The 55,675-nt window shown below is 63.4% G+C and carries 54 protein-coding genes (1 of these 54 cut by a window edge); 30 read left to right on the top strand and 24 right to left on the bottom strand.

The genetic code is table 11. The features are described from left to right. The 3 genes from OZ411_RS21065 to OZ411_RS21055 all read left to right on the top strand — a co-directional run. A protein-coding gene (locus OZ411_RS21065) for an acyl-CoA dehydrogenase (RefSeq protein ID WP_282529498.1) crosses the window boundary here: on the top strand, positions 1-1,038 show its 3' portion. 210 nt of this gene lie to the left of the window's left edge; only the last 1,038 of its 1,248 coding nucleotides appear in the window; its start codon lies off the left edge, out of view; its stop codon occupies positions 1,036-1,038. 133 nt (positions 1,039-1,171) lie between these two features. Continuing rightward, a complete protein-coding gene (locus OZ411_RS21060) occupies positions 1,172-2,416 on the top strand; it encodes an acyl-CoA dehydrogenase (protein ID WP_282529497.1) in 1,245 nt (414 codons plus the stop codon). 2 nt (positions 2,417-2,418) lie between these two features. Next, the gene (locus OZ411_RS21055; RefSeq protein WP_282529496.1) at positions 2,419-3,132 is read left to right on the top strand and encodes a nitroreductase; all 714 of its coding nucleotides are present in this window, start codon (positions 2,419-2,421) and stop codon (positions 3,130-3,132) included. A gap of 29 nt (positions 3,133-3,161) precedes the next feature. Here the strand turns inward: OZ411_RS21055 and OZ411_RS21050 are convergent, their stop codons facing one another. The 3 genes from OZ411_RS21050 to OZ411_RS21040 all read right to left on the bottom strand — a co-directional run bounded on the left by OZ411_RS21050 (position 3,162) and on the right by OZ411_RS21040 (position 5,909). After that, positions 3,162-3,566 (bottom strand): hypothetical protein, encoded by a 405-nt coding sequence (locus OZ411_RS21050; protein ID WP_282529523.1) that lies wholly within the window; start codon positions 3,564-3,566, stop codon positions 3,162-3,164. A 122-nt stretch (positions 3,567-3,688) separates the two neighbouring features. Beyond that, entirely contained in the window at positions 3,689-5,089 is a 1,401-nt protein-coding gene (locus OZ411_RS21045; protein ID WP_282529495.1) for a hypothetical protein, read from the bottom strand. Between the two features lie 34 nt (positions 5,090-5,123). Further along, a complete protein-coding gene (locus OZ411_RS21040) occupies positions 5,124-5,909 on the bottom strand; it encodes an enoyl-CoA hydratase/isomerase family protein (RefSeq protein WP_282529494.1) in 786 nt (261 codons plus the stop codon). A gap of 363 nt (positions 5,910-6,272) precedes the next feature. On the opposite strand from OZ411_RS21040, the gene OZ411_RS21035 reads away from it, so the two are divergent. Both OZ411_RS21035 and OZ411_RS21030 read left to right on the top strand, forming a co-directional pair. Then, positions 6,273-6,935 carry a cyclic nucleotide-binding domain-containing protein gene (locus tag OZ411_RS21035; protein ID WP_130580873.1) on the top strand — a complete coding sequence of 221 codons (663 nt, stop codon included), beginning with the start codon at positions 6,273-6,275 and terminating at the stop codon, positions 6,933-6,935. Further along, entirely contained in the window at positions 6,932-7,831 is a 900-nt protein-coding gene (locus OZ411_RS21030; RefSeq protein ID WP_282529493.1) for a DUF6537 domain-containing protein, read from the top strand. Before OZ411_RS21035 ends, OZ411_RS21030 begins: the two co-directional genes overlap by 4 nt. A gap of 41 nt (positions 7,832-7,872) precedes the next feature. Here the strand turns inward: OZ411_RS21030 and OZ411_RS21025 are convergent, their stop codons facing one another. Continuing rightward, positions 7,873-8,088, bottom strand: coding sequence for a hypothetical protein (locus tag OZ411_RS21025; protein ID WP_130580875.1), 216 nt, complete (start codon positions 8,086-8,088; stop codon positions 7,873-7,875). A gap of 16 nt (positions 8,089-8,104) precedes the next feature. After that, a complete protein-coding gene (locus OZ411_RS21020) occupies positions 8,105-8,314 on the bottom strand; it encodes a hypothetical protein (RefSeq protein WP_130580876.1) in 210 nt (69 codons plus the stop codon). A gap of 242 nt (positions 8,315-8,556) precedes the next feature. On the opposite strand from OZ411_RS21020, the gene OZ411_RS21015 reads away from it, so the two are divergent. Next, a complete protein-coding gene (locus OZ411_RS21015) occupies positions 8,557-8,763 on the top strand; it encodes a hypothetical protein (protein WP_130580877.1) in 207 nt (68 codons plus the stop codon). 66 nt (positions 8,764-8,829) lie between these two features. Here the strand turns inward: OZ411_RS21015 and OZ411_RS21010 are convergent, their stop codons facing one another. After that, positions 8,830-9,009 (bottom strand): hypothetical protein, encoded by a 180-nt coding sequence (locus tag OZ411_RS21010; protein ID WP_130580878.1) that lies wholly within the window; start codon positions 9,007-9,009, stop codon positions 8,830-8,832. Positions 9,010-9,224: 215 nt separating this feature from the next. Here OZ411_RS21010 and OZ411_RS21005 point away from each other — a divergent pair, with 215 nt between their 5' ends. The 3 genes from OZ411_RS21005 to OZ411_RS20995 all read left to right on the top strand — a co-directional run bounded on the left by OZ411_RS21005 (position 9,225) and on the right by OZ411_RS20995 (position 11,583). After that, positions 9,225-9,962 (top strand): Crp/Fnr family transcriptional regulator, encoded by a 738-nt coding sequence (locus OZ411_RS21005; protein WP_282529492.1) that lies wholly within the window; start codon positions 9,225-9,227, stop codon positions 9,960-9,962. Between the two features lie 596 nt (positions 9,963-10,558). Beyond that, entirely contained in the window at positions 10,559-10,906 is a 348-nt protein-coding gene (locus OZ411_RS21000; RefSeq protein WP_282529491.1) for a DUF3307 domain-containing protein, read from the top strand. 278 nt (positions 10,907-11,184) lie between these two features. Then, positions 11,185-11,583 (top strand): hypothetical protein, encoded by a 399-nt coding sequence (locus OZ411_RS20995; RefSeq protein WP_282529490.1) that lies wholly within the window; start codon positions 11,185-11,187, stop codon positions 11,581-11,583. 148 nt (positions 11,584-11,731) lie between these two features. Here OZ411_RS20995 and OZ411_RS20990 read toward each other — a convergent pair whose 3' ends face one another. Further along, positions 11,732-12,040 carry a YkgJ family cysteine cluster protein gene (locus OZ411_RS20990; protein WP_282529489.1) on the bottom strand — a complete coding sequence of 103 codons (309 nt, stop codon included), beginning with the start codon at positions 12,038-12,040 and terminating at the stop codon, positions 11,732-11,734. Beyond that, positions 12,040-12,738, bottom strand: coding sequence for a YafY family protein (locus tag OZ411_RS20985; RefSeq protein WP_282529488.1), 699 nt, complete (start codon positions 12,736-12,738; stop codon positions 12,040-12,042). Before OZ411_RS20985 ends, OZ411_RS20990 begins: the two co-directional genes overlap by 1 nt. Positions 12,739-12,892: 154 nt before the next feature. Between OZ411_RS20985 and OZ411_RS20980 the strand changes: the two genes are divergently transcribed. Both OZ411_RS20980 and OZ411_RS20975 read left to right on the top strand, forming a co-directional pair. Continuing rightward, positions 12,893-13,165, top strand: a complete 273-nt coding sequence (locus OZ411_RS20980) for a hypothetical protein (protein WP_282529487.1) — start codon at positions 12,893-12,895, stop codon at positions 13,163-13,165. Between the two features lie 36 nt (positions 13,166-13,201). Then, positions 13,202-13,930 (top strand): glutathione S-transferase family protein, encoded by a 729-nt coding sequence (locus tag OZ411_RS20975; RefSeq protein ID WP_282529486.1) that lies wholly within the window; start codon positions 13,202-13,204, stop codon positions 13,928-13,930. Between the two features lie 100 nt (positions 13,931-14,030). On the opposite strand, the gene OZ411_RS20970 is transcribed toward OZ411_RS20975, so the two are convergent. Continuing rightward, positions 14,031-14,663, bottom strand: coding sequence for a pyridoxamine 5'-phosphate oxidase family protein (locus OZ411_RS20970; RefSeq protein ID WP_282529485.1), 633 nt, complete (start codon positions 14,661-14,663; stop codon positions 14,031-14,033). Between the two features lie 117 nt (positions 14,664-14,780). Here OZ411_RS20970 and OZ411_RS20965 point away from each other — a divergent pair, with 117 nt between their 5' ends. Then, the gene (locus tag OZ411_RS20965; RefSeq protein WP_282529484.1) at positions 14,781-15,674 is read left to right on the top strand and encodes a LysR family transcriptional regulator; all 894 of its coding nucleotides are present in this window, start codon (positions 14,781-14,783) and stop codon (positions 15,672-15,674) included. Between the two features lie 22 nt (positions 15,675-15,696). Here OZ411_RS20965 and OZ411_RS20960 read toward each other — a convergent pair whose 3' ends face one another. Together OZ411_RS20960 and pobA are read right to left on the bottom strand one after the other, a co-directional pair. Beyond that, positions 15,697-16,149 carry a PaaI family thioesterase gene (locus OZ411_RS20960; protein ID WP_282529483.1) on the bottom strand — a complete coding sequence of 151 codons (453 nt, stop codon included), beginning with the start codon at positions 16,147-16,149 and terminating at the stop codon, positions 15,697-15,699. 288 nt (positions 16,150-16,437) lie between these two features. Beyond that, on the bottom strand, positions 16,438-17,607 hold the full coding sequence (pobA, locus tag OZ411_RS20955) for a 4-hydroxybenzoate 3-monooxygenase (protein WP_282529482.1): 1,170 nt from the start codon (positions 17,605-17,607) through the stop codon (positions 16,438-16,440). Positions 17,608-17,745: 138 nt separating this feature from the next. Between pobA and OZ411_RS20950 the strand changes: the two genes are divergently transcribed. From OZ411_RS20950 to OZ411_RS20940, 3 genes are all read left to right on the top strand, one after another. After that, entirely contained in the window at positions 17,746-18,762 is a 1,017-nt protein-coding gene (locus tag OZ411_RS20950; RefSeq protein ID WP_282529481.1) for a TRAP transporter substrate-binding protein, read from the top strand. Positions 18,763-18,934: 172 nt separating this feature from the next. After that, positions 18,935-19,444 carry a TRAP transporter small permease gene (locus tag OZ411_RS20945; RefSeq protein WP_130580581.1) on the top strand — a complete coding sequence of 170 codons (510 nt, stop codon included), beginning with the start codon at positions 18,935-18,937 and terminating at the stop codon, positions 19,442-19,444. A gap of 6 nt (positions 19,445-19,450) precedes the next feature. Next, positions 19,451-20,770: a TRAP transporter permease gene (locus OZ411_RS20940; RefSeq protein WP_282529480.1), complete on the top strand. Its 1,320-nt coding sequence runs from the start codon at positions 19,451-19,453 to the stop codon at positions 20,768-20,770. Positions 20,771-20,927: 157 nt separating this feature from the next. Here the strand turns inward: OZ411_RS20940 and glpK are convergent, their stop codons facing one another. The 7 genes from glpK to OZ411_RS20905 form a co-directional block, all read right to left on the bottom strand. Continuing rightward, complete coding sequence (gene glpK, locus OZ411_RS20935) at positions 20,928-22,430, bottom strand: glycerol kinase GlpK (protein ID WP_282529479.1); 1,503 nt, start codon at positions 22,428-22,430, stop codon at positions 20,928-20,930. Positions 22,431-22,658: 228 nt separating this feature from the next. Next, positions 22,659-23,432 (bottom strand): SDR family oxidoreductase, encoded by a 774-nt coding sequence (locus tag OZ411_RS20930; protein WP_282529478.1) that lies wholly within the window; start codon positions 23,430-23,432, stop codon positions 22,659-22,661. A gap of 157 nt (positions 23,433-23,589) precedes the next feature. After that, positions 23,590-24,732, bottom strand: coding sequence for a pimeloyl-CoA dehydrogenase small subunit (pimD, locus tag OZ411_RS20925; RefSeq protein ID WP_282529477.1), 1,143 nt, complete (start codon positions 24,730-24,732; stop codon positions 23,590-23,592). 150 nt (positions 24,733-24,882) lie between these two features. Continuing rightward, positions 24,883-26,073 (bottom strand): pimeloyl-CoA dehydrogenase large subunit, encoded by a 1,191-nt coding sequence (gene pimC, locus OZ411_RS20920; RefSeq protein WP_282529476.1) that lies wholly within the window; start codon positions 26,071-26,073, stop codon positions 24,883-24,885. 130 nt (positions 26,074-26,203) lie between these two features. Beyond that, positions 26,204-27,391 (bottom strand): acetyl-CoA C-acyltransferase, encoded by a 1,188-nt coding sequence (locus tag OZ411_RS20915; protein WP_282529475.1) that lies wholly within the window; start codon positions 27,389-27,391, stop codon positions 26,204-26,206. Continuing rightward, complete coding sequence (gene pimA, locus OZ411_RS20910) at positions 27,388-29,082, bottom strand: dicarboxylate--CoA ligase PimA (protein WP_282529474.1); 1,695 nt, start codon at positions 29,080-29,082, stop codon at positions 27,388-27,390. Before pimA ends, OZ411_RS20915 begins: the two co-directional genes overlap by 4 nt. Positions 29,083-29,202: 120 nt before the next feature. After that, on the bottom strand, positions 29,203-31,299 hold the full coding sequence (locus OZ411_RS20905) for a 3-hydroxyacyl-CoA dehydrogenase NAD-binding domain-containing protein (protein WP_282529473.1): 2,097 nt from the start codon (positions 31,297-31,299) through the stop codon (positions 29,203-29,205). A 187-nt stretch (positions 31,300-31,486) separates the two neighbouring features. On the opposite strand from OZ411_RS20905, the gene OZ411_RS20900 reads away from it, so the two are divergent. From OZ411_RS20900 to OZ411_RS20850, 11 genes are all read left to right on the top strand, one after another. Next, positions 31,487-32,350, top strand: a complete 864-nt coding sequence (locus tag OZ411_RS20900; protein ID WP_282529472.1) for an IclR family transcriptional regulator — start codon at positions 31,487-31,489, stop codon at positions 32,348-32,350. Between the two features lie 72 nt (positions 32,351-32,422). Further along, positions 32,423-33,220: an ABC transporter ATP-binding protein gene (locus OZ411_RS20895; RefSeq protein WP_282529471.1), complete on the top strand. Its 798-nt coding sequence runs from the start codon at positions 32,423-32,425 to the stop codon at positions 33,218-33,220. Next, positions 33,217-33,930, top strand: a complete 714-nt coding sequence (locus OZ411_RS20890) for an ABC transporter ATP-binding protein (RefSeq protein ID WP_282529470.1) — start codon at positions 33,217-33,219, stop codon at positions 33,928-33,930. The genes OZ411_RS20895 and OZ411_RS20890 overlap by 4 nt, the downstream gene beginning before the upstream one ends. Before the next feature lie 13 nt (positions 33,931-33,943). After that, the gene (locus tag OZ411_RS20885; protein ID WP_130580593.1) at positions 33,944-34,822 is read left to right on the top strand and encodes a branched-chain amino acid ABC transporter permease; all 879 of its coding nucleotides are present in this window, start codon (positions 33,944-33,946) and stop codon (positions 34,820-34,822) included. A 2-nt stretch (positions 34,823-34,824) separates the two neighbouring features. Then, positions 34,825-35,841: a branched-chain amino acid ABC transporter permease gene (locus tag OZ411_RS20880; protein ID WP_130580594.1), complete on the top strand. Its 1,017-nt coding sequence runs from the start codon at positions 34,825-34,827 to the stop codon at positions 35,839-35,841. A 31-nt stretch (positions 35,842-35,872) separates the two neighbouring features. After that, on the top strand, positions 35,873-37,102 hold the full coding sequence (locus OZ411_RS20875) for an ABC transporter substrate-binding protein (RefSeq protein WP_282529469.1): 1,230 nt from the start codon (positions 35,873-35,875) through the stop codon (positions 37,100-37,102). A gap of 240 nt (positions 37,103-37,342) precedes the next feature. Beyond that, a complete protein-coding gene (locus OZ411_RS20870) occupies positions 37,343-38,569 on the top strand; it encodes an ABC transporter substrate-binding protein (protein WP_282529468.1) in 1,227 nt (408 codons plus the stop codon). Positions 38,570-38,730: 161 nt separating this feature from the next. Continuing rightward, positions 38,731-39,960 carry an ABC transporter substrate-binding protein gene (locus tag OZ411_RS20865; protein WP_282529467.1) on the top strand — a complete coding sequence of 410 codons (1,230 nt, stop codon included), beginning with the start codon at positions 38,731-38,733 and terminating at the stop codon, positions 39,958-39,960. Positions 39,961-40,347: 387 nt separating this feature from the next. Next, entirely contained in the window at positions 40,348-41,574 is a 1,227-nt protein-coding gene (locus OZ411_RS20860; RefSeq protein WP_282529466.1) for an ABC transporter substrate-binding protein, read from the top strand. A gap of 137 nt (positions 41,575-41,711) precedes the next feature. Then, positions 41,712-42,944, top strand: a complete 1,233-nt coding sequence (locus tag OZ411_RS20855) for an ABC transporter substrate-binding protein (protein ID WP_282529465.1) — start codon at positions 41,712-41,714, stop codon at positions 42,942-42,944. Then, on the top strand, positions 42,944-44,224 hold the full coding sequence (locus OZ411_RS20850; protein ID WP_282529464.1) for a glycerate kinase: 1,281 nt from the start codon (positions 42,944-42,946) through the stop codon (positions 44,222-44,224). The genes OZ411_RS20855 and OZ411_RS20850 overlap by 1 nt, the downstream gene beginning before the upstream one ends. Before the next feature lie 279 nt (positions 44,225-44,503). On the opposite strand, the gene OZ411_RS20845 is transcribed toward OZ411_RS20850, so the two are convergent. After that, positions 44,504-45,022: a MarR family transcriptional regulator gene (locus OZ411_RS20845; protein ID WP_282529463.1), complete on the bottom strand. Its 519-nt coding sequence runs from the start codon at positions 45,020-45,022 to the stop codon at positions 44,504-44,506. A 154-nt stretch (positions 45,023-45,176) separates the two neighbouring features. Here OZ411_RS20845 and OZ411_RS20840 point away from each other — a divergent pair, with 154 nt between their 5' ends. The 3 genes from OZ411_RS20840 to OZ411_RS20830 are packed head-to-tail and all read left to right on the top strand — an operon-like array spanning position 45,177 to position 48,720. After that, positions 45,177-46,217, top strand: a complete 1,041-nt coding sequence (locus OZ411_RS20840) for a branched-chain amino acid ABC transporter permease (protein WP_282529462.1) — start codon at positions 45,177-45,179, stop codon at positions 46,215-46,217. A 5-nt stretch (positions 46,218-46,222) separates the two neighbouring features. Beyond that, a complete protein-coding gene (locus OZ411_RS20835) occupies positions 46,223-47,992 on the top strand; it encodes a branched-chain amino acid ABC transporter ATP-binding protein/permease (protein ID WP_282529461.1) in 1,770 nt (589 codons plus the stop codon). Next, the gene (locus OZ411_RS20830; protein WP_282529460.1) at positions 47,989-48,720 is read left to right on the top strand and encodes an ABC transporter ATP-binding protein; all 732 of its coding nucleotides are present in this window, start codon (positions 47,989-47,991) and stop codon (positions 48,718-48,720) included. Before OZ411_RS20835 ends, OZ411_RS20830 begins: the two co-directional genes overlap by 4 nt. Before the next feature lie 171 nt (positions 48,721-48,891). Here the strand turns inward: OZ411_RS20830 and OZ411_RS20825 are convergent, their stop codons facing one another. The 5 genes from OZ411_RS20825 to OZ411_RS20805 all read right to left on the bottom strand — a co-directional run bounded on the left by OZ411_RS20825 (position 48,892) and on the right by OZ411_RS20805 (position 54,044). Then, entirely contained in the window at positions 48,892-50,043 is a 1,152-nt protein-coding gene (locus OZ411_RS20825) for an ABC transporter substrate-binding protein (protein WP_282529459.1), read from the bottom strand. A 92-nt stretch (positions 50,044-50,135) separates the two neighbouring features. After that, positions 50,136-50,555, bottom strand: coding sequence for a thioesterase family protein (locus tag OZ411_RS20820; RefSeq protein WP_130584013.1), 420 nt, complete (start codon positions 50,553-50,555; stop codon positions 50,136-50,138). 9 nt (positions 50,556-50,564) lie between these two features. Continuing rightward, a complete protein-coding gene (locus OZ411_RS20815) occupies positions 50,565-51,326 on the bottom strand; it encodes an SDR family NAD(P)-dependent oxidoreductase (protein WP_130584012.1) in 762 nt (253 codons plus the stop codon). 29 nt (positions 51,327-51,355) lie between these two features. Then, a complete protein-coding gene (locus OZ411_RS20810; protein WP_282529458.1) occupies positions 51,356-53,239 on the bottom strand; it encodes a feruloyl-CoA synthase in 1,884 nt (627 codons plus the stop codon). Between the two features lies 1 nt (position 53,240). Further along, positions 53,241-54,044: a crotonase/enoyl-CoA hydratase family protein gene (locus OZ411_RS20805; protein ID WP_282529457.1), complete on the bottom strand. Its 804-nt coding sequence runs from the start codon at positions 54,042-54,044 to the stop codon at positions 53,241-53,243. 383 nt (positions 54,045-54,427) lie between these two features. Between OZ411_RS20805 and OZ411_RS20800 the strand changes: the two genes are divergently transcribed. Then, positions 54,428-55,339: a DUF3313 domain-containing protein gene (locus OZ411_RS20800; protein WP_245476818.1), complete on the top strand. Its 912-nt coding sequence runs from the start codon at positions 54,428-54,430 to the stop codon at positions 55,337-55,339. Positions 55,340-55,675: the final 336 nt, after the last annotated feature.

The raw sequence follows: 55,675 nt of genomic DNA, 5'->3' as shown, positions 1-55,675 counted from the left end.
GAATATGGCGGCCGCGGTGCCTCGCCGATCGAGCGCGTGATCTGGCAGCAGGAGGAGGGGCCGTTCGGCAGGCTCTCCGCCATGTTCATCATCGGCCACGGCATGTGCGGCCCGACCATGATGGCATTCGCTCGCGAGGAACATAAGCGCCACTATCTGCCGCCGCTGGCCTCTGGCGAAAAGATCTGGTGCCAGCTTTTCTCCGAACCCGCCGGCGGCTCCGACGTCGCGGGGCTTCGTACCCGGGCGGAAAAGAAGGGCGACGACTGGATCATCAATGGCCAGAAGATCTGGACCTCAGGCGCGCACTATTCCGACTACGGCATCCTGCTGACCCGCACTGATCCGACCGTGCCCAAGCACAAGGGCCTGACGATGTTCTTCCTGGACATGAAGAGCCCTGGTGTCGAAGTGCGGCCGATCAAGCAGGCGAGCGGGCAGTCCGACTTCAACGAGGTCTATTTCACCGACGTCAGGATTCCCGATCATCAGCGGCTCGGCGAGATCAATGACGGCTGGAACGTCTCGCTGACCACGCTGATGAATGAGCGCATGTCGATCGGCGCCGGTGTCGCGACTGGTTTCCCTGAGCTGTTCGAGTTCTGCAATAACCTGATGCTGGAGGATGGCCCCGCCATCGAAGACCGCAGCGTTCGCTCGCGGCTTGCCAACTATGCGGTCAAGGCGAGCGGGCTGAAATACACCAGCATGCGCGCGATCTCGGCGCTGTCGAAGGGCGAGCGGCCGGGCCCGGAGAATTCCATCGGCAAGCTGGTAGCGGGATCGATGATCCAGGAGATCGCGATGTACGCGCTCGACCTGCAGGGCGCCGCCGGCGTCGTGAGCGGGCCGGAGGATGCCGAGCTCGCCGGCAAATTCCAGGCGATGCTGCTGCGCGCGCCCGGCACCCGCGTCGAAGGGGGCACCGACGAGATCATGCGCAACATCATCGCCGAACGCGTGTTGGGATTGCCCGGCGACATCAGGGTCGACAAGGACGTGCCGTTCAACCAGATACCGACCAAGGGAAGAGCCTAGCCGTCATTCCGGGGCGCCGCGCAGCGGCGAACCCGGAATCCGGAGGTTGTGGGTCGAGATGCTCCGATGTGCAATTGCACATCATAGTTCACGCTTCGCGTGCCCCGGAATGACAAGAACAAAGGAAGCGCCAATGAATTTCGACGACACCCCGCAGGAAGCCGCCTTCCGCGCCGAGGCGCGCAAATGGGTCGAGGCCAACGCGCCCAAGGAATATGAGGCGGAGCTGTCGAAATCCTCGCTCGGCCGCATCCGGCTGGAGAAGGCCGAGATCGTCGACGTCGGCAAGGCCTGGCAGAAGAAGAAGGCGGAGGCCGGCTGGGCCTGCCTGCACTGGCCGAAGGAATATGGCGGCCGCGGCGCGACCCCGATCGAGCGCGTGATCTGGCAGCAGGAAGAGGGCATTTACGGCAAATTGACCCAGCCGTTCCAGATCGGCGAGGGCATGTGCGGCCCGACCGTGATGGCCTATGGCAGCGAGGAGCATAAGCGCCGCTATCTGCCGAAGCTTGCGTCGGGCGAGGAGATCTGGTGCCAGCTCTTCTCCGAACCGGCCGGCGGCTCCGACGTCGCAGGGCTTCGCACGCGCGCGGAAAAGCAGGGCGACAACTGGATCATCAACGGCCAGAAGATCTGGACCTCGGGCGCGCATTATTCCGATTACGGGCTTTTGATCACGCGCACCGATCCCAACGTGCCAAAGCACAAGGGGCTCACCATGTTCTTCCTGGACATGAAGAGCAAAGGCGTCGAAGTGCGCCCGATCAAGCAGGCCAACGGCATGCAGGAGTTCAATGAGGTCTATTTCACCGACGTGGTGATCCCGGACAGCCAGCGGCTTGGCGCGGTCGGCGACGGCTGGAACGTCGCGCTGACCACCTTGATGAACGAACGCATGTCGATCGGCGCGCGGCTTGCGACCGGCTTCCCCGAAATGTTCGAGTTCTGCGCGAATTTGATGACGGACGACGGGCTCGCGATCGACGATCCCGCCGTGCGCTCGAAGCTTGCGAGCTGGGCCGTGAAGGCAAGCGGACTGAAATACACCAGCTATCGCGCGATCTCCTCGCTCTCCAAGGGCGAGCGTCCCGGGCCGGAGAATTCGATCGGCAAGCTCGTCGCGGGCACCATGCTGCAGGACATCGCAGCCTATGCGATGGACCTGGAAGGCGCAGCCGGCGCGCTCACGGGCGCCTCGGAGGAAGTGGCGAATGGCCAGTTCCAGCAGATGCTGCTCACCTCGCCATCGATGCGGATCGCCGGCGGCACGGATGAGATTTTGCGCAATATTATCGCTGAACGCGTGCTTGGCCTGCCCGGCGATATCCGCGTCGACAAGGACGTGCCGTTCAACAAGATCCCAACCAAAGGACGCTGACCATGGATGCGAAAACGCCGAGCCCGCATTACACGACGGAAGATCGCATCGGTGTGCTCGAACAGCTCCTGAACGAGCGCTACTCCGTGCGTGCCTTCCTGCCGCGCGAAGTGCCGCGGGAGATCATCGAGCATGTGCTCAACGTGGCGCAGCGCACCGCGTCCTGGTGCAACAGCCAGCCCTGGCAGGTCCTGATCGCGAGCGGCGAGGCCAAGGAACGCTTCCGCAAATTGATCTATGCCGAGGCGGCTTCCGGCACCAAGGACGATCACGACTTCGCGCCGCCGCGCGAATATGTCGGGGTTTATCTGGAGCGGCGCCGCGAAAGCGGCTTCCAGCTCTACAACACGCTCGGCATTATCAGAGGCGACAAGGCCGCGTACGCAAGGCAGGCGCTGGAGAACTACAATTTCTTCGGCGCGCCGCATGTCGCTGTTATCCACACCAACGAGCCGCTCGGCATTTATGGTGCGATCGATTGCGGCGCCTATGTCTCTAATTTCATGCTGGCCGCCCAGGCGCTCGGGCTCGGCACCATCCCGCAGGCCGCGCTCGCCCGCCATTCCGGCCTGATCCGCCGTCACTTCAATCTGCCCGACGACCGCCGCGTCGTCTGCGGCATCTCCTTCGGCTACGCCGACCATGGCCACAAGGTGAACAGCTATCGGACCTCAAGGGCGACCGTTGCGGATGCCGTGACGTTCTTGGACGAGTAATCCGTCGACGCAGGTGATCGGGCGACCGATCAGCGGGTGCGCGGTGGAATTTTCGGCAGCTTGTCAGGGTCGAATTTTGGTGTCGGCCCGATCGGCTCCGGTGCGGGCGGCTGTGGTTCGCTGAGAATCAGCGTTCCTTCAAGGAGTACCCCAGGCACCTGCTCCGCGGTCGCTGTGTAACGCCCCAACTTGTCGGCGCACGTTCCTTCAAGCCGAAGCGTAAGGTCATCGGCGCCGAAGACGGTTGCATGTCCTTCGGTGTGTCTCTTGACCGATAATGTGGCGGTGAAGCGATCCCCGTCGATTTCGCAGGAGCCGCTATAGGTCGTGATGCTGTCATGACCCCAGATCCTGCCGTCTTCGACATGGGCGATGCCGGTGCCTTGGCCCAGCGGGGTCTTGAACCACGCCGCATAGGTACCGTTTCTGAGCATGGAGGAACTTTCTCCCTCGGTGTTCACAAGTGCCCCAGCAGGGATCATCGACATGGCTAGCGCTAAAACTTGGTTAACCTCCTGCTCCGGGCGAATCCGGTGAAAGCGCCGCACACCGGACGTCAGGTGTGGTGACCAAGCAGTTCCTCGATCACCTCCTCGGAGAACGTCTTCTTGACCCCAGCGATCAGGACATGTTCGGAATCTCCGGGAATTGGCACAGCGCGCGGCAGGCCATGTTCAAGCAGTGCCCGGGCGCAGCCGACCCAGTCACCGCCCTCGACCGGCTGGTTGCAGGACGCCCATGACAGCGAGCCGCAGACATTATCGCCAAAGCCGTGCTCCTCCGTCCATTTCGCTCCGTGTTCGAGCAGGAACCGCGTCAATTCCGCATCGCCACGGAAGACGGCGAGATTGAGTGCGGATGCATTCCAGTCGCCGCCGCGCATGGAGATTGGCCAGCCGAGCCGGACCATGAGTCGTGCGCCTTCGCTTCCGCCTTCCGCCACGATGTCCGGTAGCAATCGCAGTTGCGCCTCGGGTAGTGACGCAGGCAGGTCGGGACGCCTTGCGCCGATCGCGCGGGCTTCGCGCTCGTCGCCGCGCGCGCAAGCCGCCACGAAACGCTCTTCGTCCGAGATCGGCTGCGCGCCGATGCGGCCGCGCAGCAGTTCGGCGACCTCCACAAGCCCAAACTGCAGCGCCAGCCTGTAGGCATCGACGCCGGCTGGGGTCATCCTCGATGGGTCGGCGCCCGCCTCCAGCAGGGCCTCGACGTGCTGGATCGAGCGCCTGCGCCTGATCGCCCACAATAGCGGCGATCCCCAATCGCTCAGCGGCGGATTTCGAGCCGGCTCATTTGGATCGCCGCCATGCTGCAACAACAGCTTGAGCGGCGCCGCATCTTCGAGGTCGAGCGATCTGTAGATCGCGTTCGTCTCTGCGATGCGAGCGCCATGCTCCAGCAAGAGGCGGGTGCAATCGGGATTCTCGAGCGAGTGGTAGAGCGATTCGCCGTCGTTCGGGTCGGCGCCGGCTTCGAGCAGCAGCTTCGTCAGCGCGGCATCGCGGTTGGTTCCGGCGGCGCCATAGAGCGTTGACAAGGGACAGCGCTCGTCCGGATTGCTCAAAGAACCCGGCGGCCAGCGGCTGTAGATCCGCTGATTGACGTCCGCGCCCGCGGCGATCAGAAATTTCGCGCTCTCGTGCAGCCGTTCGCGAAATTCAGCTACGCGAAGCAGCGCCGAATGAACGACTGCGAACAGCGGCGGCAATCGGAGCGGGCCGCCGGGACGGTTGAGCCAGGAGGGATCGGCCTGCGTGGCTAGTCGCAGCGCATTTTCATCGCCAATCGCGCATGACAGATAGGGATCGCCGGCTGCGAGGTCGGGGCTTTCGGCGCGGATCCGGAGCGCGCCGCGTGGATTGGCGCCATTCATGCTGCCGCTGACGTCGCCGGAGTAAATCAGCCCAAGCCAATGCAGGACGCGATCGGCGTGCTCGTTGTGCAAATCCGGTTGCATTTCCACATACCTCCCGAGATCGGCCAGCCGGCGGTCAGAATTTCGCCGGCCGTTTCTCGGCGCGCGCCTTGATGCCTTCCTTGATCTCCGTTCCGCGCAGGCTCTCGCGATGACGGACGTCGGCGGCTTCCTTGTCGAACTCGCCGTGAGCGAACTCATTGATGGCGCGCTTCATGCCGGCCATGGCGCGAGGTGCATTGGCGGCGAGCAGGCTCGCGAGCCGGTCGACCTCCTGGTCCAGATCGCTCTCGGGCACCATGGCGGTGAGATAGCCGATCTGCAGCATCTCCGGCGCGCCGATCTTCCGTCCCGTCAGGAACAGCATCTTGGCATTGTTGACGCCAAGCCGCGACACGTAACGCCTGATCCCGCTCGGGTAATAATGCAGGCCGAGCTTTGCGGCCGGCATGAACATCTCCGCGGTGTCGACGCCGATGCGGAAATCGCAGGCGAGCGCCAGATCGGTCGAGCCGCCATAGACGCCGCCGTTGAGCCGGCAGATCGTGGGCACGCGCAGATCTTCGAGCCGGTTTGCCACGCCCTCGAACGCGGAACCCGTGCTCGGCTCGTCGCCGGCAGCGCCGGCGCGCGCCGCCACCGAATTGAGATCGTAGCCGGCGGAAAAGGCGCGGCCGGTGCCGGTCAGTACCAGCACGCGGACGGCGGGATCTGCCTCGACGCGGTCGAACAGTCTCACCAGCTCGACGAGATCTTCCGCCTGCAGCCGGTTCATGTGCTTCGGACGGTTGAGGCGGATGGTGGCGCGAGGGCCCGAAATCTCGAGCTGCGGCGGGGTTGCGGTCTCTGCCGCGTCAGACATGGTTCGCTCCATTTTTGGTTCTCCAACTCGCGCCGGTTTGGCGTCGGTCTTGGCGTCGACGTCGCGGCGAGTCCGGGCCTGTTGGCTGCTTCGCGGACGTGGTAATCCACACCGGTTGCCGGAAGGTGCCTTTCCTTGCCCAGCCCGTCAATGACGACTGGCAAATGGCTGCATTCCGCCTCGGTCTCACCCGTCTGGGCATGCCAGGCGCCCTGGTCGGCGCCTGATTGGCCTGACAAAGTCGTGAGATTCGCGAACAAAAGAGCGACATTTCCCGTATATCAGGGAGAGGCTGCCGTGCGGGGCGGCCCCGGATTATGAAATCGCGGCGACATTCAATGCTTAGAAATTGGTTGGTTTCCTATGGATACCTCACATCTTGTTCAGCACGCAGGGACTGCCGGCACCTTGTTCGCGTCGATCTTCGTGATCGCGACCACCACGATGCGGACAATGATTCCCTTGCGCGTTTTCGGCATTCTCGCAAACATTGTCCTGATCATCACGGCCATCCCGATCCATAATTATCTGGTCATTCTGGTCCAGATAGTCATGCTGCTGGTCAATACCTATCGCCTGCACCAGATGCTGCAGCTCGTCCGCGACGTCAGGAAATCCGTCAACAGCGATCTCTCGATGGAATGGCTGAAGCCGTTCATGACCGAGCGCAAATGCGGCGCCGGCGAAGTCCTGTTCTACAAGGACGAGAAGGCCGACAGCATGTTCTACATCGTCAGCGGCCGCTTCCGCCTGGTCGAGTCCGGAATCGAGCTGCCGGTCGGCGCTATTGTCGGCGAGCTCGGCATGCTGTCACCGTCCAACGTCCGCACGCAAACGCTGGAATGCGTCCAGGGCGGCGTCATCCTTTCGGTAAGCTACGACCAGGTCGAGCAGCTCTATGTGCAGAACCCGGCCTTCGGCTTCTACTTCCTCAGGCTTGCCAGCGCGCGGCTGTTCCAGAATATCGATACGCTGGAGCAGCGGCTGGCCCAGCAGGTGGCGGCGGTAGAGCCGAAGCCGGCATGACGAGCGAGAGTGCAACCGTGGCGGACGACGACGGCATCCTGTCCTCGTTGCGTTATCTGTTCGCCGATTTCCTCGGCGACGAGGACAGCACACCGCCGGTGCTTCCCGAGGGATTGCCGGAGAGCGTCGCAGCCGTCGCGAGCGATGCCATCCACCTCCTGATCGACTATCAGAGCGCCGGCTACGCCCAGCTCTATGTCGACCGCTTGCGGCGCTTCGTCGGCAGGCGCGACGTCGACGAGGTGATGCTCGCCGAGATCGCGCAGTTGATGATGCAGCGCATGGCCTATGAGGATCCGATCCGGATCGCGCAATTGAAACTGCTCGAGCTCGAGCAGAAGGGTGCGCGGGCTGGATCGGTGGATATCAGGAGATTCCGATTCGACGAGTTGGTTGATGCTCTGCCTGCCGCGGTCGCCGCGCCGGTGCTCGATATTTTGGAGTGGCAGGGCTGGGCACGAAGGACGGTCAAGGTCAAATTCTCCACCAAAAACCGCTTCAGCGTCCGTCGCCTGAAGCTCGAGGCCGGCCTTAAGCGCTGGCGCCTGTTCTCGATTCGCTACGCCAAGGAGCGGGTCTGGGTGGAGCGCTGGCTGCACATGATCAACCGCAGCCTGGCCAAGCAGCCCGCCGCTGCTCTCGCGGTCATCCGGACGGCGACGATGATCGAAGGCTATGGCGCGAGCTACCGCCACGGGCTCGCCGACTGGCACACGATCATCGACGACCTTGCCAAACCGACCTTCGATGGCACGCTCGCCTTGCCTGATCTCGCCGGGGCCATTGCAGAGGCACGCGCGGCAGCGATGCCCGATCCGCGGCAGGCGGCGCTGAAGCGCAAGATCGCGGAAATCCGCGCCCGAGTGCCTGCCGGAGCCAGTGCCACGGCCGGCTAGAGCATGATCCGGAAAAGTGGATAGCGTTCCTGCGAAAGCCGTTATTTCGCGGCGGGAGCCAGATTGCTGAGCGCTCGCTCGCCCGCGGCGATCAGGTCCGTCAGCGTGGTCTTGCCGCCCTCGGCGGATCTGATGATCCGTCTGGCGATTCTCTTGCGAACCGAGTGCCGTTCGCCATGCTGCGTTTGCTCACAGATCCGATCCAAGGCGGCGTTCATAATTGCCAAGGTCTTCGAATCAAATTTGCCCTCGATCATTTGCCCCTCCCTGATCTCACCTCTCATTGGCCGCATCGGCATGGCGGACGGCCAGCATGGCGCTGACATCGAGTACATTCTCGGTCTGCCTGGCTTTCTTCATTAACGCATCGCGCTCGCGGCCAAGCGGCAACCGGCGCGCGGCGGCGCGGGCATCACGGGCGAATTTCTGCAAACGGACCTCGAATGGCTCGGTCGGCCGCGATCTGTTTCGCTTCTTCTTCATGCCGCCTCCGATCTGGAAGCGAAGCTAGTCTGACGCCTCGACAGCGTCCTTAACCTATGAAAGCTGATCAAACCAAAGATGCAAATCTTCGGCGACTGGAACGTTTGTCGCGGCCGGACGTAAGCCTGTTGCTTCCGCTATCCGTCCCCGGAGGATGGCGGAAGCACTCCGATGACAGGCCCCGGCGAAAGAGGTCGCCGGGGCCGTCGAGGCATCAGGGAAGCAGCCCAGGGAAATAGCCCATGACACGTTCGAGCCAAGGCATCGTCAGGGACAACAAGGGCGAAGAGCAGCCTGCCGACAAGCGGCGCGCTCAGACCGTGCACAAGACGGATCCGAAGCATTCGGTTTCGAAGGAAGCGACCCGCGATCCCAAGCTCACCGAGGACAACAAGACGCCGGGTTCGGGCATGGGTGCTGACGACAGCGGCGACGCGCCGACGGGATAGGAACGAACTCGCGTTGGGTTTCTTGCGGCGCGGCGCTTCACAACGGCTTGATGCGAGTGCGTCCACTCATTCGGAGCCATCGTCCAGTTTGGCGACGATACGCACCCCCTGCCAGACCTCGATCGTACCGCCATTGAAGTGCTGGCGTGCCCTGGCGACCGCCTCCTCGTCCGTCTCGCTTTCCAGCTCCATCCGCTCGCGAATGTGGCCGTCGATTCCCAACAGATAGGCCCGGTATTCCTGCATCACATTTCCCCGACTGCACCCCCGCCGATCGTCACAGACAGGGTTCCGCCTGCGCATTAACATGTGCTGGGGTCCTTGAAGAAACTCGCATTTTAGGCGTCACTACTCGCAACCTGATAGAGTATGATATATAATTAGCTACTTGAGAGTGAATAACATAGGTTATTGAAATCGGTCCTATCCTTACTCGACTTATTAGCGGGGAGACTGTCCCTTTGAGTCCACTCGTTCGTAAGCTTGAGCAGTTTGTGCGGCTGTCGTCGGCCGATCGCGCGTACCTCACCCGCGCGGCATCGGAACGGCTGCGCAAGTTCGGTCCCCGGGTCGATATCGTGCGCGAAGGCGAGAGGCCCAAGGACGTGCAATTGGTCGTTGCCGGCTGGGCATGCCGCTACAAGCAGTTGGAGGACGGGCGACGGCAGGTGGTGTCCTTTTTCCTGCCGGGCGATAGCTGCGATCTCAACGTCTTCATCCTGCGCGAGATGGACCATTCGATCGGCTCGATCACGGACTGCACCATCGCCGACCTGTCGCGCGATTTCTTCGAGGAGATCAGCGTCGGATATCCGCGCATCGTGACGGCGCTCTGGTGGGAAAGCCTGGTCGATGCCGCGATCCAGCGCGAATGGACGTTGAACCTGGGTCAGCGCACGGCGCTGGAGCGCATGGCGCATCTTTTGTGCGAGCTGTTCTTCCGCCTACGTCTTGCCGGTCTCACCAACGGCGACGGTTGCGACTTCCCCTTGACGCAGGCCGATCTCGCCGACGCCAGCGGGCTGTCCAAGGTGCATGTCAACCGCACCCTGCAGGAATTGCGTTCGGCGAACCTGATCGTCTTGAAAGGCAAGACGCTTGTCGTGCCGGATCTTCGGCGCCTGATGAATGCCGGCCTGTTCAACGCCAACTATCTGCACATGGAGCGCGAAGGCCGTCAGCTCGATGCCACCGAATGATGCCGCCCGGTCGGTGATCGCTTGACGCTTCGTATCACAGACGCCTGGAGGCGGGTGTACTGGTGGCTGAGCCCGGGAATGGCGGCGCTCAGACCCGGCAGCCGGTCCCTGCACGGCGACGCGGGGGCGGTTCGCGTGACCTCGCAAAATCTTCTTGAAACGCCTGTTTCGTTTGCTCTGTTTGGAGTATTTATCTATTTGTTTTTGCGAGTTTTTTTGCTGCAACGCAACTCCGTCGCGTTCAGGAGGTCGCGATCATGTTGGGCGAGCGATGCTGCGGGCCTGAACGATGTCCGGCTTTGTCCCGACTACAGATGGCCGTCGACTGTTAACCTTTGTGGCCTGCGCGGCGATGCCGCAGCACTATCGCCGTAGGGCCACACCATATGAATTTCGGAGGACCGAGAGGTGCATTCGGGCGCGGGAGATGCCATAAATGGCCGCAAGTTTTGAATATTGCGGGTTTAAGAAGAAGTTGCGCTGACGCCCAGGTCCGGTTTCTCTCCATCATTTTCCATCAGTCGCAGCGAAGGGCGTCAGCTTTGTCGTTTCCATCCATGTCGTCGTCGGTCCCGGTTGCAGCGCTGGTAGGATGGATGCTGCTGCTAACCGCCAAGCACATCGTGGCGGATTTCTTTCTGCAGAATTCCTGGATGGCGATCGGCAAGGATCAGAAGATCGGCTGGGCGCTGCCCTTGTTGGCGCACTGTCTCGTGCACCTTGCGACCTCGCTGCTCCTGATCCTGGTGATCGCGCCAAGATTCTGGTTCGTCGCCTTCATCGATTTCTTCATCCACCTTGCGGTGGATCGCGCCAAGGGAATCACCACCTCGACCTTCGGCGTCACGACCGAGCACCCGTGGTTCTGGTCACTGATCGGCGTCGATCAGGCGCTGCATCACCTGACGGGCTTCGGCCTTTCGATCTTCATGGCCGTGAACTGAGTTGCGTCCGCGTTCTCTTGTGCCGGCAGGCGGAGGTGTCGTCATTCCGGGGCGCGCCGGCGCGATCCCGGAATCCATTGGGCCGCATGTTCAAGCAGTGAAATGGATTCCGGGCTCGATGCTGCGCATCGCCCCGGAACGACGGGGCGCTCCCGAGCGTCAGCGGAGGCCGTTCTGATTCGCTCAAAAATCGCAATCGCCCCGGATGACTACTGGCACCCGTGGTTAACCCTTCGTTAGAGAATTGCACGGCATCTTCCGGACCAGGGAGAACTGCAATGTTTTCAAGCCGCAATGCCTTCGAGAACGACGTTTGCCCGGTCCGCGAGGAGCTGCTCGGACAGATGTACCGCGCCAATCCTGCCGGCCTTCAGGCCCTCGTCGAAAGCGTTTCGTCCGATGTCCGGGCAATGCTGGCGCTGTTCTGCTATCGCCGCCATCATCTGCATTCGCTGGCAGTGGCGATCGCTGCAAGCTGCAGCGAACGCGAGCTCGCATATTTCGGCGGCCACGTCGGCAACAACCTTTATAAGCTGTCCCGTCAGCCCGCCCGCACCACAACGCCATCGCATGGCAGCCGCAAGCCGATCACGCTGTCGACCAAGCCGCTCGCGACCTTCGCGCCGATCGTCGACGACCTCGACGAGGAAGAGGTTGCGGAGACTGTGACTGCCTAGGCCCTATACCGGGCCACGAACTCTTCCTCATCCCGAGGAGCCGCGAAGCGGCGTCTCGAGGGATGGGCCGCGGGCAAGATCGGGGCCTCATGGTTCGAGACGCGCGAAGACGCGCTCCTCACCACGAGGGACTCCTGCCGCATCCGGGCTACGGCTCACCTGCCAACACCGGCAGTCCGTGCCGGCGTCGCGCCATCGCGCATTCCGCATCGCCGGGCATGCAGGTGCGGCAGACCTCGGGCCGTATCGCATAGATCGCGCAGCTCGTGGCCACGCCGATCTTGCCTGACAGTGCCGAGCAGCGGTCGCCGTCGCAGCGCATGCCGGATTGCCTTGCATTGACGTATTCTAGCGGGATCAGGTCGAGCGCCGCGTCGTCTTCGGTGGTGAAGCGGGGCCAGTTCTCCGAGTAGAAGCAGCACGCGCCGCAGGCCTGGCAGGGATTCTCGGTCGCCATCAGATGTCCCTCGGCGCTTCCCAGACCAGGCTGCGGCGCCAGCGCGCCCGCAACAGGTCGCGCCTCTCAGGATATTTCTCCTCATGATAGACCGCGTTGATCACGCGGTCGGTGCGGAAACTGCGGAAATCCTTCCGCAACTCGCACCATGCCGCCAGGATCCGCACCGCTTCGTGATAGCCGACTGCGATCGGCCAGATCGTGCGTTCGGTGTCGCGGCCACGTTCATCGCGATAGTTCAGCGTGATCTTCCTGCCGTCATGGATCTGCGCGCGTGTCCGCGCCATGTCGATGCGGTCGGGCTCCTGGTTCCGCGCCCAGCGGGCGCGGCTTGCGGGTTCGAGGACGAACGGCCGCAACCGCTCCGGCACGGTATCGGCGATCTTCGCCATCAAATCCTGCGCGGCGCGCGCCAGCGCCGGATCGGCGTGGCCCGTGACCCAGCTCGCGCCGAGCACGCAGGCCTCGATCTCGTCGGGCGTGAGCATCAAGGGCGGCAGGTCGAATCCTTTTTCCAGGATATAGCCCATGCCGGCTTCGCCGCGAATCGGCACCCGCTGCTCGATCAGGGTCGCGATGTCGCGATAGATCGTGCGCTTGGATGTCTCGAGCTCGGCGGCGATCGCATCCGCGGTCAGCGGTTTGCGGGTGCGCCGAAGCACCTGGATGATCTGAAACAGCCGGTCGGCGCGTCTCATGGCAGCTCTCTTTGGTCGGTCTCTTTGGCTGGTCTCTTGGCTAGTGAGTTCCAGGCCGTCGATTTTCCGAGGTCGGCCTCGCCGCTGCTGACAGGATGTTGGCAGCAGGGGGTGGTTATAACGGGACAACATCTCAACTGAAGGGAATTTGTCCATGCTGAATCATCTTAGTAAGGCCGGCCTCGATAGCCGTCTTGAAAGGTTCAGGCGAGCCCAAACCTTTGCGTTGGAACAGCTCGTCACAATCCACACCGTCTCCTGCGACCTCCGCTGGGCGCTCATCGAACTGGCCCTGCGTTCGATCGCCGCCCTGTTGACGGCGGGCGGGAGGCACGTGGTCTTCCGCAGCCGCCGCCTCGTGAAACGGGTTCGTTTGGCGACCCATTTTACCCCTGCTGACACCATGGTGGCAGCAGGGGGCCGCTAGGCTCGGTGCCGTTTTTTGGAAATTGGGAGGCTCCAGATGATCATTCTCCATGGCTTCGGCCCGGGGTTCGGCTTGCCGGAAATCAGCCCCTTCGTGACCAAGACCGAGGTCCAATTGAAAATGGCCGGGCTTGCCTATTGCAAGGAGAGGGCGATGCCGCCGAGTTCGCCCAAGGGGCAATTGCCCTATATCCGTGACGAAGCGGAGACCATCGCCGATTCCACTTTCATCCGCGCGCATATCGAAGGCAAATACGGCTTTGACTTCGATGCGCCCTTGAGCCTGCAGGCGCGCGCGCAGGCCTGGGCGTTCGAACGGATGATCGAGCACCACGTCTATTGGGCCCTGGTCGGCGCACGCTGGGTGGATGAAACCAATTTCGCCAAGGGGCCTGCGCATTTCTTCGACGGCGCGCCGGAGCATCTGCGCGAGAAACTGCGCGAGGACGCGCAGTTCCGTGTCGCGGAGAACTATTTGCTGTCTGGCCTCGGCCGCCATGCGCCCGATGAGGATATCGACCTTGCCATCCGGTCGCTGTTCGCGCTTTCGGTGCAGCTTGGCGACAAGCCGTATCTGATGGGCGACACACCGTGCGGCACGGATGCCACCGCGTTCGGGGCGCTTGCGGGAATCCTGACCCCGTTCTTCGATTCTCCGCTACGCGCGCGGACCGAGAAGTTCAGGAATCTCACTGACTATGTCGACCGGATGATGGGGCAATATTATCCGGGGTTCGCCTGGTCGCCGGTGCGCGAAGCGGCCTAGCTACGATGAGGTTGCAGGTCGCAGCGTTTTCGAGCGAAGTGGATACCGGTTCGCGTGAAGAAAACGCGTCAAAACAAAAGACCTGAGCTTCGGTTCTGATTCAATCAGAACCGAAGCTCCGGGGCTCGGCTTTCAATGCAGCCAGCTCCGCCTCGAGCTCGGCGATGCGTGCGTCGCGTGCGGCCAATGCCGCAGCGACATCGGCGGCATCGAACTTCTGTGGGATGTGCTGCGGACAGTTGGTGTCCCAGGTGGATATCTTGAACAGGATCACCTGCTCAGCACGCGCCCTGTAATCCTTGGGCATCAGCGATTGCGTCAGCGCCGGGTCGTCGTCGACCAGGCGCGCTTCCCCCCAGAGCTTGACGCGTCTGCGATGCGCGTAATCCATCACGAAGATATACGCCTTCGGATTCTCCGACAGATTGCCTTGGGTGATGTACTGCCGGTTGCCGCTGAAGTCGGCGAACGCGATGGTGCTGGCGTCCAGGATCTTGATGAACCCCTTCGGTCCGCCGCGGTGCTGGATATAGGGCTGGCCATCGGCAGACGCCGTCGCGAAATAGAAGCTGTTGGTGTTGGCGAGGAAGGCCGCGAGATTCTCGTCGATCTCGGTGCGCCAGCCGCGCCGTTCGACTTGGGCATAGGCCTCGCGCGACCCTTTGCGCGCCTGGATCGCCTTCACCGCCGGCGTGAAGGCGACGTCACTCGGATAGGTCTGGGTGTCTGACATTTGAGCCTCTTGGCATGGAGCGCCAAAGCGTCGTTTCACCGTGGAAGATGGGACCGTTCCCCGGTCGAACAATCAAGGCGATTGACACTTCACTATTGCGCATTATGCAATAATGCGATGGACCGTATTGATGCCATGCAGGCCTTCGTCGCCGTGGCCGATCTGCAGGGCTTCGCCCCCGCCGCTCGAAAGCTCGGGCTGTCGCCATCGGCCGTGACCCGGCTGATCGCGGCGCTGGAGGAGCGGCTCGGCGCGCGGCTGTTGCAGCGGACCACGCGGTCCGTGACCCTGACCGATGCCGGCTCGCGCTATCTCGAGCGTATCAGGCGCATCCTTGCCGATCTCGAAGAGGCAGAGGAGGCGGTCGAGGGCGAACGCACGCGCCCGGCCGGGCGATTGGTGATCTCGGCGCCGGTCGGCTTCGGCCGCCTGCATGTCAGTCCCATGGTCACGGCCTATCTGAAGCGCTACCCCGACGTTGGCGTGGACCTCAGGCTGTCCGACCGCATGATCAACCTGGTGGAGGAGGGCGTCGACCTTGCCGTCAGGATCGGGCACCTGCCGGATTCGACGCTGGTTGTACGCCATGTCGGCGAGATGCGCCGCATCGTGGTGGCGTCGAAGCAATATCTGAATGCTCGCGGCGAGCCGAAGCGGCCCTCGGATATATCAGCGCACGACACCATTCAGTTCGGCGCCATGTCGGCGGCGCCGGATTGGCGCTTCGTCGAGGAAGGGCGGGAGGTCCGCGTTTCGCCGAGCCCGCGCTTTTCATCCAACAGCGCCGATGCCGCGATTCAATACGCCGAAGCCGGCGGCGGGCTGACGCGTGTGCTCGCCTATCAGGCGGCTGCTTCGCTGAAGGCAGGGCGGCTCAGGATCGTGCTGGCGAAATTCGAAGAGCCGCCGCTGCCAATCCACATCGTCTATCCGACCTCGCGCTTGCTCTCGGCCAAGGTGCGCACCTTCATCGATCTCGTCGCCGAGACCGCGGACTGGCGGTTCGGATGACGGTAATCGTGCCGGGTTCGCGCTACGCGCGTTCCGGAACGACGTCCTTCTTCGGCATCACCCGGAACGTCCCATTCGCCCGCGCGATGATGACGTCGTCCGCCTTCACCAGGCTCTGCGCAAAGCAGATCGTGCTGCCGGTCTTGATCACGTCGGTCTCGACCGCGAGCCACTGACCGATCTCCGCGGTGCCAATGAAATCGACCGCAAGCGAGACCGTTACCAGCGAGGATGTCCAGCCCATCACTTGGGCGCAGCTATAGCCCATCGCGTTGTCGGAGAGCGCCGCGATCAATCCGCCATGGATCAGACCGCGCGAGTTGGTGTGCGCCTTTGCGAGCCTGAGCCCCATGATCACCGCCCTGTCGATGCGCTTCGAATAAAGCGGCTCCCAGGGATCGGTGAGCGGGCTCTTGCGGAAGTGAGGCTCAAAGCCTTCCGGAATGTCGGCAATGACTGATGTATCGGTGCTCATGGTCGGCCCGTATGTCTGATGATCTCGGCGCCATTGAACGCGATGTCGATGACAGTTTCACCGCATACAAAGTTTTAAACGGCATCTGCGCGGATGTTTGAAACACTCCGTCGTCATTGCGAGCGAAGCGAAGCAATCCATTTCTCCCCGCGTGGGCGCATGGATTGCTTCGTCGCTTCGCTCCTCGCAATGACGGCGTAGCCCGTAGGGTGGGCAAAGCGAAGCGTGCCCACCATCGCGAGCGGAGTGCTGATGGTAGGCACGCTGCGCTTTGCCCACCCTACAATTTTATAGCGGCAATCCGACGTAGTTCTCCGACAGCGACGTCGACGCCGCCTGGGAACTCACGAGATACTCCAGCTCGGCGAGCTGGATCCGTGCGCCGAACTCGCCCTGCTCCGGGAATTTGTGCAGCATCGAGGTCATCCACCAGGAGAAGCGCACGGCCTTCCAGACCCGCGCCAGCGCCCTGGCGGAATAGCCATCGATGCCGGCGGAAGACTTCTCATCGTAGTACTCACGTAGGCCCTGCGACAGGTAGTGCACGTCGCTGGCGGCGAGGTTCAGTCCCTTGGCGCCGGTCGGCGGCACGATGTGCGAGGCGTCGCCGGCCAGGAACATCCTGCCGAAGCGCATCGGCTCGGCGACGAAGCTGCGCAGCGGCGCGATGCTCTTTTCGATCGAGGGGCCGGTGACGAGTTCGTCCGCCGCCTTCTGGTCGAGCCGCCGCTTCAGCTCATCCCAGAAACGCTCATCGGGCCATTGGTCGATGTGATCGTCGAGCGGACACTGCACGTAATAGCGGCTGCGGTGCATCGAGCGCATCGTGCACAGCGCAAAGCCCCGCTCATGGTTATTGTAGATCAGCTCGTGCGAAACCGGAGGGGTATCCGAGAGGATGCCGAGCCAGCCGAACGGATAGACCCGCTCATACGTCTTGATCGCGGAATCCGGCACGCTGGCGCGGCTGACGCCGTGGAAACCGTCGCAGCCCGCGATGAAGTCGCAGATGATCTCGCCTGCTTTGCCGTCCTTCACGTAAGAGACGCGCGGATGGTCGGTGTCGAAATCATGCGGCTGGACATCGGCGGCCTGATAGATGGTGGTGAGCCCGGCCTGCTGCCGCGCGTTCATCAGGTCGAGCGTCACCTCGGTCTGGCCGTAGATCATGACCGTCTTGCCGGTCGCCGCGTGCATGTCGATGCGATGGCGGGCGCCGCCGAAGGCGAGTTCCAAGCCGCGATGGATCAGCCCCTCGCGATGGGCGCGCTGGCCTGCGCCGACCTCGTCGAGCAGGCTGACCGTGCCCTCCTCCAGCAGGCCGGCGCGGATCCGCGCCAGCACATAGTCCGGCGTCTGCCGTTCCAGGATCACGTTGTCGATCCCGTAGGCGTGAAGTAGTTGCCCAAGCAACAATCCTGCCGGACCTGCGCCTATGATTGCTACCTTTGACCGCAATATTTGCTCCTCCCGATATCGTAGGCTTCAGCTTATACCGCCTGGCGGGTCGCTGTCGTCAGCTTGCAATGGTGATTATATCATATAACAATAATCGCAAAGGGCCGCCAAAGGCCTGCAAAGAGGGAGAGGATGCCGATGAGGAAGACGGTTCTGGCGTTGCTGCTTGCCGCCAGCGTGACCCCTGCGTTCGGGCAGGAGAAGAATTTCGACCTGAAGATCTCGCATTGGGTGCCGGCGTCCCATCCGCTGCAGAAGTCGCTGGAGGACTGGGCCGCGGCGGTGGAAAAGGATTCCGGCGGCACCATCAAGGGCAAGGTGTTCCCGGCGCAGCAGCTCGGCAAGGCCTTTGACCATTACGACATGGCGCGCGACGGCATCGCCGATGTCACCTATGTCAATCCCGGCTACCAGCCCGGCCGCTTCCCGATCGTCGGCGCCGGCGAATTGCCGTTCCTGATCTCCGACGCCAAGGGCGGCTCGATGGGACTTGATGCCTGGTACCGCAAATATGCCGAGAAGGAGATGAAGGACGTCAAATACTGCCTCGCCTTCGTCCATTCGCCGTCTTCGTTCCATTCGCGCACCAAGAAGATCGTCGTGCCTGAGGACGTCAAAGGCCTGAAGATCCGCCCCGCCCATGCCACCATGGCCAATTTCGTCACCTCGCTGGGCGGCACCAATGTGCAGTCCTCCGCGCCTGAAGTGCGGGATATCATCGAGCGCGGCGTAGCCGACGGCGTCACCTTTCCCTGGGGCTCGCTGGTGCTGTTCGGCATCGACAAGGTGACGAAATACGACATGGAAGCGCCGCTCTACGTCACGACCTTCGTCTTCGTGATCAACAAGGACAAGTACAACGCGATGTCCGACCGCCAGAAGGCAGCCATCGACAAGAACTGCTCGACCGAGATGGCGGGCATCGTCGGCGAGCACTGGGGCAAGTTCGAGGACGCCGGCATCGATAAGGTGAAAGCCGAGTCCGGCCATGAGGTCTACAAGCTGACGTCGGAGCAGACCGCGCTGTGGAAGAAGGCGGCCGAGCCGCTGGTCAAGACCTGGGCCGACGGCGTCAAGAAGACCGGCGTCGACGCGGACGCCGCGATGGCCGACCTGAAGGCCTCGCTCACGAAGTACAACGCGCTCGCGCAGTAGTTCTCCCTCTCCCGCTTGCGGGAGAGGGCCGGGGTGAGGGTGTCTCCGCGATGGGACCGTCCGCGTGGAGAGAGCCCTCACCCGGCGTTAACGCCGACCTCTCCTGCAAGCGGGAGAGGTGAACCGAGCTTGCGGATAGCCGATCGATACCAAGCCATAGGACGCCCCGTATATGAAACGCGCTTACATGGACCGTTTCATCGACACCATCGAATGGATCGCGGCCGGTTTCGTCGGCATCGTCGCCGCCAATATCTTCCTCGCGGTGCTCCTGCGAAACACGCTGAACTACTCGATTCCCGATTCCTTCGACATCGGGCGGATGCTGCTCGGCATCCTGATTTTCTGGGGCATCGCCGCGACGTCCTATCGCGGCACCCACATCACCGTCGACCTGGTCTGGGCCAATGTCGGGCCGAGATACCAGCGCCTCATCGACGTGTTCGCGACACTGGTGCTGCTGTTCGTCGTCACCGTGCAGACCTGGACGTTGTTCGACAAGGTGCGCGGCACCTATAACGACAATGTCCTGACCTTCGATCTGCATATGCCGACCTGGCCGTTCTTCGCGCTCGCCTGGATCGGCGACGTCTCCGCCGTGCTCTTGATCGCGATCCGCACTTACCGGCTGATCTTCCACCCGGAAGAGATGCACGATCCCAAGATCAAGGCGACGGAGTAAGCGCCGATGAGCACCGACGCCGTCGCCATCCTCGGCTTTGTCGCGCTGTTCGCGCTGATGCTGCTCCGCGTGCCAGTCGGCATGGCGATGGGCCTCGTCGGCGTCTGCGGTTTCAGCTATCTGGTCGGCGCCACGCCGGCGCTGAAACTGGTCGGCCAGACCTCGATGCGCACGGTGACCGATTACACCTTCGGCGTGATCCCGATGTTCCTGTTGATGGGGACCTTCGTCAGCAATTCCGGCATGAGCCGCGAATTGTTCCGCGCCGCCAACGGCTTTGTCGGCCATCTCCGCGGCGGGCTCGGCATCGCCACTGTCGCCGCCTGCGGCGGCTTCGCCGCGATCTGCGGTTCCTCGGTCGCGACCGCCGCGACGTTCTCGGCGGTGGCGTATCCCGAGATGCGCCGTTTCGGCTATCCGCAATCCTTCGCCACCGGCGTGATCGCGGCCGGCGGCACGCTCGGCGCGATGCTGCCGCCGTCGACCGTGCTCGCGGTCTACGGCATCATCACCGAGCAGGACATCGGAAAGCTCTTCATCGCCGGCATCATCCCGGGCCTGCTCGCGATGACCATGTACATGATCACCATCGCGCTGATCGGCTATGTCAGGCCCGGCTTCCTGCCGACCGGCAAACGGATGCCGTGGCGCGAGCGCTTCGCCGGCCTGCGCGACATCTGGGCGCCGGTGCTGCTCTTCATCTTTGTCATCGGCGGCCTCTACGGCCTGCCGTTCCTGCCGCGCTTTACGCCGACCGAAGCCGGCGGCGTCGGCGCCACCGGCGCGTTCCTGATCGGCCTTCTCACCGGACGATTGGACAAGGAGAAGATCCTTAACTCGCTGTTGCAGGCGACCCGCACCGCGGCCGCAGTGTTCACCGTGCTGATCGGCGCGCTGATCTTCGGCTATTTCCTCACGGTGACACAGACCCCCCAGAAGGTCACGGAGTTCCTCACCAGCCTTGGGCTCGGCAGCTACGGCATCCTCGCCGTCATCATGGTGATGTATCTCGTGCTCGGCTGCCTGATGGACGCCATGGCGATGATCATCCTGACCGTGCCGATCATCTTCCCGGTCATCATGCACCTTGGTTTTGATCCGATCTGGTTCGGCGTCATCATCGTGATGACGGTCGAGCTCGGCCTGATCCATCCGCCTGTCGGCATGAACGTGTTCGTGATCAAGAGCGTGGTGAAAGACGTCTCCTTCTCCACGATTTTCAAGGGCGTGATCCCCTTCGTCGTCACCGACCTGATCCGCCTCGTGATCCTGATCGCCTTCCCGCTGCTCGCCACCTGGCTGCCGCAACGTATGATGGCGAATTGAGGTCCGACCCCTTGCTCCGTCATACTCCGCGAAGGCGGAGTATCCAGTAAGCCGCGGCGCTGCGGCTCAATCACTACTGCCTCTGGGATACTGGATCACCCGCCTTCGCGGGTGATGACGGTGGAGTGCGTGGTGGTGGCGGAGAGGGGAGGGAGCATCACTCCCCCTCATCGCTCGCCAGCACGCCCTTCACCGCGCGCGCCCAGCCGGCGAGCTTGCGCTCGCGCGTCGCCTGGCTCATCGCGGGCTTGAAGCGGTGCTCAAGGCGCCAGTTGTCGGCGAATTTTGTCGGCTCGGGATAGATGCCAGCGGCAAGGCCGGCCAGATAGGCGGCCCCTAACGCCGTGGTCTCCTGGATCATCGGGCGGTCGACCGGGGCGTCGAGCAGGTCGGCCAATCGCTGCATGGTCCAGTCGGACGCGGTCATGCCGCCGTCGACGCGGAGCACGATGTTGGCGGCGGTCGAATCCGGCCAGTCGGCGCGCATCGCGGCCCAGAGATCGTAGGTCTGGTAGCAGACACTTTCCAGCGCGGCATGCGCGAGCTCGGCCGGGCCGGTGTTGCGGGTGAGGCCGAACAGTGCGCCGCGCACGCGCGGATTCCAGTAGGGCGCGCCCATGCCGACGAAGGCCGGCACCAGATAGACGCTCTGCATCGAATCGGATTTGTCGGCGAGCGGCCCGGTCTCGGCGGCCTGCCTGATGATACCGAGCCCATCGCGCAGCCACTGCACCGCGCTTCCGGCGACGAAGATCGAGCCTTCCAGTGCGTAGGTGCGTTTGCCGCCGAGCTGATAGGCGATCGTGGTCAGCAGCTTGTTCTTTGACTTCACCGGCGTGGTGCCGGTGTTGAGCAGCGCAAAGCAGCCGGTGCCATAGGTCGATTTGATCATGCCGGGCTCGAAACAGGCCTGCCCGATGGTCGCGGCCTGCTGGTCGCCGGCGATGCCTGCGATGGCGATGCTGCCGCCGAACAGGTCGGGGACGCTGTCGCCGAATTTGGCGGAGGAGTCCTTCACCTCGGGAAGCATCGAGCGCGGCACGCCGAGGATCTTCAAGAGCTCGTCATCCCATTCGCCGGTGTGGATGTTGAAGAGCAGGGTGCGCGAGGCGTTGGTGGCGTCGGTCGCATGCACCTTGCCGCCGGTGAGCCGCCAGAGCAGATAGCAATCGACGGTGCCGAACAGCAGCTCGCCGCGCTCGGCGCGTTCTCTTGCGCCGGGCACACCGTCGAGGATCCAGGCCACCTTGGTGCCGGAGAAATAGGGGTCGATGATCAGCCCGGTCTTGGCCGAGATCACCGGCTCATGGCCGTCTGCTTTCAATCGGGCGCAGAAATCGGCGGTGCGGCGGTCCTGCCAGACGATGGCGCGGTGCACCGCCTGGCCGGTGGCGCGGTCCCACACGACAGTGGTCTCGCGCTGGTTGGTGATACCGATCGCGGCGATCTCCTTCGCCTTTAGACCGGCTTTCTCCAGCGCATTGCGGCAGGTGGCGATGGTCGAGGTCCAGATGTCCTCCGGCTCATGCTCGACCCAGCCGGAAGCAGGGAAATGCTGCGGGAACTCCTGCTGCGCCACCGCCGCGATGGAGATATCGCTGCGGAATACGATGGCGCGCGAGGACGTGGTGCCCTGATCGATGGCCAACACAAAGGACATAGCGCTCCTTCCCGGACGTGATTGCTTGTTGCGCCAAGGGAGCGGATTGGCGCGGGAAGGTCAATATCTCAGGTCGGGCGGGCTGCTTAGCCTCGCCCCGCTCTTGCGGGGAGAGGTCGGCGCGCAGCGCCGGGTGAGGGGACGCGCCGCATTCACGGTGTTCGGAATTCGTGGAGGCAGCCCCTCACCCCGACCCTCTCCCCGCAAGAGCGGGGCGAGGGAGAGCCGCTACACCGCCGCCGTGGTGACGCCGCCGTCGATGACGATGGTCTGGCCGGTCATGAAGGTGGAGGCGTCGGAGGCGAGATAGGCTACCGCGCCGGCGATCTCGTCGGGTTCGCCGATGCGGCGGAGCGGGGTGGTGGCGGTGCGCCGTTTCAGGAGCTCCGCGTCTTCCCAGAGCGCGCGGGCGAAATCGGTCTTGACCAGGCCGGGCGCGACGCAATTGACGCGCACGCCCTTCGGTCCCCATTCGCCGGCCAGGCTGCGGCAGAGCGCGAAGTCGGCCGCCTTCGAGATGCCATAGGCGCCGATCACGGTCGAGCCGCGCAATCCCCCGATCGAGGAGATGATCACGACGGAGCCATTGCCGCGCTCGGCCATTTGCGGGATCGCCAGCGCGCAGAGCCAGATGTTGCTCTTGACGTTGGAGCCCATGATCTTGTCGAACGCCTCGTCCTTGATGTCGAGCAGCGGGCCGTAATACGGGTTCACCGCAGCGTTGCAGACGAGGATGTCGATCTTGCCGTAATGCTTGGTCGCGCCCGAGATCAGCGCCTCGACCTCCTCGCGGCGCGAGATGTTGCAGGGGATCACATGCGCATCGCCGCCGTTACTGTTGATGCCGTCGGCCACTTCCTTGCAGGCGTCGGCCTTGCGCGAGGAGATCACCACCTTGGCTCCGAGCTTCGCCAGCAGTTCGGCGGAGGCACGGCCGATGCCGCGGCTCGAGCCGGTGATGACAGCGACCTTTCCGGTGAGATCGAACGGGGTGTTCTTCATTGTTGTTTCCCTCTTCTGTTCTGTTCGCATTTTGCCACACCGTCATGGCCGGGCTTGACCCGGCCATCCACGCTCTTGTTTTGCCGCCAAGACGTGAATGCCCGGGCATGACGGTCATTGTGCGGCTGCAGCCTCCCAAGTCACGAGCGGGCGGAGACTAGATCAACCCGCCCGCGTCGGCGACACGGCGCAGGTGATACTCGGTGTCGCCGAAGGTGTTCTCGATCATGGTGAGACGCTTGAAGTAGTGGCCGATCTTGGCCTCCATGGTCATGCCGATGCCGCCATGGAGCTGGATCGACTGCTGGCCGACGAACTTCAGCGACTTGCCGATCTGCACCTTGGCCGCCGCGATCGCGCTCGCGCGCTCCTTGGCGTCCGCGAAGTCACCAGCCATGGTCGCGAACATCGACATCGAACGGGCCTGCTCGGCCGCGACGAACATGTCGGAGGCGCGGTGCTGCAGGCTCTGGAACGAACCGATCGCGACGCCGAACTGCTTGCGCGTCTTGATGTACTCGACGGTCTCCTTGAGCGACTCGTCCATCGCGCCGACCGCCTCCGCGCACAGCGCGACGCGGGCTTCGTCGACCACGCGCTCGATCAACGCAAGCGCATCCTCGGGGTTGCCGATCGCGGCATCGCTGCCGACTTCCACGCCGGTGAAGCTGATGTCGGCGGCGTGCAGGCCGTCCTGGGTCGGATAGCCCTTCCTGCTGATGCCCTTGGCATTGGCCGGCACCAGGAACACGCCGATGCCGTTTCTGTCGCGCCGCTCGCCCTTGGTGCGCGCGGTCACGATCAGCGTGTCGGCGTTCTCGCCGTTGAGGACGACGAACTTCTCGCCGTCGATGACGTAAGCCGAGCCCTTCTTCTTGGCGGTCGTGGTGACGTCGAACAGGTCGTAACGCGAGTTCTTCTCGAGCTGCGCGAACGCGAACGTCTTGCTGCCGTCGATGATGCCGGGGATGTGCGCGGCCTTCTGCTCGGCCGAGCCGCCATGGCGCAGGAAGCCGCCGCCGATCACCACGGTCGCAAGATAAGGCTCGAGCACCAGCGCCTTGCCGAGCGCTTCCATCACGATCATGGTCTCGACGCCGCCAGCGCCGAATCCGCCGTCCGCCTCAGTGAAGGGCAGGCCGAGCAGGCCCTGCTCGGCGAGCTTGCTCCAGACGGCTTTGCTCCAGCCGCCCTTCTCCTGCATGTATTTCTTGCGCTGCTCGAAATCGTAGGAATCCGTCAGCAGGCCGTCGATGCTTTCCTTGAGAAGCCGCTGCTCCTCGGACAAATCAAAATCCATGTTCTTGCTCTCTCAGGATTATCGGAAACTCTCCGTCATGCCCGGGCTTGTCCCGGGCATCCACGCTCTTGCTGTGCCCGCACCACCGCGTGGATGGCCGGGTCAAGCCCGGCCATGACGCCAGCGTGTGTGACCGCAAGAGTCGTCAACTCAAAGCCCCAGCACCGCCTTGGCGATGATGTTGCGCTGGATCTCGTTGGAGCCGCCGTAGATCGAGACCTTGCGGTTGTTGAAGTAGCTCGGCGCGATCTGGGCGGTCCAATCCATGGCCTCGTTCGAGCCGTCGTCGCCATGCACGTCATAGGGCGCGGCGAACGGGCCGATCACTTCCATCAACAGCTCTGTCGTGGTCTGCTGGATCTCCGAGCCCTTGATCTTGAGCACCGACGATGCCGGGTTGGGCTTGCCCTTGCCATGCTTGCCTTCGTCGGCGACGACGCGAAGCTGGGTCAATTCCAGCGCCTTCAGCTCGATCTCGCAGGCCGAGAGTTTTTCGCGGAAGGTCGGATCCTGGATCACCGGCCGGCCCCCGGATTCGACCTTGGAGGCGAGTTCCTTGATGCGGCGCAGCCGCTCCTTGGAGACGCCGACCCGCGCAATACCGGTGCGCTCGTTGCCGAGCAGGAATTTGGCGTAGTCCCAGCCCTTGTTCTCCTCGCCGATCAGGTTCTCGATCGGAACCTCGACATTGTCGAAGAACACTTCGTTGACTTCACAGCCGCCATCGATGGTCTGGATCGGCCGAACGGTGACGCCCTTCGACTTCATGCTGAACACGATGAAGGAGATGCCCATCTGCTTCTTGGCGCTGGGATCGGTGCGGCACAGGCAGAAGATCATGTCGGCATGCTGCGCCAGCGTGGTCCAGGTCTTCTGGCCGTTGATGATCCACTTGTCGCCCTTGCGCTCGGCCTTGGTGCGGAGCGAGGCGAGGTCCGAACCCGAGCCGGGCTCCGAGAAACCCTGGCACCACCAGTCGTCGACACTGGCGATGCGCGGCAAATACTGCTTCTTCTGCGCCTCGTTGCCGAAGGTGTAGATGACCGGGCCGACCATGCTGACGCCGAAGGCGAGCGGCTGCGGCGCCGGATAGGCTTGCAGCTCCTCGTTGAAGATGTAGTGCTGCACGGATGTCCAGCCGGTGCCGCCATATTCCTTCGGCCAGTGCGAGACACCCCAACCCTTCTTGTTCAGGATGCGCCACCAGGTGACCATCTCATCCTTGGAGAGGTGACGGCCCTCCTGCATCTTCCGCCGCGTGTCCGGCGGCACATTGTCCCTGAAGAACGCCCGCACTTCCTCGCGAAATGCCACTTCTTCCTTGGTGAAAGCGAGATCCATCGGATCCTCCTTGTGATGAATTATCTGTCATTCCGGGGCGCGCGTTAGCGCGAACCCGGAATCTCGAAGTAACAAACCTCTGGATTCCGGATCGGCCGCTTCGCGCCCGTCCGGAATGACGCAATGAGCCTTAGTGCACCACCTCGAACAAGCCGGCCGCGCCCATGCCGCCGCCGACGCACATGGTCACGACAGCATATTTCGCCTTGCGGCGGCGGCCTTCGATCAGGGCGTGGCCCGTCAGCCGGGCGCCCGACATGCCGTAGGGATGGCCGACCGCGATCGCGCCGCCATTGACGTTGAGCTTCTCCGGATCGATGCCGAGCTTGTCGCGGCAATAGAGCACCTGCACCGCGAAGGCCTCGTTGAGCTCCCAGAGGTCGATGTCCTCGACCTTCAGGCCATGGCGCTTGAGCAGGCGCGGCACGGCGAAGACCGGGCCGATCCCCATCTCGTCGGGCTCGCAGCCGGCGGAGACGAAACCACGGAAGATGCCGAGCGGCGTCAAGCCGCGCTTGGCCGCTTCCTTGTCGCTCATGATGACGGTCGCACTGGCGCCATCGGAAAGCTGGCTGGCGTTGCCGGCGGTGATGGTAAAACCTTCGCCGCGCACCGGCTTCAGGCCGGCAAGGCCTTCGGCCGTGGTGTCGGGCCGCGGACCCTCATCCTGCGACAGCGTCACCTCCTTGAACGAGACCGCGCCGGTCGCCTTGTCGGTCACCGCCATCTGGGTGGTGATCGGCGCCAGCTCGTCCTTGAACTTGCCGCCCTGCTGGGCGGCTGCGGTGCGGCGCTGGCTCTCCAGCGAATATTCGTCCTGCTTCTCGCGCGAGATGTTGTAGCGTTTGGCGACCACTTCGGCGGTGTCGATCATGGGCATGTAGACCTCGCCCTTGATCTTCAGGAGCGCCGGGTCCTGCGCGTGAAACGTATTGATCTTGTCGTTCTGCACCAGGCTGATCGATTCACCACCGCCGCCGACCGCGATCTCGACGCCGTCAAACAGCACCGAGCGCGCGGCAAGCGCGATCGCCTGCAGGCCCGAGGCACATTGCCGGTCGATGGTGGTGCCGGCGACGGTCACCGGAAGGCCGGCGCGGAGCAGCGCCTTGCGCGCGATGTTGCCGCCGGTTGCGCCCTGCTGCAGGGCCGCGCCCATCACGACGTCCTCGATCTCCTTCGGGTCGACCTTGGCGCGCGCAACCGCTTCGCCGATGGCATGTCCAAGCAGGGTTGCGCCTTCGGTGACGTTGAGCGCGCCGCGATAGGCCTTGCCGATCGGCGTGCGGGCGGTGGAGACGATAACGGCGTCGGTCATGAACGACCTCCTGTTGCGGTTTCTGGTTGTTGTTTCGCTGCGCTGTCCGGAGCGGTCCGCTGCTGGCGCAATTCGTGGCGGGAAAGTTTTCCGACCGGCGTGCGCGGCAATTCCTCGACGAATTCGAGCGCCGAAGGCAATTCATGCTTGCCGAGCTTGCCGGTGAGGAAGCTGCGCAGATCGTCGATCGTGAACGGTGCCGCTCCGTCGCGCAGCTTGACGAAGGCTTTCGCAGCCTCGCCGCGGTAGTCGTCGGGGATGCCGATCACGATCACTTCCTGCACGGCAGGATGCGTATAGATCGCCTGCTCGATCATCTGCGGATAGACGTTGAAGCCGCCGGAGATGATCATGTCCTTCTTGCGGTCGACCAGATAGAAGTAGCCGTCCGCATCGATGTAGCCGATGTCGCCGGTGAGGAAACGGTCGCCGACAAAGGCTTCGGCGGTTTCCTTCGGCCGGTTCCAGTAGCCTTTGGTGACATTCGGTCCGCGAATCCGAATCTCGCCGACTTCGCCCACGGGCAAGACCTGCTTCGGATCATCCAGCGAGACCACATCGAGCTCGATGCCCGGCAGCATCAGGCCGATCGAGCCGGGCTTGTCCGGCCCTTCCTTCACATGACCGGTCCCCGGGGAACAAGTCTCCGTCATGCCCCAGCCGCTGCGCAGCTTCATGCCGACGCGGCGCTCGAAGATCTTGGCGACTTCCACCGGCAGCGGCGCGCCGCCGGAACCGCAGCTCACCAGCGAGGATAGGTCGCGTTTGTCGAGATCGGGCAGGGCGGCGATCGCGATCCACATCGTGGGTACGCCGGGGAACACGGTGGCGCGCTTCTCCTCGATGTCGCGCATCACGGCCTGGACGTCGAAGCGCTGGTGCAGCGAGATCAGATGGCCGTGCCGGATCGAGGACAGCAGCACGACCGTCAGCGCATAGATGTGGAACAGCGGCAGCACGCAGATCACGCGCTCGATCGCGTCGCGCTCCGCGCGGGCCGCCTTGCCCCAGACTTCATAGATCGACACGGCTGCAGTCAGGTTGCCGTGGCTCAGCATCGCGCCCTTCGGCAGGCCGGTGGTGCCGCCGGTATATTGCAGCAGCGCGACGTCGTCGGCGCTGACCTCAGGCCATTTGGCCGCCCTGGTCGCGCCGTCGACGAACTGGCGATAGGTGATGATGGCGGGATTGTCGGGCAGCGCGGTCTGGGGTGTGCCGACCTTGCCCCAATGATCGTCCTCGCAGACGATCAGCCGATCGAGGAGGCCCTTGTCGAGGAACTTCAGCGCCGTCGGCAACAGTGCCGAGAGGTTGCTGGTGATAAGGATGCGGGCGCCGGAATCCGAGAGCTTGTGCGAGAGCGCGATCTCGCCGTCGAGCGGCGAGAGATGCACGACGCGGGCACCGGCCTTCAGCGCGCCGAAGAAGTTGATGGGATGGTCGGGCGTATTGCCCAGGAACAGCGCCACCGACGTGTCCCTGCCGTAGCCGGCCTGCAGGAACGCGGAAGCCGCGGTTTCGACCAGCGCTTCCAGCTCGGCATACGTGATCGGCCGGTTGCGGAATTCGATCACCGTCCGCGGGCCGTAGGCTGCGGCGGCGGTCGACAGCAAATCAGGCAATGTGCCGCGCGCGATCGGGTCGTCCCAATGCACGCCCTTCGGATAAAACTGTTCGCCGGGATGGGTCATGATGCTCCAGCCAGATACGCCGTCATTCCGGGGCGCGACGAAGTCGCGAACCCGGAATCTCGAGGTTCCGGGTTCGCGCTGCGCGCGCCCCGGAACGACAACGAGTGAGCACACGGCCCATCAAGCCGCCTTCGACGCCGCGGCGAGCGAAGCAAACGTCTTGCCTTCGTCGGCGAGGCGCTTGAGCAGCGGCGCCGGCTCGAGCGAGGGATCGTTGGTCTCCTTGGCATAGAAGGCGAGGCGATCGGCGATGTGCTTCAGGCCCACCGTGTCGGCCCAGAACATCGGGCCGCCGCGGTAGATCGGCCAGCCATAGCCATAGAGCCAGACCACGTCGATGTCGGAAGGCCGCGCCGCGATGCCCTCCTCCAGGATGCGCGCACCCTCGTTGATCATCGGGTACATCATGCGCTCGAGGATCTCGTCGTCGCTGACGACGCGCTTCTTGCGGCCGAGGCGCGCGAGCGTCTCGTCAATCAGCTTCTCGACTTCCGGATCGGGCAGTGCCGCGCGAGAGCCCGCCTCGTACTTGTAATAGCCCTTGCCGGTCTTCTGGCCAAAGCGGCCGGCCTCGCACAGCGCGTCCGCGATCTCCGACTTGATGCCGCGGTCCTTGCGCGAGCGCCAGCCGATGTCGAGGCCGGCGAGGTCGCCCATCGCGAACGGGCCCATCGGCATGCCGAACTTGGTCACCACGGCATCGACCTGCTGTGGGAGCGCGCCTTCGAACAGCAGCTTTTCCGCCTGCTTGCCGCGCTGGGCCAGCATACGGTTGCCGACGAAGCCATCGCAGACGCCGACCACGGCCGGCACTTTTGCAATTTTGCGCGCGATCGAGACTGCGGTAACCAACGCGTCGGGGGCGGTCTTCTCGGCGCGGACGATCTCGCAGAGCTTCATGACGTTCGCGGGCGAGAAGAAGTGCATGCCCAGCACGTCCTGCGGCCGCTTGGTCTCCTTCGCGATGTCGTCGATGTTCAGGTAGGACGTGTTGGAGGCGAGCACGGCGCCCGGCTTGGCATATTGATCGAGCTTGCCGAACACTTCCTTCTTGACCGCCATGGTCTCGAACACCGCCTCGATGACGAGGTCGGCGTCCTTGACATTCTCGAGGCCGACGACGCCGGTGATGAGCGCCATCCGCTTGGCGGGCGCATCTGCTGGGATACCACCACGGGCCGCTGTCGCCTCATAGTTCTTCTGCATCACGCCCAGGCCGCGCTTGAGCTGCTCCTCGCTGGTCTCGATCAGCGTCACAGGAATGCCGGCATTGGCAAACGACATCGCGATGCCGCCGCCCATGGTGCCGGCGCCGATGATCGCGACACGCTCGACCGGCCGCGACTTCGTGCCATCTGGTACACCAGCGATCTTCGCGGCTTCGCGTTCGGCAAAGAAGGCATAGCGCTGCGCCTTGGACTGGTCGCTGGCGACCAGCTTCAGGAAGGTCTCGCGCTCCTTCTTCAGCCCCTCATCGAACGGAAGGTCGATCGCAGCACCGACCGCGTCGGCGGCGGCGAACGGCGCTTCCAGGCCGCGTGCGCGCTTGGTCAGTGCGGCGACCGCATTGGTGAAGATCGAACGGTCGGCCTTGGCCGCAGCGAGCTTGGAGTCGTCGTCGCGCAACTTTCGCAACGGGCGTTTCTCCGCCAGCACCTTGAGCGCGAAGGCTTCGCCGCCGGCGGCCGGTCCCTCGACGATCTCTTCGATCAACCCGCTCTTGAGCGCTTCCGCGGCGCCGATCGGATCACCGCCGACGATCATCTTGACCGCAAGTTCCGGTCCGACCGCGCGCGGCAGCCGCTGGGTGCCGCCGGCGCCCGGCAACAGGCCGAGCTTGACTTCGGGCAGGCCGAGCCGGGCGTCCTTGGTCGCCACGCGATAGTGGCATGCCAGAGCGACCTCGAGGCCGCCGCCGAGCGCGGTGCCGTGGATCGCGGCAACGATCGGCTTCGGTGAATTCTCCATCACCTCCAGCACCTCGTTGAGGCCGGGCGGCTTCGGCGGCTTGCCGAATTCGGTGATGTCGGCGCCGGCGATGAAGGTGCGGCCGGCGCAGGTCAGCACGATCGCCTTCACTTCGGCATCGGCAATCGCGCTCTTGATGCATTCCAGGATGCCGCCGCGTACTGCGGCACTCAGCGCGTTGACCGGAGGATTGTTAACCGTGACGATGCCAATGATGTCATGCCGCTCGAGTTTTACGACTTCGCTCACGAGACTCTCCTTGGATGCTGTGTTCTTTTGCAGTGAGTTCTTTTGCAGTGTGTTCTTTTGCAAGGCGTTCTTGCAGTTCTTGCGTTTAGTGGCTAATTTCGCACTGCGAAATTAAATTCCACATCTTGACAGGGAGGGTTATTTTGAAGCACGTCCCTTGTCAACGAGATCGACAAAGTGACAGGGAATGAAGCGTTCAGGAAAGAAGGCGGCGACCGATCGCAATTTTGTGGTCGCGCTTTCCCGTGGATTGGAAGTCCTGCGCGCATTCCGTCCCAATGACGGGCTTCTCGGCAATCAGGAGATTGCGGCCCGCACCAATTTGCCGAAGCCAACCATTTCACGGTTGACCTACACGTTGACCAAGCTCGGTTACCTTACACCCGTGCCGCGTTTCGAGAAGTACCAGCTCGCGCCCTCTGCCATGGCGCTGGGTTATGCCGCGCTTGCCAATCTCGGCGTCCGGCATTTGTCCGAGCCCTATCGCGAGGACGTGATGCGCGAGACGGGCGGTGCGGTTGCGGTAGGCGGGCGCGACCGGCTCAGCATGATCTATTTCGGACAGAGTCGGAATGGACTGACGCTCGGCGTTCAGCTCGATGTCGGTTCGCGGATACCAATAGCGACCACCGCGATGGGGCGCGCCTATATCTGGGCGCTGCCGGACGATGAGCGTGCCGCTTTGCTGCGCGAGCTTCGAGACCACTACGGCAGCCGCTGGCCAAAGATACGCGACGGCATCGAGCGCTCGGGCGAATTGGTAGCGAAGCGCGGTTTTGCAATTTCTGCTGGCGAATGGCAGGACGATGTTCACGCCGTCGGCGTCGCATTGCAGCTTAATGACGGAACCGGTCCGTATGCGTTCAATTGCGGCGCGCCGGCATTCCGCTTTACGGAAGACCGGTTGCTCGACGATATTGGACCTCGCCTTGTCGCGATGGTAAGGAACATCGAGCAGGCGCTTGGTGGGGTAGCGCCGCAATCCAGAAAAGCTGAAAGCAAAAAGTCGAGATCAGGAGGGAAAGTTGCACGTGTGGCCGAGGGCATCTGACAGCCTTCTTCATCGCCGGCGCGATCATTCGCGCGGCGCTCTCCGCCCTCTCAAGCGGGCGGGCGAGACGAGATGACGCAGGCACAACTCGCGCAGGGTCATGCGCCACTGCTCGCGGTTCGCGACGTCAGCGTCGTGTTCGGCGGCATCGTCGCGTTGAACGGCGTCTCCTTCGACATGCATCAGGGCCAGATCCTGGGACTGATCGGACCGAACGGCGCCGGCAAGACGACGCTCTTCAATTGCCTCTCACGGCTCTATCAGCCGAGCTCCGGCGACATCCTGATGGAAGGCGCGAGCATCCTTAGCCGCCCGCCGCACAAGATCGCCGAGATCGGCATCGGTCGCACCTTCCAGAACGTGGCGCTGTTTCCCAATCTCTCGGTGCTCGACAATGTCCGCGTCGGGACGCACGCGCGCACGTCCAGCGACATCATCAGCGACTCGCTCAAGCTCGCCTGGATCAGGCGCACCGAGGCTTCGGTCAACAAGAAGGTGCACGATATCCTGGCCTATCTCGACCTCGAGGACGTCGCGCACAGCATCGTTTCGGGCCTGCCGTTCGGCACCCAGAAGCGCGTCGAACTGGCGCGCGCGCTCGCGGCCGATCCGAAGATCCTTTTGTTGGACGAGCCGGCCGGTGGCCTCAACCATGAAGAGGTCTATGTGCTCGGCGACCTCGTCCGCAAGATCCGCGACGAGCGCAAGATCACCGTGCTCCTGGTCGAGCACCACATGGGCATGGTGATGTCGACCGCCGACCATGTCGTCGCGCTCAATTTCGGCCGCAAGCTCGCGGAGGGAACCCCTAGCCAGGTCCAGGCCGACCCCGACGTCATCAAGGCCTATCTCGGGAGCAAGGACCAATGACGACGATGCTCAACGTCAAGGATCTGCGCGCCTACTACGGCCAGGTCCAGGCGCTTCACGGCCTCAGCTTCTCCCTGAACGAAGGTTCGCTCACCACGCTGCTCGGGGCCAACGGCGCCGGCAAGACCACCACGCTGCGGGCGATCTGCAACATGGTGCGCTCGACCGGCGCGGTCGAATTCGAGGGCAAGCCGATCGGCAATCGTTCGACCGAGAACGTCGTCCGCCTCGGCATCGCCCATGTGCCGCAGGGCCGCGGCACCTTCACCAACATGACGGTGGAGGAGAATCTGCAGCTCGGCGCCATCACGCGCGGCGACAAGAAGAACATCGTCGCCGACATCGAGCGCATGTACGACCACTTCCCGGTGCTCAAGCAGCGCTACACCCAGCAGGCCGGCACGCTGTCGGGCGGCGAGCAGCAGATGCTTGCCGTCGCGCGCGCGCTGATGCTGCGGCCGCGGCTGATGCTCTTGGACGAGCCGTCGTTCGGCCTGGCGCCGCTGGTGGTGCGCGACCTGTTCCGCATCCTCGGCAAGATCAACCGCGAGGACAAAGTCACCATCCTGGTGGTCGAGCAGAACGCGCAGCTCGCGCTCGAGCTCGCGGATCAGGCCTATGTGATCGAAACCGGACGCATCGTGATGTCCGGCAACGCCAAGGACGTCGCCAACAACGAAGACGTCCGTAAATCCTATCTGGGTTACTGAGGGAGCGAGGACCATGGAGCTTTTTGCCAACCAAGTCCTGGCCGGCATCGCCACAGGCGCGATCTACGCCTGCATGGCGCTCGCCGTCGTGATGATCTACCAGGCGATTGACCATCTCAATTTCGCGCAAGGCGAAATGGCGATGTTCTCGACTTTCATGTCCTGGCAGATGATGCAATGGGGCGTGCCCTATTGGGGGGCGTTCATCCTCACCGTCATCCTTTCCTTCGCCGGTGGCATCCTGATCGAGCGGCTGTTGTTCAAGCCCTTGGCGAAGGCGCCGGTCTTGACCAACGTCGCCGGCTTCATCGCGCTGTTTGCGATCGTCAACTCGGTCGCGGGCCTGATCTGGGATTTCACCATCAAGCAATATCCGACGCCGTTCGGCTCCTCGCCGTTCCTCGGCAGCCAGCTTATCTCGACCCACCAGGCCGGCATGGTCGGCGTCACCCTGCTGCTGCTCGCCGGGCTCTATTTCTTCTTCCAGTTCACCCGCATTGGCCTTGCGATGCGGGCGGCTGCCTCGTTGCCTGAATCGGCGCGGCTGGTCGGCATCAACACCTCATGGATGATCGCGCTCGGCTGGGGCATGGCCTCCGCCATCGGCGCGATCGCCGGCATGCTGATCGCCCCGGTGGTGTTCCTGGAGCCGAATATGATGGGCGGCGTCCTGATCTACGGTTTCGCCTCCGCGGTGCTCGGCGGCCTTAGCTCGCCGCTCGGCGCCGTGATCGGCGGCTTCCTGGTCGGCGTGTTCGAGAACCTTGCCGGCACCTACATTCCAGGCGTCGGCAACGAGCTCAAGCTGCCGATCGCGCTTGCGCTGATCATCACCGTGTTGGTCGTCAAACCGGCCGGGCTGTTTGGCCGGCCCATCGTGAAGCGAGTCTGATCATGAGCGCGGCTGAAGAAGTTGTAACCGAAGCCCCGGCCGTCGAGGCGGTTCCGAAGCGTGCCATGACGCTCGGCTACGGCACCTCGCTGGTGGTGCTGGCGGCCCTGATCCTGACGCCCTTGTTCGTCAAGAACTTCGTCATCTTCCAGATGACGATGCTCCTGATCTACGCCCTCGCGGTGCTGGCGCTCAACATCCTGACCGGCGGCAGCGGGCAGTTCTCGCTCGGCCAGAGCGCGTTCTATGCCATCGGCGCCTATGTCACGGCGATCCTGATGGAGCACTTCAACGTCAACTACGCGCTGACCCTGCCGGTCGCGGGCGTCGTCTGCTTCGGTGCGGGTTTCCTGTTCGGCCAGCCGGCGCTGCGGCTGTCTGGCATCTACCTCGCGCTCGCGACCTTTGCTCTGGCGCTCGCCATGCCGCAGCTCCTCAAGCTCGGCTTCCTCGAGCACTGGACCGGCGGCGTGCAGGGCCTTGTGGTGACCAAGCCGGATGCGCCATTCGGCCTGCCGTTGTCACAGGACATGTGGCTCTATTACTTCACACTGGCGGTCTCGATCGGGATCTATGTCGCCTCGGTGAACCTGTTGCGCTCGCGCTCGGGCCGCGCCCTCATGTCGATCCGCGACAACGAGATCGCGGCCTCCGCCATGGGCGTTAACGTCGCGCTGTACAAGACACTGGCATTCGGCGTGAGTGCCGGGATCACCGGCATCGCCGGCGGCCTCGGCGCGATCGCGGTGCAGTTCGTGGCGCCTGACGGCTACACCATCACGCTCGCGATCTCGCTGTTCGTCGGCATGGTGGTCGGCGGCGTCGGCTGGCTGCCGGGTTCGATCGTCGGCTCCGCGTTCATCATCTTCGTGCCGAATATTGCGGAAGGCATTTCCAAGGGTCTCTCCGGCGCCGTGTTCGGCGTGCTCCTGTTCCTCGTCATCTACCTGGTGCCGCATGGCGCCCGGCAGGTCGCCCTCATTGCCCAGCAACTGGCGGCGAAACTCAAGAAGAACTGAAGAACCAAGAAAAGAGACTTTAGGAGAGACAATGCCCTTCAAACCACGGACCGCCGTGCTTTCGGCGGCGGTCATCGCTTTTGCTGCCGCTTCCGGCAGTGCCTTCGCCCAGAAGACATATGATACCGGCGCCTCCGACACCGAGATCAAGGTCGGCAACATCATCCCCTATAGCGGACCCGCATCCGCCTATGGCAGCATCGGCAAGACCGAGGCCGCCTATTTCCGGATGATCAACGATCAGGGCGGCATCAACGGCCGCAAGGTCAATTTCATTACTTATGACGACGCCTACTCGCCGCCGAAGGCGGTCGAGCAGGTACGCAAGCTGGTCGAGAGCGACGAAGTCCTTGTCGTCTTCAATCCGCTCGGCACGCCCTCGAACACCGCGATCCAGAAATACCTCAACTCCAAGAAGATCCCGCAACTGTTCGTCGCCACCGGCGCGACCAAGTGGAACGACCCGAAGAACTTCCCTTGGACCATAGGCTGGCAGCCGAGCTACCAGAGCGAAGCGCACATCTACGCGAAATGGCTGATGAAGGAGAAGCCGGACGCCAAGGTCGCGATCCTCTACCAGAACGACGATTTCGGTAAGGATTACCTCAAGGGCACCAAGGACGGCCTCGGCGCCAAGGGTGCCTCGATGATCATCCTCGAGGAGAGCTACGAGATCTCCGAGCCGACGATCGATTCCCACATCGTCAAGATCAAGGCCGCCAATCCGGACGTGCTGCTGATCTACGCCACGCCGAAATTCGCCGCCCAGACCATCAAGAAGACCGCCGAACTCGGCTGGAAGCCGTTGCAGATCGTCACCAACGTCTCAATCTCGGTCGGCAGCGTGATGCAGCCGGCGGGATTTGAGAACGCCCAGGGCGTGTTCTCGGCGGCCTACGCCAAGGACGGCAGCGACCCGCAATGGAACAACGATCCCGGCATGAAAAAGTGGAATGAATTCCTCGACAAGTACATGCCGGGTGCCGACAAGACCGAGAGCGGTCTGGTTTACGGCTACGGCGCTGCACAAACCCTGGCGAAGGTGCTGGAGATGTGCGGCGACGATCTCACCCGGGCCAACGTGATGAAACGGGCCGCCAGCCTGAAGGATTTTACGCCTGACACGCTGCTGCCCGGCGTCAAGATCAACACCAGCGCCACCGACTTTGCCCCGATCAGCCAGCTTCAGATGATGCGCTTCAAGGGACAGAAATGGGAACTGTTCGGCGAAATCATCAGCGGCGACGTCCCCGCCGACTGAGGTTGCAGTGCAAGAGACCAGCGCAAAGCCCCGCGGCGCAAGCCGTGGGGCTTTTTGTTGACGGACGGTGCGAGAACCGCATTCAATGCCCGCCGTGGGGGTTCCAAGAAACGCATCCACCAGAGCATGATCCGGAAAAGTGGGAACCGGTTTTCCGAAAAGATCATGCTCAAACAAAGAGATGAGATCATGATCCGATTCCGTCTAATCGGATCATGATCTCGAGGATGAAGGAAACGAATGACTGCCGTGCCTTTGCGATTGACTGCCCTTTCAGCCGTGCTCGCCCTGATCATCGCCACCACCGGCGGTGCGCTCGCCCAGAAGAAGTACGATACCGGCGCCAGCGACACCGAGATCAGAATAGGCAACATCATGCCCTATAGCGGACCGGCTTCCGGCTATGGCGTGATCGGCAAGACCGAGGCTGCCTATTTCAACAAGGTCAACGCCGAGGGCGGCATCAACGGTCGCAAGATCGTTTTTCTCAGCTACGACGACGGCTACAACCCGTCGAAGACGGTGGAGCAGGCGCGCAAGCTCGTGGAGAGCGATAAAGTGCTTCTGATCTTCAACTCGCTCGGCACGGTCACCAACCTCGCGATCCAGAAATACATGAACGGCAAGGGAGTGCCGCAGCTCTTCGTCGCCTCCGGCGCCAGCAAGTGGGACCAGCCAAAAGAGTTTCCGTGGACGATGGGCTGGCAGCCGAACTACCAGAGCGAGGCGCGCATCTATGCCAAATACATCATGAAAGAGAGGCCGGACGCCAAGGTCGGCGTGCTCTATCAGAACGACGATTTCGGCAAGGACTACCTCAGGGGCTTGAGGGACGGATTCGGCGAGAAGGCGGCGATGATCGTCGCCGAAGAGAGCTACGAGACGTCAGAGCCGTCGATGGAGAGCCACATCGTCAAGCTGAAGGCCGCCGGCGTCGACGTCTTCATCAACGTCGCCATGCCGAAATTCGCAGCTCAGGCGATGAAGAACGTCGCGGAACTCAACTGGAAGCCGGTGCAGATCGTGTCCAATGTCTCCGCTTCCGTCGGCGGTGCGATGAAGCCGGCCGGCTTTGAGAATGTGCAGGGCGTCCTGTCGGCGGCCTATGCCAAGGATGGCGCCGACCCGCAATGGGACAACGATCCCGGCATGAAGCGATTCTTTGCGTTCCTTCAGGAATATTATCCGGAAGCCGATCGGCGCGACGACGCGGCGGTCTATGGCTATGGCGCGGCGCAAACCATGGTGAAGGTGCTGCAGATGTGCGGCGACGATCTCACCCGTGCCAACATCATGAAGCAGGCCGCGAGCCTGAGGGAGTTTGCGCCCGACACGCTGCTGCCCGGCATCACCATCAACACATCGCCGACCGACTTCGCGCCCATCAAGCAACTGCAGATGATGCGCTTCAAGGGAGACAAGTGGGAGTTGTTCGGCCGCATCATGAGCGGCGCGCTCGGGCATTGAGGGAGCCGCGGCGGCATCCGCCGTTTGCAGCCCCCGCGATTCCATCGCGGGGGCTTTTTGTTGCCGGGACCAGGTGGAAGGTATTCAATGCCGGCAGGAGCCGGAAAGTGCTCCCAATCCAAAAAACATGACACGTCCACCATGATCCCAAGGAGATCCCAATGTCTGCCATCCATTTGCGGCTGGGGGCCTTTGCGGCCGCCGTCGCATTGCTGGCCGTGAGCAGCGGCCACGCGCTTGCCCAGAAGGCATACGACGTCGGCGCCACCGACACCGAGATCAAGATCGGCAACATCATGCCCTACAGCGGACCGGCCTCCGCTTATGGCGTGATCGGCAAGACGGAGGCGGCCTATTTCAACAAGATCAATGCCGAGGGCGGCATCAACGGCCGCAAGATCAACTTCATCTCCTATGACGACGCCTACTCTCCGCCGAAGACGGTGGAGCAGGCGCGCAAGCTGGTCGAGAGCGACGAGGTGCTCTTCATCTTTAATTCGCTCGGCACGCCGCCGAACTCGGCGATCCAGAAATACATGAACCAGAAGAAGGTGCCGCAGCTCTTCGTCGCCACCGGCGCCACCAAGTGGAACGATCCGAAAGATTTCCCCTGGACCATGGGCTGGCAGCCCAATTACCAGAGCAAGTCGATCATCTACGCCAGGTACATCCTGAAGAACCATCCGAACGCCAGGATCGCGGTGCTCTACCAGAACGATGATTACGGCAAGGACTACCTGAAAGGCTTCAGGGACGGCCTCGGCAGCAAGGCGGCTTCGATGATCGTGATCGAGGAAAGCTACGAAGTCTCCGAACCCTCCATCGACTCCCACATCGTCAAGCTCTGGTCGTCCGGGGCCGATGTGTTCTTCGACATCACCACGCCGAAATTCGCGGCGCAGGCGATCAAGAAGAACGCCGAGATCGGCTGGAAGCCGTTGCACTTCCTCAACAACGTCTCGTCCTCTGTAGGCAGCGTGCTCAAGCCGGCCGGCTTCGAGAACGCGCAGGATATCATCTCGTCGAACTACTTGAAGGATCCGACCGATCCGCAATGGAAGAACGATCCCGGCATGATCGCCTGGAACGAATTCCTCGATAAATACTATCCTGAGGCCAATCGCTCCGACCTCTCGGTGATGTACGGCTACACGGTGGCGCAAGGCATGGCGCATGTGCTGAAGGCCTGCGGCGACAACCTGACCCGCGAGAACATCATGAAGCAGGCCGCCAGCATCCGCGACCTCGAGCTCGACGGGCTGTTGCCCGGCATCAAGGTGAATACGTCGCGGACCGATTTCGCGCCGCTGTCGCAACTGCAGCTCATGCAATTCAAGGGCGACACCTGGGAGCGCTTCGGCGACATCCTGAGCGGCGACGTCGGCGGCTGATCCTGATGTCATTTGCTTGAATCAGTCAGTCCGCGAGTTCATTCACCTCTCCCGCTTGCGGGGGAGGTCGCTGCGCCCTTGCGCAGCGGGTGGGGCTCTCTCCCCACGAAGAGTCCCATCGCGGAGACAGCCTCACCCCAACCCTCTCGCGCAGGCGGGAGAGGGAGCGCAGTGTTCGTCGCGGACGCAGTTCGACCCGATCTCATCGTGCTGCTGCGGCTTGCGTGTACGTGACTACTAAAGATGCAGCCCCTGCGGCTTTGCCGCAGGGGCTTTTTGTTGAGGCAATGTCGGCAAAATGGTAAGCCATAGGGCTAACACCAAGAGCTTTCGGATCAAGAAAGCCATGACACAGCATCAATGTCATCCAAAAGGGAGAGAGACGGAATGTCCGTTATCAAGAAACTTGCGATTCTTTCGGCAGCATTCGGCTTGTTCGCGGCCACTGCCGGCACTGCGTCGGCACAGAAGAAATACGACCCCGGCGCGTCGGATACCGAGATCAAGGTCGGCAACATCATGCCCTACAGCGGACCGGCCTCCGCCTATGGCGTGATCGGACGCACCGAGGCCGCCTACTTCAAGAAGATCAACGACGCCGGCGGCATCAACGGCCGCAAGATCAATTTCGTCTCCTATGACGACGCCTATTCTCCGCCGAAGACGGTTGAGCAGGCGCGCAAGCTGGTCGAAAGCGATGAGGTGCTGTTCATCTTCAATTCGCTCGGCACGCCGCCGAACACCGCGATCCAGAAATACATGAACTCGAAGAAGGTGCCGCAGCTCTTCGTCGCCACCGGCGCCACCAAGTGGAACGATCCGCAGAACTTTCCGTGGACCATGGGCTGGCAGCCCAGCTACCAGAGCGAAACCCAGATCTACGCCAAGTACATCCTCAAGAACTACCCGAACGCCAAGATCGCGGTGCTCTACCAGAACGACGATTACGGCAAGGACTATCTGAAAGGCTTGAAGGACGGGCTCGGCTCCAAGGCCTCCACCATGATCGTTGCCGAAGAAAGCTACGAGACCTCCGAGCCGACCATCGATTCCCATATGGTCAAGCTCAAGGCCACCGGCGCCGACATCTTCATCAATATCACCACGCCGAAATTTGCCGCGCAGGCGATCAAGAAGAACGCCGAGATCGGCTGGAAGCCGCTGCACTTCCTCAACAACGTCTCGGCTTCCGTCGGCAGCGTGCTCAAGCCGGCCGGCTTCGAGAACGCCCAGGACATCATCTCCGCCGCCTACCTCAAGGACGCCTCCGACAAGCAGTGGGACAACGATCCCGGCATGAAGGAATTCTATGCCTTCATGGCCAAGGATTTTCCGGAAGGCGACAAGCTCGATGGCGGTACCGTGGTCGGCTACGGCGTGGCGCAGACGCTGGTTCAGGTGCTGAAGCTGTGTGGCGACAACCTGACGCGCGAGAACGTCATGAAGCAGGCGGCGAGCCTGAAGGATTTCCGTACCGAAGTCCTGCTGCCCGGCATCAAGATCAACACCGGAGCAAACGACTTTGCTCCGATCAGCTCGCTTCAGCTCATGAAGTTCAAGGGCGACAAGTGGGAGCTGTTCGGCGACGTCATCAGCGCTGACGTCGGCGGTTGAAAGCCTCCTGCGGTTACCCAAGGTTAAGCACGCAAAGCTCCTGCGACACATTCGCAGGGGCTTTTTGTTGCCAACATGATTTTCCGCGCTATCAATGCGATGCACCAGAATGGGAGCTTCTGCTCCGAAGGAGTCCTATGCCTATGTTGACCCGACGCCGCCTTGCAACCGCATTCCTCGGCTTTGCCGTAGCCGCCACGACTGGCTCTGCCGCACTCGCGCAGAAGCAATATGACACCGGTGCGACGGACACCGAGATCAAGATCGGCAACATCGTGCCCTATAGCGGGCCGGCTTCCGCTTACGGTAGCGTCGGCAAGGCGATGGCTGCGCTGTTCAAGAAGGTCAACGACGAGGGCGGCATCAACGGCCGCAAGATCAGCTTCATCTCCTATGACGATGCCTATAGCCCGCCGAAGACGGTTGAGCAGGCACGCAAGCTCGTCGAAAGCGACGAGGTTCTGCTGGTGGTCGGCACGCTGGGGACTGCGCCCAACACCGCAATTCAGAAATACCTCAACAGCAAGAAGGTGCCGCAGCTCTTCGTCGCCACCGGCGCGACCAAGTGGAACGAGCCGAAGACCTTTCCCTGGACCATGGGCTGGCTGCCGAGCTACCAGAGCGAAGCGCGCATCTACGCGAAATATCTGACGAAGGAGAAGCCGGGCGCCAAGGTGGCCGTGCTCTACCAGAATGACGATATGGGCAAAGACTATCTGAAGGGCCTGAAGGATGGATTCGGCGCAGACGCCTCGCGCATCGTCGTGGAGGAGAGCTACGAGGTCTCGGAGCCGACCATCGATTCGCACGTGGTGAAAATCAAAGCGGCCAATCCGGACGTTCTGGTGCTTTACACCACGCCGAAGTTCGGCGCGCAGGCGATCAAGAAGCTCGGCGAGATGAACTGGAAGCCGCTCACGATCGTCTCCAACGTCAGCGCCTCGACCGCGGCCGTGATGAAGCCGGCGGGAGTCGAGAACTCGCAGGGCGTGATCTCGGCGACCTATGCCAAGGACGTCAGCGATCCCCAGTGGGCAGGCGATGCCGGCATCAAGGCGTTCGACGATCTGCTTGCGAAATATCTTCCCGAGATGAACCGCATCGACTCTTCGGCGATGACCGGTTACAACATAGCGACTACCATGGTAGAGGTGCTGCGTCGCTGCGGCGATAACCTGACCCGGGAGAACGTCATGAAGCAGGCGCAAAGCCTGAAGCAATTCGCGCAAGGCGGACTGTTACCGGGCGTGACGTTGACCACGAGTGCGACTGATTACATGCCGATCGAGCAGTTGCAGTTGATGCAGTTCAAGGGTGAACGCTGGCAGTTGTTCGGCGAAGTCCTCAGCGGCGAGGTCTCCGGCAACTGATGACGGACCGACGCCCTCTCCTGCGCGCGATCTTCGATGCGGCGGTAGCTGCCGCCCATCCGGATGTCGTGCTGGCGCCGCACCTGCGTCCGGTGCCGAAGGGGAGGGTGATCGTGCTTGCCGCGGGCAAGGGCGCCGCCGCCATGGCGGCGGCGGCCGAACGACACTATCTCGACGCGCTCGAGCTCGATCCGGCGCTCCTGACAGGGATCGCGACCACCCGTCACGGCCATGGCGTGCCGACCCGCCGGATCAGCGTGATCGAGGCCGGCCATCCCGTACCTGACGAGGCCGGGCTGAAAGCCGCCGACGACACGCTGCGGCTGGCGGCGACGGCGACCGCGGATGATCTCTTGCTGGTGTTGATCTCCGGCGGCGGCTCCGCCAACTGGATCGCGCCGGCGGACGGCGTCAGTTTTGCGCAGAAGCAGCAGGTGAACCGGGCGCTGCTCCGCTCGGGTGCGCCGATCGGCGAGATGAACATCGTGCGGAAACATCTGTCGCGCATCAAGGGCGGCCGCCTGGCGCGGGCCGGCCAGCGCGCGGAGATCGTGACGCTCGCGATTTCCGACGTGCCGCATGACGATCCTTCCGCGATCGCATCCGGCCCCACGGTCCCTGATCCGACCACGCTTGCGGATGCGCGCGCCATCGTCGCCAAATACAATCTTGCCGTCGACGACGCGGTTCGCCGCGCGCTCGACGATCCCGGCAACGAAAGCTGCAAGCCGGGCGATCCGGCCTTTGCGCGCGCGACGTTCGAGTTGATCGCGAAGCCGAAGGCATCGATCGAAGCCGCGGTCAAGGTCGCGCGCGAAGCCGGCTATGCGACCATCGATCTCGGCGCTGATCTCGAAGGCGAAGCGCGCGACGTCGCCGCCGCGCACGCGCAGCTCGCGCTTACGGCCCGCAGCGAGGGCAGGCGCGTCGCGATCCTATCCGGCGGCGAACTCACCGTGACCGTGCGCGGCAATGGCCGCGGCGGCCCCAACCAGGAATACGCGCTCGCGCTCGCCGATCTGCTCAAGGGCATGACCGATGTCTCGGCGCTCGCCGCGGACACCGACGGCGCCGACGGCGGCGCCGGCAGCGCCAGCGACCCGGCCGGCGCCGTCATCGACCACTCTACGTTCGCGAAGATGAAATCGCAGGGCCTCGATCCCAGGGCCTATCTCGAGAACAACGACGCCAGCGGCTTCTTCGCTCAAACCGGCGATCTGCTCCTGACCGGCCCCACGCTGACCAACGTCAACGACGTCCGCGTCATCCTGGTGGACTGACGTTACGCTCTCTCCGTCATTGCGAGCGGAACGAAGCAATCCTCGCCCTCCACGCACGAAGAGGCGGATTGCTTTGCTCCACCAGCAACAACGCCGTCGTCCCGGGCTTGACCCGGGACCCATAACCACAGCCATTTGTGCAGCGCTCCGCTGCAACCGCTTGCTCGTACCACAACAACTGCCTGTGGTTATGGGTCCATGCTTTCGCATGCTTTCGCAGGGACGACAGGCCCGTGGGGTGGGCACGGTGCGCTTTGCCCACCCCACGCAGCTCCGCCCTCAAAACTCGCGTGCGATCTTTGCCAGCATCTCCAGCAGCGCCGCGTGGTTCTCAGGTCCCAAGAGTTCGATCAGCCGCGCCTCGTGCTTGTTGGCGACGAGCTTCTTGGCGCGTGCCAGCACCGCGCGGCCCTTGTCGGTGAGCACGAGAATGTGCGAGCGGCGGTCGCTTGCCGAGCGCATGCGCGCGCAGAGTTCGCGGCTCTCCAGGGCGTCGAGCATCGCCACGAAATTCGGCCGCAAAATGCCGAGCGTACTCGCGATCTCGGTCTGGTTGCGGCCGGGATTCTGGTCGAGCAGCAAGAGCACCGAGAATTGTGCCGGCGTGAGTTGCAAGGGCGCGACGCAGCGCAGAAAATCCTCGAACACCCTGAGCTGCGCACGCTTCAGCGAATAGCCCAACAGCCCCGACAGTTCTCCAAGGTGGAGCAGGCCGTCGTCGCTCGAAGCGTCAAGATCCTGCCCGGCGACGGGGCGGGATACCTTGATGGCATCGGCGGCGGTCTTGGGAACAGTCATCGCTCGAGGCTCGCAATCCCGCTAGTCGGGCTCTTGAGATTATATTCGATAATTGTTATTAGTTATATCAAACGTCGGCAGCTTTCAACAGCCGACACCGGCCGATCGAACGCTGCGACGCGTCGATCGGCCGCGTGAGGGGGAGCGCTCGGCCTTGAACACGACGATCATGCTGTTCCTGCTGCAGGACGGCATCACCAACGGCGCCATCTACGCATTGCTGGGGCTGGCTCTGGTCCTGGTGTTCGCGGTCACGCGCGTGATCCTGATTCCGCAGGGCGAGTTCGTCACCTACGGCGCGCTGAGCTATGCCATGCTGGCGACCGGCCAGGTGCCGGGCACCGCGAAGCTCGCGGTCGCGATGGGACTGGTGGCGTTCGGGCTCGATTTGTTCATTGCGCGGAAGTCGCTGCATGCACGCCTGATCGCGCGCGCCGTCGCGGTCGACATCGTCTTTCCACTGGCCGTCTGCCTGCTGACCTATGCGCTCGCCGGGCCGAAGACGCCGATCGCCGTGAACATCGCGCTTGCGCTCTTGATCGTGGCGGCGATCGGGTTGTTCCTCTACCGCATCGCGTTCCAGCCGATCGCGCATACGTCCGTGCTGGTGCTGTTGATCGCCTCCGTCGGCTGCCATCTCGCGTTGCAGGGCCTGGGTCTCGTTTTCTTCGGCGCCGAAGGCCTGCGCGGACCGGCGCTCTCCAACGTCGCGCTGACTGCGGGCGCGCTCCGCTTCACCGGCCAGAGCCTTGCGGTCTACGGCCTCACCATTGCGTTCATCGTCGCGCTCTGGCTGTTCTTCGGCTACTCGCTGACCGGCAAGGCGCTGCGCGCCACCGCCGTCAATCGCCTCGGCGCCCGCCTCGTCGGCATCCGCACCACGTTATCAGGCCAGATCGCCTTCCTGCTGGCGTCGCTGATCGGCGCGATCTCGGGGATCCTGATCGTACCGATCACGACGCTCTATTACGACACCGGCTTCCTGATCGGCCTCAAAGGCTTCATCGCGGCGATCATCGGCGGTCTCGTCAGCTATCCCCTGACGGCCGTTGCTGCCATTCTGGTCGGTGTCGTCGAGGCGTTCTCCTCGTTCTATGCCAGCAACTTCAAGGAAGTCATCGTCTTCACGCTGATCCTCCCCGTCCTGGTGCTGCGTTCGCTCGCGGCGCCCGCGGTCGAAGAAGAGAAGGATTGAGCGCGATGACGCAGCGATTGCCTCTCATCATCTTCGCCCTCGTGATGGCGCTGATCCCGCTGGCGCCCGGCATCCCGCCATTCTGGATCGTGCTGCTCGACAATATCGGCCTCGCCGCGCTGGTGGCGATGGGACTGGTGCTGCTGACCGGCGTCGGCGGGCTCACCTCGTTCGGGCAGGCGGCGTTCTGCGGTTTCGGCGCCTACACCACGGCGGTGCTGACGACTGCTTATGGCGTCTCGCCATGGCTGACCTTGCCGCTCTCGCTGCTGGTCAGCGGCATCGCCGCAGTGCTGCTCGGCATCGTCACGGTGCGGCTGTCCGGCCACTATCTGCCGCTCGGCACCATCGCCTGGGGCATCGCGCTGTTCTATCTCTTCAGCAAGCTCGAATTCCTCGGCCGCAATGACGGCATCTCCGGCATCCCGCCGCTTGCGATCGGCTCCTACGAGATGCTGAGCCCCGGCACGATCTACTATGCGATCTGGATCGCGGTCTTGATATCAGCGGTGCTGACGTTGAACCTGTTGGACTCCCGCACCGGCCGCGCCATCCGCGCGCTGCGCCGCGGCCATATCGCGGCCGAAGCCTTCGGCGTGCAGACGCCGCGCGCCAAGCTTCTGGTGTTCATCTACGCCGCGGTGCTGGCGGGCCTGTCCGGCTGGCTCTATGCGCATTTCCAGCGCGCTGCCAATCCGACGCCGTTCGGTCCGCAGGCCGGCATCGAATATCTCTTCATCGCCGTCGTCGGCGGCGCCGGCTATGTCTGGGGCGCGGTCCTCGGCGCCGGCATCGTCGTGATCCTGAAGGAAGTGCTGCAGAGCTATCTGCCCTACATCTTCGGTGGCCAGAGCCAGCTCGAGACCATCGTGTTCGGAATCCTTCTGGTGATGCTGCTGCAGCTTGCGCCATCCGGCGTCTGGCCGTGGCTGATGGCGCGGCTGCCGCTCAAGACGGCCCGCAGGACGGCGGACACGTCGTTGACGCTGCCGGCCCGCGAGCGCGCGCCGTCGACGTCTGCCGTGCTTCTGCAGCTCGAGAAGGCGCGCAAGCAGTTCGGCGGCGTCACCGCGGTCAACGACGTCAGCTTCGACGTCAAGGCCCGTGAGATCGTGGCGCTAATCGGCCCCAACGGCGCCGGCAAGAGCACGACCTTCAACCTGATCACGGGCGTCCTGACCGCAACCAGCGGCGCCATCTCCGTGCTCGGCAGGAAGGTCGAGAACGCGCCGCCGCAGGAGGTGGTGAAGCTCGGCGTCGCCCGCACCTTCCAGCACGTCAAGCTGGTGCCCGACATGACCGTGCTGGAGAATGTCGCGATCGGCGCCCATCTGCGCGGGGCATCCGGCGCGGTCGCCAGCATGTTCCGGCTCGACCGCGCCGATGAAGCAAGGCTGCTCGCGGAAGCGGCGCGGCAGATCGAGCGCGTCGGGCTCACCGACCAGATCGACCAGCTCGCGGGCTCGCTCTCGCTCGGCCAGCAGCGCATCGTCGAGATCGCCCGCGCACTCTGCGTCGATCCGATGCTGCTCCTGCTCGACGAGCCCGCCGCCGGCCTGCGGCATATGGAGAAGCAGCGGCTCGCGGCATTGCTGCGGCAGTTGCGCGACGGCGGCATGTCGGTGCTGCTGGTCGAGCACGACATGGGTTTTGTCATGGACCTCGCCGACCGTATCGTCGTGCTCGATTTCGGCACCAAGATCGCGGAAGGCACGCCGGAGGCGATCAAGAAGAACCCCGAGGTCATCAAGGCCTATCTCGGAGCCGCGGCATGAGTGCGTTGTTGTCGGTGTCCGATGCGCATATCGCCTATGGCAAGGTCGAAGCCGTGCGCGGCGTCTCGCTCGAGGTCAATGAGAACGAGATCGTCACCATCATCGGCGCCAACGGGGCCGGCAAGACCACGCTACTCAATGCCGTCATGGGCATCCTGCCGCTCAAGGGCCGTACCACCTTCGCGGGCCAGGACATGGCCACGCTCGACATCGAGGACCGCGTCGCGGCGGGCCTGAGCCTCGTGCCGGAGCACCGCGAACTGTTCGCGACCATGAATGTCGAGGACAATCTGCAGCTCGGCGCGTTCCGGATCCCGAAGGCGACCGCGGCACGGTCGTTCGAGCGCGTCTACAATCTGTTTCCGCGCCTGAAGGAGCGGCGCAAGCAGCTCGCCGGCACGCTGTCCGGCGGCGAGCAGCAGATGCTCGCGATGGGTCGGGCGCTGATGGGCGCCCCGAAACTCCTGATGCTGGACGAGCCGAGCCTGGGCCTCGCGCCGATCATCGTCGCCGACATCTTCCGCACCATCGGCGAGCTTCGCGCCGCCGGCGTGTCGGTGCTGCTGGTCGAGCAGAACGCCCAGGCCGCGCTGCAGATCGCCGACCGCGCCTATGTGATGGAGCTCGGCGAGTTCGTGCTCAGCGGAGCGGCCCGCGACATCGCCAGCAACCAGCGCGTCGCCGCAAGCTATCTCGGCTTCCAGCATGAAGGCGAGAGCGCGGTTTGATCTTACTTCCGTCATGCCCCGCCACCGGGTCTCGCCTTCGGCGAGCCCGATGACAGGCTCCGGCGGGGCATCCAGTAGCCAGCAGCCCATCGGTTTAATTCCCGCTGCGGATTACTGGATCACCCGCCTTCGCGGGTGATGACAGTCGTGGATGCGGAGCCGCACGCGTCGTCACATCGCCGGGACGTATTTTCCGTCCTTCACCGTGAGCAGGATCCGCGAGCGATCGTCGAGACCGTAACGGTCTTTTTCGGTCCAGTTATAGACGCCCTGCGTGGCGACGATTTCCTTCTCGCTCATCAGCGCCTGACGGATGCCTTCGCGGAATTCCGGCGTGCCGGGCTTGCCGGCCTTCAGCGCGACCGGGATCACGCGCTTCAACACTTCGAAGGCGTCGTAGGAGTGGCCGGCAAACTGGCTGCGGCTGTTGGCGCCATACTTGGCTTCATAGGCGGTGTTGAGCGTAAGCCCCGGCTTCTTGGTCAGCGCGCTGTCCGGCTGGCTCTCCGGCGCCATCACCGGGCCCGACGCCATGATGACGCCCTCTGCCGCGGCGCCGCCGATGCGGATGAAGTCCATGCTGGCGGCGCCGTGGGTCTGGTAGATCAGGCCCTTGTAGCCGCGTTCGCGCAGCGCGGTCTGCGGCAGCGCCGCCGCGGTGCCGGAGGCGCCGACCAGGATCGCGTCGGGGTTGGCGGCGACCAGCTTCAGCACCTGGCCCGCGACCGAAGTGTCGGGCCGGGCAAACCGCTCTTCGTCGATCATCTGCAGGCCCATCGGCACGGCCTGGGCCTTGAAGTCGTTGAACCAGAGGTCGCCGTAGGAATCGGAATAGCCGATATAGCCGACGGTCTTGATGCCGTGCGCCTTCATGTGCTCGTACAAGACCTTGCCCATGATCGGGATCGACTGCGGCATGTCGACCGACCATTTCGCGCGCGCTTCGTTGATGGGAAACGGCGCCAGCCCGAAATGCGGGATACCAGCCTCGTTAGCGACGGTGGAGACCGCGATCGAGGGCGGGGTGGTGGAGGAGCCCATGATGATGTCGGCCTTCGATTCCGTGACGAAGCGCCGCGCGTTGGTGGTAGCAGCGGTCGGATCGCCGCCGTCATCGAGCACGATCACCTTGAGCGGCACGCCGCCGATCTCCTTCGGCACGAAATCCAGCGCGTTACGCTCGGGAATGCCGAGCGCCGCTGCCGGCCCCGTGGTCGAGATCGAGATGCCGATGACGATCTCGTTATTCTGCGCGGATGCCGGCGTGCCCGGCAGCGCCAGCGCCGCAGCCAGCGCAGCCGCGGCGAGATAAGCCTTCCTCATTCATTCCTCCCTTGGAATTATTCTTGTCGGTGTAAGCAACTGGCAGGGCCAATCCAGCCCCTTCTTTAGGTCAACAGAACAGGGCACTCAAATCAGCCCTTCATGAAACGGTCAATGATCTCCTGCGGAAACGGCGCCGACTTCAATTTTGCGGGATCGTTCGGATCACGGCCGACGAGGACGCGGGTCTCGAAAGCTTCGATCGCCAGCGCCTCGCCCTTGAACACCTTGTGTGTCACTTCGAAACTCGAGCGCTTGATGCTTTCCACCCGCGTTTCGATTGTAATCCAGTCGCCATGCGTCGACGGGATGTAGAACTTCGCCCGCGTATCGACCATGGGAATGCCGACCAGGCCGTAGATGCGCACGAGGTCCTGTTTCGAGAAGCCGGCCGCTTCGAACATGATCGAGGTCGAATCGTCGAACATCGCGAAATAGCGCGGGTAATAGACGATGTTGGCGGGGTCGCAGTCGCCCCACTGGATCTGCACATCGCGCCGGTGCACGAACATGCGCAGACCTCAGCGCGGCGCCATGCGAAGCGCGGCATCGAGCCGCACCACCTCGCCGTTGAGGTAGGGGTTGTCGATCATGTGCAGCGCCAGCGAGGCGAACTCGCCGGCGTCGCCGAGCCGGTGCGGGAACGGGATCGAAGCGGCGAGCGAGTCCTGGGCCTCCTGTGGCAGACCCGCAAGTAGCGGAGTCAGGAATAGGCCGGGCGCGATCGCCAGCACGCGGATGCCGAACTGAGCGAGCTCGCGCGCGATCGGCAGCGTCATGCCGACGATGCCGCCCTTGGAGGCCGAATAGGCGGCTTGGCCGATCTGGCCGTCATAGGCGGCAATCGACGCCGTCGAGATCACGACGCCGCGTTCGCCTGTCGAGAGCGGCTCCAGCTTCGTCATCGCCGCGGTCGTAAGCCGCAGCATGTTGAAAGAGCCGAGCAGGTTGACCTTGATCACCTTGTCGAAATCGCCGAGCGGCATCGGGCCGTCGCGCCCGATCACGCGCTTTGCCACGCCGATGCCGGCGCAGTTGATCAGGATGCGCGCCGGGCCATGTGCTGTCGCAGCCTGCGCGACGGCGGCTTCCGCTGAGGCCGCATCCGATACGTCGCAGATCACGGCAACGCCGCCGATCTCGGTCGCGACGCTTTCGGCGAGCTTTGCATTGAGGTCGCATACTGCAACCTTGGCGCCCTGCGCGGCGAGCCGGCGTGCGGTGGCGGCGCCCAGTCCCGATGCGCCACCGGTGACGATGGCAGCCTGATCCTTCAACTGCATGGTCTTCTCCTTACAACGAGAGTTCGAATTCAGCTCAATGTGATGACGTGCGCGGGCGGCACGTCGGCATAAAGCGCCTCGATCACTGCCGCGCGATGCTCCAGCACCGCGCGCTGATTGATCGAGCCCTTGTCGGTGACCTCGCCGCGATCGATCGAGAGCGGCGCATCAAGCAGGATCGCGCGGGTGATCCGGGTCGACGATCCCGTGGCGCTGGCGAGGAAGCGGGCGAAGCGCTCGCGGAAAGCGGCGCGGACCAGAGAATCGGACGCGGCCGCCGCGACGTCGTTGGCTGACAGTGCCGGATTGATGACGCGGCAGCCATCGAGATCCAGGATCACGATGGCGGAAATCTCGTCGCGATTGATGCCGGCGATGACGACGTCGCGCACCAGCGGCGCGCAGGCAGCGATGAAGCGCGCGCGGAGCGGGCCGACGCTGACCCAGGTGCCGCTGGCGAGCTTGAAATCCTCGGCGATGCGGCCATCGAAATCGAAGCCGGCATCGAAATCATCCGCTTTGGCCGGCTTCAGCGCATCGCCGAATTTGTAGAACCCCTCTTCGTCGAAGGCGGCGGCAGTCAATTCCGGCTGGCGCCAATAGCCCGGCGTGACGTTCGGTCCCCTGGCGCGCACCTCAAGCTTGCCGTTGTTCGGCAACAGCTTGGCTTCGTTGCCTGATACGGGAAGGCCGACATGGCCGGAGCGGCTGGTGTCCGGCCGAACCGACATGAAGAACGGCGCTGTCTCGGTGGCGCCGAGCCCGGTCAGCATCGGCACGCGAAAGCCGGTCTCGCGCACCGCGAGCTCGTCGAGGCTGTTCCAGACATAGGGCGACAGCGCCGCGCCGGAGAAGAACATCGCGTGCAGGCGGCCGAAGAATTTCGCGCGCAGGCTGGAATCGTCGCGCAGATAGGGCAAGAGTGATTCATAGCCCTTGGGCACGTTGAAATAGACCGTCGGCGAAATCTCGCGGAGGTTCTTCACGGTGTCCTCGATGCCGCCCGGCATCGGCTTGCCTTCGTCGAGATACATCGAGCCGCCGTTGAACAGCGTCAGCCCGATATTGTGGTTGCCGCCAAAGGTGTGATTCCAGGGCAGCCAGTCGACGATCACAGGTGGCTCGTCCTTCAGGAACGCCAGCGTCTCGCGCAGCATCACTTGGTTGGCGCAGAGCATGCGCTGGGTGTTGATCACAGCCTTGGGATTGCCGGTCGAGCCGGAGGTCAGCAAGAATTTCGCGATCGTGTCCGGCGCGATGGCTTCGTGCGTGGCGTCGAGCAGCGGATGCTCAGGTGTGGCCAGCAGCTCGGAAAGTCTGGTCACGACCCGGCCGGGAAGGTCGCCGCGCGTCGCGACGATCTCGGTCTCCGGCGCAACGTTCGCCGATAGCGCTTCGGCGAACTTGCCGGCGTCATCGGCGAAGACCAGGCCGGGCGTCAGCAGCTTCATCACGAAGCCGAGCTTGCCGAAATCGCGCGACACCAGCGAATAGGCCGGCGACACCGGGCAGAACGGCACTCCGGCATAAAATGCGCCGAACGCGAGCAGTGCGTGATCGATCGAATTGCCGGAGAGGATCACAAGCGGCTTTTCCGCCGACAGGCCGCGCGCGATCAGCGCGGAGGCGATGTGCCTCGCGGCATCGAGCAGTTGCGTGTAGGTGATCTTGCGCCAAGCACCGCCTGTTGCCCGCTCGGCCATGAACACGCGGTGTGGCTCGGTGGCGGCCCAATGATGCAGCCGATCGGTGATGCGCTGCGGATAATCGACGAGCTTGCTGCGTGGGCGAAGATAGATCGTGCCATCGTCGCGCCGCTCGATGCTAACAGCGGGATTGCCGAACGATATCGCGCGCAGCGGATGCGCGGTGGCATCTTTGACTGGCGCTGACATGTCGGCTCTCGCGCTCATCTCAGGTCGGCTTCACTTTCGCGGTCTTGTGCTCGAGGAATTCGCGGATCCGGCGTTTCGCCTCCTTGTCGCTCTGCGCCACCGTCGCCATCAGCGATTCCATCAACAGCCCGGTTTGCGGATTGGCTTCGGCGATCATCGGCAGCGCCTGCAGCACGGCAAAATTGGTCAGCGGCGCATTCCCCGCAATGCGCTCGGCGAGCTCGATCGCCTTCGGCAATGCGCCGCCCGCATCCGTCAGATATTGCGCGAAGCCGTAAGCGGCGCCTTCGGTCGCGGAATAGACGCGTCCCGTCAGCATCATGTCGATCATGCGGGGCACGCCGATCAAGCGCGGCAGCCGCACCGATCCGCCGCCGCCGACAAAGATGCCGCGCTGGCCTTCCGGCAGCGCGAAATAGGCTGATGGTTCGGCGACGCGGATATGCGCGGCGCAGGCAAGCTCGAGGCCGCCGCCGATCACGGCGCCCTTCAGCGCGGCGATCACGGGCACGCGGCTATATTGGATGCGGTCGAACACCCGGTGCCACATCTGCGAATGCTGCAGGCCTTCGGTCGCGTCGCGCTCGGAGAGCTCGGACAGATCGAGGCCGGAGGAAAAATGGTCGCCGACGCCGTGGACGACGATGGCGCCGACGCCATCGGGGATGTCGGAAAAGCAGTCCTGGATCGCCAGCATGATGCCGTCGTTCAGCGCATTGCGCTTGGCTGGCCGGTTGAGGCCCACGGTCAGGACCGCGCCGTTGTTCTCGATCTTCAGCAGCGCCGCGCGATCCTCAGTCGCGGCGGAGGCGGCGTTTCCCATGGTCTTATTGTTTCCTTCCCAGAATAGTTATATTTTATAACGATTGGCCCGAGAGTCAATACGATGCCCGTCGTCGTGAGCGAGCCCCCGTAGGATGGGTAGAGCGAAGCGAAACCCATCGGCTTCGGAGTAAGCTGCGCGAATGATGGGTTTCGCTGCGCTCTACCGATCCTACGACGTCGTCCCTGCTCTCGACGGGATGTCGTCGGCGTGAAGAGTGAAAGAATCGCGAGCGTAGAGCCGAAGCCATCCCACCACGATACCGGCAGCGGTTGCGACAGGATTTCGCAATCATCGATCTGTATTGAGAAGAGCATATCTCCGCCTCAATCGGTCGTGCATTTGCCGGTCGTCAGCAATGCCGTCAGAAACAGGACTGTCAGATGATCGTTCATCGCCCGCTACCGAAGGTGCTCCGATGGCGGATGCGAAATTTGTGCGGTCGCGCCACGTTGCAGGGTGTGGCGGCGTTGACCGCGGCCTGCCTGATGTCTGGCTGTGCGACGGTGGCATTGGACCAGGGAGGCTCGCTGACGTCATATAGTGAGCTTCAGCCCTCCGACGGCGTGCTCACGAAGTCAAAGCTCTATGTGCGTGAGAATGAGGTGCTGGCGGCACGCACCGTGCGGATCGTCCCCGCGACGATTGCCGAGAAGGCAAGGGTGGAGGGGATCACGGATCAGGAGCGCAGATTGGTCGCCAACGCGATCGATCGCTCCCTTTGCGCCGGCCTCAGCGAACGCTTCACCGTGGTGGGCGCGAGCGACGATGCGGATATCACCGTTCATTCGCGGATCACGCAGATGACGCCGACCGACGAAAAGGCGGTGGCGGCATCGAAGGGGGCATCCATCGCCAAGACCGTGCTGCTTCCCGGCGTACCGGTGCCGGTCCCTCGCATTCCCATTGGCCTCGGCTCACTGTCGGTCGAAGCGGAGGCGCGGGCGCGCGACGGCAAGCAGGAAGGCGCCATGGTCTGGGGGCGCGGCGCGAATGCCCTCTCCGGTTCGGCGCGCGTGTCGCCGTCGGGCGACGCCTACGAACTAGCGAGCGCGTTCGGCGACGATTTCAGCCGGATGCTGGTCACCGGCAAGACGCCTTTCGGAGGGCTCGGGAAACCGCCTTCCATGGATCGCATCCAGTCATGGGCGGGCGGCGCACCGAAATATGCGGCGTGCGAAGCATTCGGCCGCGAGCCGGGCATCGCGGGCCTGGTCGGGGGAGCGATCGGCGTGCCGCCGGATTGGAACGACAAGGCGCCCGAGGCGGGCACCACGACCGCGCAGGCTCAGTAGTCAGCTCGTGGTTTGTAGGGTGGGTTAGCGTCCGCCGAAGAGCGAAGGCGGAGGCGTAACCCACCATTCGCTCTCGCCGTGGATGGTGGGTTACGCCTTCCGCCTTCGCGTGTTGAAGCAGCGGAGGCCGTGGCTCGGCTAACCCACCCTACGAGGCTGTGAATCTTTTTATGTCGGGCGCGTGGCAGCTATGATTCTCTTCGCGGATTGATTTGCAGGGGGGGACGATGGCTGGCGACGAGCTGTTTGGAGATCTGCCGGAACAAGCGGAGCCACGGGCCGAAGCAGTGCGGCGCGGAGCGCCGCGGCTGCGCGAGCCGATGCGCGACCAGGTCG

The sequence above is a fragment of the Bradyrhizobium sp. Arg237L genome, assembly GCF_029990105.1.
Taxonomy (GTDB): domain Bacteria; phylum Pseudomonadota; class Alphaproteobacteria; order Rhizobiales; family Xanthobacteraceae; genus Bradyrhizobium.
The sequence above is the reverse complement of the archived record's forward strand: the minus strand, read 5'-3'. Positions and strand labels throughout refer to the sequence as shown.

What these genes read in the sequence shown, in the direction of transcription:
- OZ411_RS21060 (WP_282529497.1), top strand. Translation starts at nt 1,172, where the DNA reads ATGAATTTCGACGACACCCCGCAGGAAGCCGCCTTCCGCGCCGAGGCG.
- OZ411_RS21055 (WP_282529496.1), top strand. Translation starts at nt 2,419, where the DNA reads ATGGATGCGAAAACGCCGAGCCCGCATTACACGACGGAAGATCGCATC.
- OZ411_RS21050 (WP_282529523.1), bottom strand. Translation starts at nt 3,566, where the DNA reads ATGCTCAGAAACGGTACCTATGCGGCGTGGTTCAAGACCCCGCTGGGC.
- OZ411_RS21045 (WP_282529495.1), bottom strand. Translation starts at nt 5,089, where the DNA reads ATGCAACCGGATTTGCACAACGAGCACGCCGATCGCGTCCTGCATTGG.
- OZ411_RS21040 (WP_282529494.1), bottom strand. Translation starts at nt 5,909, where the DNA reads ATGTCTGACGCGGCAGAGACCGCAACCCCGCCGCAGCTCGAGATTTCG.
- OZ411_RS21035 (WP_130580873.1), top strand. Translation starts at nt 6,273, where the DNA reads ATGGATACCTCACATCTTGTTCAGCACGCAGGGACTGCCGGCACCTTG.
- OZ411_RS21030 (WP_282529493.1), top strand. Translation starts at nt 6,932, where the DNA reads ATGACGAGCGAGAGTGCAACCGTGGCGGACGACGACGGCATCCTGTCC.
- OZ411_RS21025 (WP_130580875.1), bottom strand. Translation starts at nt 8,088, where the DNA reads ATGATCGAGGGCAAATTTGATTCGAAGACCTTGGCAATTATGAACGCC.
- OZ411_RS21020 (WP_130580876.1), bottom strand. Translation starts at nt 8,314, where the DNA reads ATGAAGAAGAAGCGAAACAGATCGCGGCCGACCGAGCCATTCGAGGTC.
- OZ411_RS21015 (WP_130580877.1), top strand. Translation starts at nt 8,557, where the DNA reads ATGACACGTTCGAGCCAAGGCATCGTCAGGGACAACAAGGGCGAAGAG.
- OZ411_RS21010 (WP_130580878.1), bottom strand. Translation starts at nt 9,009, where the DNA reads ATGCAGGAATACCGGGCCTATCTGTTGGGAATCGACGGCCACATTCGC.
- OZ411_RS21000 (WP_282529491.1), top strand. Translation starts at nt 10,559, where the DNA reads ATGCTGCTGCTAACCGCCAAGCACATCGTGGCGGATTTCTTTCTGCAG.
- OZ411_RS20995 (WP_282529490.1), top strand. Translation starts at nt 11,185, where the DNA reads ATGTTTTCAAGCCGCAATGCCTTCGAGAACGACGTTTGCCCGGTCCGC.
- OZ411_RS20990 (WP_282529489.1), bottom strand. Translation starts at nt 12,040, where the DNA reads ATGGCGACCGAGAATCCCTGCCAGGCCTGCGGCGCGTGCTGCTTCTAC.
- OZ411_RS20985 (WP_282529488.1), bottom strand. Translation starts at nt 12,738, where the DNA reads ATGAGACGCGCCGACCGGCTGTTTCAGATCATCCAGGTGCTTCGGCGC.
- OZ411_RS20980 (WP_282529487.1), top strand. Translation starts at nt 12,893, where the DNA reads ATGCTGAATCATCTTAGTAAGGCCGGCCTCGATAGCCGTCTTGAAAGG.
- OZ411_RS20975 (WP_282529486.1), top strand. Translation starts at nt 13,202, where the DNA reads ATGATCATTCTCCATGGCTTCGGCCCGGGGTTCGGCTTGCCGGAAATC.
- OZ411_RS20970 (WP_282529485.1), bottom strand. Translation starts at nt 14,663, where the DNA reads ATGTCAGACACCCAGACCTATCCGAGTGACGTCGCCTTCACGCCGGCG.
- OZ411_RS20965 (WP_282529484.1), top strand. Translation starts at nt 14,781, where the DNA reads ATGGACCGTATTGATGCCATGCAGGCCTTCGTCGCCGTGGCCGATCTG.
- OZ411_RS20960 (WP_282529483.1), bottom strand. Translation starts at nt 16,149, where the DNA reads ATGAGCACCGATACATCAGTCATTGCCGACATTCCGGAAGGCTTTGAG.
- OZ411_RS20950 (WP_282529481.1), top strand. Translation starts at nt 17,746, where the DNA reads ATGAGGAAGACGGTTCTGGCGTTGCTGCTTGCCGCCAGCGTGACCCCT.
- OZ411_RS20945 (WP_130580581.1), top strand. Translation starts at nt 18,935, where the DNA reads ATGAAACGCGCTTACATGGACCGTTTCATCGACACCATCGAATGGATC.
- OZ411_RS20940 (WP_282529480.1), top strand. Translation starts at nt 19,451, where the DNA reads ATGAGCACCGACGCCGTCGCCATCCTCGGCTTTGTCGCGCTGTTCGCG.
- glpK (WP_282529479.1), bottom strand. Translation starts at nt 22,430, where the DNA reads ATGTCCTTTGTGTTGGCCATCGATCAGGGCACCACGTCCTCGCGCGCC.
- OZ411_RS20930 (WP_282529478.1), bottom strand. Translation starts at nt 23,432, where the DNA reads ATGAAGAACACCCCGTTCGATCTCACCGGAAAGGTCGCTGTCATCACC.
- pimD (WP_282529477.1), bottom strand. Translation starts at nt 24,732, where the DNA reads ATGGATTTTGATTTGTCCGAGGAGCAGCGGCTTCTCAAGGAAAGCATC.
- pimC (WP_282529476.1), bottom strand. Translation starts at nt 26,073, where the DNA reads ATGGATCTCGCTTTCACCAAGGAAGAAGTGGCATTTCGCGAGGAAGTG.
- OZ411_RS20915 (WP_282529475.1), bottom strand. Translation starts at nt 27,391, where the DNA reads ATGACCGACGCCGTTATCGTCTCCACCGCCCGCACGCCGATCGGCAAG.
- pimA (WP_282529474.1), bottom strand. Translation starts at nt 29,082, where the DNA reads ATGACCCATCCCGGCGAACAGTTTTATCCGAAGGGCGTGCATTGGGAC.
- OZ411_RS20900 (WP_282529472.1), top strand. Translation starts at nt 31,487, where the DNA reads ATGAAGCGTTCAGGAAAGAAGGCGGCGACCGATCGCAATTTTGTGGTC.
- OZ411_RS20895 (WP_282529471.1), top strand. Translation starts at nt 32,423, where the DNA reads ATGACGCAGGCACAACTCGCGCAGGGTCATGCGCCACTGCTCGCGGTT.
- OZ411_RS20890 (WP_282529470.1), top strand. Translation starts at nt 33,217, where the DNA reads ATGACGACGATGCTCAACGTCAAGGATCTGCGCGCCTACTACGGCCAG.
- OZ411_RS20885 (WP_130580593.1), top strand. Translation starts at nt 33,944, where the DNA reads ATGGAGCTTTTTGCCAACCAAGTCCTGGCCGGCATCGCCACAGGCGCG.
- OZ411_RS20880 (WP_130580594.1), top strand. Translation starts at nt 34,825, where the DNA reads ATGAGCGCGGCTGAAGAAGTTGTAACCGAAGCCCCGGCCGTCGAGGCG.
- OZ411_RS20875 (WP_282529469.1), top strand. Translation starts at nt 35,873, where the DNA reads ATGCCCTTCAAACCACGGACCGCCGTGCTTTCGGCGGCGGTCATCGCT.
- OZ411_RS20870 (WP_282529468.1), top strand. Translation starts at nt 37,343, where the DNA reads ATGACTGCCGTGCCTTTGCGATTGACTGCCCTTTCAGCCGTGCTCGCC.
- OZ411_RS20865 (WP_282529467.1), top strand. Translation starts at nt 38,731, where the DNA reads ATGTCTGCCATCCATTTGCGGCTGGGGGCCTTTGCGGCCGCCGTCGCA.
- OZ411_RS20860 (WP_282529466.1), top strand. Translation starts at nt 40,348, where the DNA reads ATGTCCGTTATCAAGAAACTTGCGATTCTTTCGGCAGCATTCGGCTTG.
- OZ411_RS20855 (WP_282529465.1), top strand. Translation starts at nt 41,712, where the DNA reads ATGCCTATGTTGACCCGACGCCGCCTTGCAACCGCATTCCTCGGCTTT.
- OZ411_RS20850 (WP_282529464.1), top strand. Translation starts at nt 42,944, where the DNA reads ATGACGGACCGACGCCCTCTCCTGCGCGCGATCTTCGATGCGGCGGTA.
- OZ411_RS20845 (WP_282529463.1), bottom strand. Translation starts at nt 45,022, where the DNA reads ATGACTGTTCCCAAGACCGCCGCCGATGCCATCAAGGTATCCCGCCCC.
- OZ411_RS20835 (WP_282529461.1), top strand. Translation starts at nt 46,223, where the DNA reads ATGACGCAGCGATTGCCTCTCATCATCTTCGCCCTCGTGATGGCGCTG.
- OZ411_RS20830 (WP_282529460.1), top strand. Translation starts at nt 47,989, where the DNA reads ATGAGTGCGTTGTTGTCGGTGTCCGATGCGCATATCGCCTATGGCAAG.
- OZ411_RS20825 (WP_282529459.1), bottom strand. Translation starts at nt 50,043, where the DNA reads ATGAGGAAGGCTTATCTCGCCGCGGCTGCGCTGGCTGCGGCGCTGGCG.
- OZ411_RS20820 (WP_130584013.1), bottom strand. Translation starts at nt 50,555, where the DNA reads ATGTTCGTGCACCGGCGCGATGTGCAGATCCAGTGGGGCGACTGCGAC.
- OZ411_RS20815 (WP_130584012.1), bottom strand. Translation starts at nt 51,326, where the DNA reads ATGCAGTTGAAGGATCAGGCTGCCATCGTCACCGGTGGCGCATCGGGA.
- OZ411_RS20810 (WP_282529458.1), bottom strand. Translation starts at nt 53,239, where the DNA reads ATGAGCGCGAGAGCCGACATGTCAGCGCCAGTCAAAGATGCCACCGCG.
- OZ411_RS20805 (WP_282529457.1), bottom strand. Translation starts at nt 54,044, where the DNA reads ATGGGAAACGCCGCCTCCGCCGCGACTGAGGATCGCGCGGCGCTGCTG.
- OZ411_RS20800 (WP_245476818.1), top strand. Translation starts at nt 54,428, where the DNA reads ATGATCGTTCATCGCCCGCTACCGAAGGTGCTCCGATGGCGGATGCGA.